The sequence below is a fragment of the Bacteroides sp. ET225 genome, from assembly GCF_024733745.1.
GTDB classification, from domain to species: Bacteria; Bacteroidota; Bacteroidia; order Bacteroidales; family Bacteroidaceae; genus Phocaeicola; species Phocaeicola excrementipullorum.
This window is the reverse complement of record NZ_JANRHN010000004.1, coordinates 57106-114776: the sequence shown is the minus strand read 5'-3', so window position 1 is coordinate 114776 and position 57671 is coordinate 57106. Positions and strand designations below refer to the sequence as shown.

At 48.3% G+C, this 57671-nt stretch carries 47 protein-coding genes, 5 tRNA genes and 1 pseudogene (2 of these 53 only partly in view); 30 read left to right on the top strand and 23 right to left on the bottom strand.

Annotation, left to right across the window (positions count from 1 at the left end):
- Together NW212_RS03175 and NW212_RS03170 are read left to right on the top strand one after the other, a co-directional pair.
- Positions 1–830, top strand: partial view of an MATE family efflux transporter gene (locus NW212_RS03175; protein WP_258337190.1) — the 3' portion only. 460 nt of this gene lie to the left of the window's left edge; only the last 830 of its 1290 coding nucleotides appear in the window; its start codon lies off the left edge, out of view; it ends in the stop codon at positions 828–830.
- A 12-nt stretch (positions 831–842) separates the two neighbouring features.
- Positions 843–1487, top strand: a complete 645-nt coding sequence (locus tag NW212_RS03170; RefSeq protein ID WP_258337189.1) for a CatB-related O-acetyltransferase — start codon at positions 843–845, stop codon at positions 1485–1487.
- 111 nt (positions 1488–1598) lie between these two features.
- Here the strand turns inward: NW212_RS03170 and NW212_RS03165 are convergent.
- The 8 genes from NW212_RS03165 to NW212_RS03130 all read right to left on the bottom strand — a co-directional run bounded on the left by NW212_RS03165 (position 1599) and on the right by NW212_RS03130 (position 11723).
- Positions 1599–1674 (bottom strand) — tRNA-Lys (locus NW212_RS03165).
- A 159-nt stretch (positions 1675–1833) separates the two neighbouring features.
- Positions 1834–2778, bottom strand: a complete 945-nt coding sequence (locus NW212_RS03160; RefSeq protein WP_258337188.1) for a hypothetical protein — start codon at positions 2776–2778, stop codon at positions 1834–1836.
- A gap of 14 nt (positions 2779–2792) precedes the next feature.
- The gene (locus NW212_RS03155) at positions 2793–4634 is read right to left on the bottom strand and encodes a U32 family peptidase (protein WP_258337187.1); all 1842 of its coding nucleotides are present in this window, start codon (positions 4632–4634) and stop codon (positions 2793–2795) included.
- A complete protein-coding gene (gene metA, locus NW212_RS03150; protein WP_258337186.1) occupies positions 4621–5544 on the bottom strand; it encodes a homoserine O-succinyltransferase in 924 nt (307 codons plus the stop codon). Before metA ends, NW212_RS03155 begins: the two co-directional genes overlap by 14 nt.
- Positions 5545–5747: 203 nt before the next feature.
- A complete protein-coding gene (locus tag NW212_RS03145) occupies positions 5748–6923 on the bottom strand; it encodes a TolC family protein (RefSeq protein WP_258337185.1) in 1176 nt (391 codons plus the stop codon).
- The gene (locus NW212_RS03140) at positions 6920–10024 is read right to left on the bottom strand and encodes an efflux RND transporter permease subunit (protein ID WP_258337184.1); all 3105 of its coding nucleotides are present in this window, start codon (positions 10022–10024) and stop codon (positions 6920–6922) included. The genes NW212_RS03145 and NW212_RS03140 overlap by 4 nt, the downstream gene beginning before the upstream one ends.
- A gap of 26 nt (positions 10025–10050) precedes the next feature.
- Positions 10051–11196: an efflux RND transporter periplasmic adaptor subunit gene (locus tag NW212_RS03135; protein WP_258337183.1), complete on the bottom strand. Its 1146-nt coding sequence runs from the start codon at positions 11194–11196 to the stop codon at positions 10051–10053.
- Between the two features lie 113 nt (positions 11197–11309).
- Entirely contained in the window at positions 11310–11723 is a 414-nt protein-coding gene (locus NW212_RS03130) for a DUF6769 family protein (protein ID WP_258337182.1), read from the bottom strand.
- Between the two features lie 372 nt (positions 11724–12095).
- Here NW212_RS03130 and NW212_RS03125 point away from each other — a divergent pair, with 372 nt between their 5' ends.
- On the top strand, positions 12096–12857 hold the full coding sequence (locus tag NW212_RS03125; protein ID WP_258337181.1) for a lytic transglycosylase domain-containing protein: 762 nt from the start codon (positions 12096–12098) through the stop codon (positions 12855–12857).
- An 87-nt stretch (positions 12858–12944) separates the two neighbouring features.
- Here NW212_RS03125 and NW212_RS03120 read toward each other — a convergent pair whose 3' ends face one another.
- Entirely contained in the window at positions 12945–13625 is a 681-nt protein-coding gene (locus NW212_RS03120; RefSeq protein WP_258337180.1) for an FKBP-type peptidyl-prolyl cis-trans isomerase, read from the bottom strand.
- A 14-nt stretch (positions 13626–13639) separates the two neighbouring features.
- Positions 13640–15184: a glycine--tRNA ligase gene (locus NW212_RS03115; protein ID WP_258337179.1), complete on the bottom strand. Its 1545-nt coding sequence runs from the start codon at positions 15182–15184 to the stop codon at positions 13640–13642.
- Positions 15185–15424: 240 nt separating this feature from the next.
- Here NW212_RS03115 and NW212_RS03110 point away from each other — a divergent pair, with 240 nt between their 5' ends.
- The 5 genes from NW212_RS03110 (at position 15425) to NW212_RS03090 (ending at position 21716) form a co-directional block, all read left to right on the top strand.
- Positions 15425–16795, top strand: a complete 1371-nt coding sequence (locus NW212_RS03110; RefSeq protein WP_258337241.1) for an MATE family efflux transporter — start codon at positions 15425–15427, stop codon at positions 16793–16795.
- A gap of 243 nt (positions 16796–17038) precedes the next feature.
- Positions 17039–19675 carry a DNA gyrase/topoisomerase IV subunit A gene (locus tag NW212_RS03105; protein ID WP_258337178.1) on the top strand — a complete coding sequence of 879 codons (2637 nt, stop codon included), beginning with the start codon at positions 17039–17041 and terminating at the stop codon, positions 19673–19675.
- A 3-nt stretch (positions 19676–19678) separates the two neighbouring features.
- Complete coding sequence (locus NW212_RS03100) at positions 19679–20533, top strand: DUF3316 domain-containing protein (protein ID WP_258337177.1); 855 nt, start codon at positions 19679–19681, stop codon at positions 20531–20533.
- A gap of 13 nt (positions 20534–20546) precedes the next feature.
- On the top strand, positions 20547–21563 hold the full coding sequence (locus tag NW212_RS03095; RefSeq protein WP_258337176.1) for a S41 family peptidase: 1017 nt from the start codon (positions 20547–20549) through the stop codon (positions 21561–21563).
- 71 nt (positions 21564–21634) lie between these two features.
- Positions 21635–21716, top strand: a tRNA-Leu gene (locus NW212_RS03090).
- On the opposite strand, the gene NW212_RS03085 is transcribed toward NW212_RS03090, so the two are convergent.
- Both NW212_RS03085 and NW212_RS03080 read right to left on the bottom strand, forming a co-directional pair.
- Complete coding sequence (locus tag NW212_RS03085) at positions 21708–23210, bottom strand: recombinase family protein (RefSeq protein ID WP_258337175.1); 1503 nt, start codon at positions 23208–23210, stop codon at positions 21708–21710. The two genes, NW212_RS03090 and NW212_RS03085, sit on opposite strands and share 9 nt — an antisense overlap.
- Before the next feature lie 360 nt (positions 23211–23570).
- Positions 23571–24193 (bottom strand): annotated as a pseudogene (locus NW212_RS03080) (recombinase family protein).
- Between the two features lie 142 nt (positions 24194–24335).
- Between NW212_RS03080 and NW212_RS03075 the strand changes: the two are divergent.
- Complete coding sequence (locus tag NW212_RS03075; RefSeq protein ID WP_258337174.1) at positions 24336–24650, top strand: helix-turn-helix domain-containing protein; 315 nt, start codon at positions 24336–24338, stop codon at positions 24648–24650.
- Positions 24651–24805: 155 nt separating this feature from the next.
- Here the strand turns inward: NW212_RS03075 and NW212_RS03070 are convergent, their stop codons facing one another.
- The 4 genes from NW212_RS03070 to NW212_RS03055 form a co-directional block, all read right to left on the bottom strand.
- Positions 24806–25132 (bottom strand): zinc-ribbon domain-containing protein, encoded by a 327-nt coding sequence (locus tag NW212_RS03070; RefSeq protein WP_258337173.1) that lies wholly within the window; start codon positions 25130–25132, stop codon positions 24806–24808.
- Positions 25133–25139: 7 nt separating this feature from the next.
- Positions 25140–25694 (bottom strand): zinc ribbon domain-containing protein, encoded by a 555-nt coding sequence (locus NW212_RS03065; RefSeq protein WP_258337172.1) that lies wholly within the window; start codon positions 25692–25694, stop codon positions 25140–25142.
- Between the two features lie 578 nt (positions 25695–26272).
- Positions 26273–27190 (bottom strand): hypothetical protein, encoded by a 918-nt coding sequence (locus tag NW212_RS03060; protein ID WP_258337171.1) that lies wholly within the window; start codon positions 27188–27190, stop codon positions 26273–26275.
- A 585-nt stretch (positions 27191–27775) separates the two neighbouring features.
- Complete coding sequence (locus tag NW212_RS03055; RefSeq protein WP_258337170.1) at positions 27776–28591, bottom strand: SDR family oxidoreductase; 816 nt, start codon at positions 28589–28591, stop codon at positions 27776–27778.
- A gap of 198 nt (positions 28592–28789) precedes the next feature.
- Here NW212_RS03055 and NW212_RS03050 point away from each other — a divergent pair, with 198 nt between their 5' ends.
- Both NW212_RS03050 and NW212_RS03045 read left to right on the top strand, forming a co-directional pair.
- The gene (locus NW212_RS03050; protein WP_258337169.1) at positions 28790–30631 is read left to right on the top strand and encodes a MutS family DNA mismatch repair protein; all 1842 of its coding nucleotides are present in this window, start codon (positions 28790–28792) and stop codon (positions 30629–30631) included.
- A 144-nt stretch (positions 30632–30775) separates the two neighbouring features.
- Positions 30776–31927 (top strand): acyltransferase, encoded by a 1152-nt coding sequence (locus NW212_RS03045; RefSeq protein WP_258337168.1) that lies wholly within the window; start codon positions 30776–30778, stop codon positions 31925–31927.
- Between the two features lie 71 nt (positions 31928–31998).
- Here the strand turns inward: NW212_RS03045 and rd are convergent, their stop codons facing one another.
- Entirely contained in the window at positions 31999–32163 is a 165-nt protein-coding gene (rd, locus tag NW212_RS03040) for a rubredoxin (protein WP_258337167.1), read from the bottom strand.
- A 76-nt stretch (positions 32164–32239) separates the two neighbouring features.
- On the bottom strand, positions 32240–32938 hold the full coding sequence (locus NW212_RS03035) for an NAD-dependent deacylase (RefSeq protein ID WP_258337166.1): 699 nt from the start codon (positions 32936–32938) through the stop codon (positions 32240–32242).
- Between the two features lie 230 nt (positions 32939–33168).
- Between NW212_RS03035 and NW212_RS03030 the strand changes: the two genes are divergently transcribed.
- Complete coding sequence (locus tag NW212_RS03030) at positions 33169–33753, top strand: FKBP-type peptidyl-prolyl cis-trans isomerase (protein ID WP_258337165.1); 585 nt, start codon at positions 33169–33171, stop codon at positions 33751–33753.
- A gap of 20 nt (positions 33754–33773) precedes the next feature.
- Positions 33774–34631 carry an FKBP-type peptidyl-prolyl cis-trans isomerase gene (locus NW212_RS03025; protein ID WP_258337164.1) on the top strand — a complete coding sequence of 286 codons (858 nt, stop codon included), beginning with the start codon at positions 33774–33776 and terminating at the stop codon, positions 34629–34631.
- 83 nt (positions 34632–34714) lie between these two features.
- Here NW212_RS03025 and NW212_RS03020 read toward each other — a convergent pair whose 3' ends face one another.
- Positions 34715–35578 (bottom strand): AraC family transcriptional regulator, encoded by an 864-nt coding sequence (locus NW212_RS03020; RefSeq protein ID WP_258337163.1) that lies wholly within the window; start codon positions 35576–35578, stop codon positions 34715–34717.
- A gap of 196 nt (positions 35579–35774) precedes the next feature.
- On the opposite strand from NW212_RS03020, the gene fucI reads away from it, so the two are divergent.
- The 4 genes from fucI (at position 35775) to fucP (ending at position 41006) form a co-directional block, all read left to right on the top strand.
- The gene (gene fucI, locus NW212_RS03015; protein ID WP_258337162.1) at positions 35775–37547 is read left to right on the top strand and encodes an L-fucose isomerase; all 1773 of its coding nucleotides are present in this window, start codon (positions 35775–35777) and stop codon (positions 37545–37547) included.
- 18 nt (positions 37548–37565) lie between these two features.
- Entirely contained in the window at positions 37566–38201 is a 636-nt protein-coding gene (locus NW212_RS03010; protein ID WP_258337240.1) for a class II aldolase/adducin family protein, read from the top strand.
- Positions 38198–39583 (top strand): rhamnulokinase family protein, encoded by a 1386-nt coding sequence (locus tag NW212_RS03005; protein WP_258337161.1) that lies wholly within the window; start codon positions 38198–38200, stop codon positions 39581–39583. Before NW212_RS03010 ends, NW212_RS03005 begins: the two co-directional genes overlap by 4 nt.
- A 106-nt stretch (positions 39584–39689) precedes the next feature.
- Positions 39690–41006: an L-fucose:H+ symporter permease gene (gene fucP / locus NW212_RS03000; protein WP_258337160.1), complete on the top strand. Its 1317-nt coding sequence runs from the start codon at positions 39690–39692 to the stop codon at positions 41004–41006.
- A 63-nt stretch (positions 41007–41069) separates the two neighbouring features.
- Here the strand turns inward: fucP and NW212_RS02995 are convergent, their stop codons facing one another.
- Positions 41070–42461 (bottom strand): BACON domain-containing protein, encoded by a 1392-nt coding sequence (locus tag NW212_RS02995; protein WP_258337159.1) that lies wholly within the window; start codon positions 42459–42461, stop codon positions 41070–41072.
- A gap of 133 nt (positions 42462–42594) precedes the next feature.
- Positions 42595–44502 (bottom strand): histidine kinase, encoded by a 1908-nt coding sequence (locus NW212_RS02990; protein ID WP_258337158.1) that lies wholly within the window; start codon positions 44500–44502, stop codon positions 42595–42597.
- Between the two features lie 217 nt (positions 44503–44719).
- Between NW212_RS02990 and NW212_RS02985 the strand changes: the two genes are divergently transcribed.
- From NW212_RS02985 to NW212_RS02960, 6 genes are all read left to right on the top strand, one after another.
- Positions 44720–46384 (top strand): nucleoside kinase, encoded by a 1665-nt coding sequence (locus NW212_RS02985; protein WP_258337157.1) that lies wholly within the window; start codon positions 44720–44722, stop codon positions 46382–46384.
- A 157-nt stretch (positions 46385–46541) separates the two neighbouring features.
- On the top strand, positions 46542–48023 hold the full coding sequence (gene rpoN / locus NW212_RS02980) for an RNA polymerase factor sigma-54 (RefSeq protein ID WP_258337156.1): 1482 nt from the start codon (positions 46542–46544) through the stop codon (positions 48021–48023).
- Between the two features lie 100 nt (positions 48024–48123).
- Positions 48124–48720 carry a hypothetical protein gene (locus tag NW212_RS02975; protein WP_258337239.1) on the top strand — a complete coding sequence of 199 codons (597 nt, stop codon included), beginning with the start codon at positions 48124–48126 and terminating at the stop codon, positions 48718–48720.
- Between the two features lie 32 nt (positions 48721–48752).
- Complete coding sequence (gene gcvH / locus NW212_RS02970) at positions 48753–49136, top strand: glycine cleavage system protein GcvH (RefSeq protein ID WP_258337155.1); 384 nt, start codon at positions 48753–48755, stop codon at positions 49134–49136.
- Between the two features lie 17 nt (positions 49137–49153).
- Positions 49154–49663 carry a 5-(carboxyamino)imidazole ribonucleotide mutase gene (gene purE, locus NW212_RS02965; protein WP_258337154.1) on the top strand — a complete coding sequence of 170 codons (510 nt, stop codon included), beginning with the start codon at positions 49154–49156 and terminating at the stop codon, positions 49661–49663.
- An 8-nt stretch (positions 49664–49671) separates the two neighbouring features.
- A complete protein-coding gene (locus NW212_RS02960) occupies positions 49672–51516 on the top strand; it encodes a 4-hydroxy-3-methylbut-2-en-1-yl diphosphate synthase (protein WP_258337153.1) in 1845 nt (614 codons plus the stop codon).
- Between the two features lie 94 nt (positions 51517–51610).
- Here the strand turns inward: NW212_RS02960 and NW212_RS02955 are convergent, their stop codons facing one another.
- Entirely contained in the window at positions 51611–53311 is a 1701-nt protein-coding gene (locus NW212_RS02955) for a S41 family peptidase (RefSeq protein ID WP_258337152.1), read from the bottom strand.
- A 258-nt stretch (positions 53312–53569) separates the two neighbouring features.
- Here NW212_RS02955 and NW212_RS02950 point away from each other — a divergent pair.
- From NW212_RS02950 to NW212_RS02935, 4 genes are all read left to right on the top strand, one after another.
- Positions 53570–53643, top strand: a tRNA-Asn gene (locus NW212_RS02950).
- A 22-nt stretch (positions 53644–53665) separates the two neighbouring features.
- Positions 53666–53739, top strand: a tRNA-Asn gene (locus NW212_RS02945).
- 21 nt (positions 53740–53760) lie between these two features.
- A tRNA-Asn gene (locus tag NW212_RS02940) sits at positions 53761–53834 on the top strand.
- A 267-nt stretch (positions 53835–54101) separates the two neighbouring features.
- Positions 54102–55109 (top strand): class II fructose-bisphosphate aldolase, encoded by a 1008-nt coding sequence (locus tag NW212_RS02935; protein WP_258337151.1) that lies wholly within the window; start codon positions 54102–54104, stop codon positions 55107–55109.
- A 102-nt stretch (positions 55110–55211) separates the two neighbouring features.
- Here NW212_RS02935 and NW212_RS02930 read toward each other — a convergent pair whose 3' ends face one another.
- Entirely contained in the window at positions 55212–55388 is a 177-nt protein-coding gene (locus NW212_RS02930) for a DUF4250 domain-containing protein (protein ID WP_258337150.1), read from the bottom strand.
- A 92-nt stretch (positions 55389–55480) separates the two neighbouring features.
- Here NW212_RS02930 and NW212_RS02925 point away from each other — a divergent pair, with 92 nt between their 5' ends.
- From NW212_RS02925 to NW212_RS02915, 3 genes are all read left to right on the top strand, one after another.
- Positions 55481–56188 (top strand): M48 family metallopeptidase, encoded by a 708-nt coding sequence (locus tag NW212_RS02925; protein WP_258337149.1) that lies wholly within the window; start codon positions 55481–55483, stop codon positions 56186–56188.
- An 84-nt stretch (positions 56189–56272) separates the two neighbouring features.
- Entirely contained in the window at positions 56273–57442 is a 1170-nt protein-coding gene (gene araJ / locus NW212_RS02920) for an MFS transporter AraJ (RefSeq protein WP_258337148.1), read from the top strand.
- On the top strand, positions 57442–57671 hold the 5' portion of the coding sequence (locus NW212_RS02915; RefSeq protein WP_258337147.1) for an MATE family efflux transporter. Its footprint extends 1126 nt past the window's final position; only the first 230 of its 1356 coding nucleotides appear in the window; the start codon lies at positions 57442–57444; the stop codon falls past the right edge of the window. Before araJ ends, NW212_RS02915 begins: the two co-directional genes overlap by 1 nt.

Sequence of the window (57671 nt, the reverse complement as noted above, 5' to 3'; positions counted from 1 at the left end):
CAAAAGCCTTAAACGTAGCGGCTCTGACAGCCGTATTGGTGAATATTTCGGGTAACTGGCTGCTCATATTCCATTGGAACCTGGGAATAGCTGGTGCAGCTATCGCATCATCTTTTGCCGAAGCGTGTTCGCTGGCGGTATTGGCAATTCACGCTTTATGTAAAATGGATAAACGGTTTTATGGCTTGTCTTGTAGCTTCGACAAAGCTGTACTGGTTCATGTCTGCCGGGTGTCCGTTTGGAGCATGTTCCACTCGTTCATCGGTGTAGCATCGTGGCTTGCTTTCTTCGTATCTATTGAACATTTGGGAGAGATGGAACTGGCAGCCACCAATGTCATACGCAGCATTTCTACTTTGTTCTTTGTCATTGTCAATTCGCTGGCGGCTACTACCGGTTCGCTGGTAAGTAATTTGTTGGGAGCCGGACAAAAGGAACAGGTAGTCCCGCTGTGTAACCGGGTTGTTCGTTTGGGATATGCTATCGGTTTCCCGCTGGTCATTCTTGCCGTAGCTATCTATCGTCCGATTATCGGCATATATACGGAAAGCCCGGTTCTGATGCAGATAGCCCATCTGCCCTTTGTAGTCATGCTGCTGAACTATGCTTTTGCCCTGCCCGGTTATGTCTATATGAATGCAGTAACAGGTACGGGAGCTACACGTATGACATTTATTTTCCAATTGATAACCATCGCAGCCTATCAGATTTATTTGTGGAACATAAGCGTTTTCAGCACATCATTGTCCGTTTATTGGACAGCAGAATACCTATATGTGATATTACTCGGTTTGTTATCTGTCATTTATCTGAAATATAAACACTATTAGAAACTGAATGTTATGATGAAAAAGATATATCCACGCACAGGCGACACGCAGACCGTGTACCTGAATGCTGTCGTGAAAGACCCATCTATCGAAGTGGGCGACTATACCATCTATAATGATTTTGTGTCCGACCCGGTGCTTTTCGAGCGGAACAATGTGCTTTACCATTATCCTATCAACCACGAGCGGCTGATAATCGGCAAGTTCTGTTCCATTGCCTGCGGCGCGAAATTCCTGTTCAACTGTGCCAACCATACCTTGAAATCCCTATCCACCTACACCTTCCCGCTCTTTTATGAGGATTGGGACTTGGAAAAATCAGACGTGGCAACAGCTTGGGACAACAAAGGCGACATCGTGATAAGCAACGATGTGTGGATAGGCTACGAAGCGGTGATTATGGCTGGCGTTCACATCGGGAACGGGGCGATTATAGCCGCCCGTGCCGTTGTTACGAAAGATGTGCCGCCTTATACGATAGTCGGCGGTGTTCCTGCCCGACCGATAAGGAAGCGTTTCGATGAAGAAACGATACAGAAACTCAAAACGCTAAAATGGTGGGAATGGCCTTTTGAGAAAATCAAGCAAAGTTTGCCTTATCTTACAACTGGAGATATTGATAGGTTATTAAAGAATGAAAGATGTAGAATGACATGAGAACAGTTGCGGAGAATTCTTGGTTTACATCTTGGTTTACATCAGACGTTAAAAACCAACGTATAAACACGAAAAAAGCGATTACCTGTTTTAGATAATCGCTTGATTTTCTGGTGATCCGCTTGGGGCTCGAACCCAAGACCCCAACATTAAAAGTGTTGTGCTCTACCAACTGAGCTAGCGAATCAAACCTGTTTTTGCTATCATTTCCTGATTGCGAGTGCAAAGGTAGACGTTTTATTTGAAATGACCAAATTTTCAGCTGAAAACTTTTCGGTTTTTGCAGAATCCATCTCGATATTGGTCTGTCTGTCCGGAAATTGTCAGAGAGATTGGTGTGCCGTTTTTATTCGTTGAGTGCGCCGCAATGCGGACAGATTCCTTTCGACCGCATTTTGGCTCCGCACGATCCGCATGCATACGGATAACTGTTGGCTTTTTTCAAGCGTCTGATGCACCAGACTGTATACCCTGCAAAGCAAATGTAAGATGCATAGACCCACAGGTAGGTAAAGAAGAGATACAATATGATACAGCAGGCGGCAAGCCCTATCAGGTAGAAAAAGGCTACTTCCAGCGTTGTCTGGTGAAAAAGATCATCAAGCAAGGCGATGCCTAACAGAAGGATGAACCATATGCATAAAATGAACAATCCGAGTATGACCGGCGGTTCAAACGGATTCAGAGTTGGCGCATAATAGTATTTCTCCCATGTTTCAGGCACAAAGTGCTGGATGCTGTTGTAGATTACCGCAGCTGTTGCCAGCAGCCACGAAAGGGTGATAGGAAATATGCTGTCTATATCGTTCAGCCAGATCAGTCTGATTTGCTTTTTCCGTATGGCTCTGTAGATGAAAGCCAGGAAGAATGTTGCCAGTACCAGCAGAAATATCAAGGTGTGTGAATTGCTGAAGAAACTGATGCATTGAGAGATGGGATCAATGGGTACGATGTGCTTGAGGAGATTTTTCTCCTGTATCCATCCGATCGTTTCCTGGTCGCGTGCTACCTTCACCCACAGTGAGTCGACAGAGTCTTGGGGATGTACAGCGAATTCTGCCACTACAAGCTCATCTCCCTCCTTTACCGGAAGGGAATCGGTGAACGGAAGCCGGTGCAGCCATAGTGTGTCGGCCGTTACCTTGAAATTGCTGTTCAAGGCATAGGGGTGCTCATGTGCAGTTTGAAGCGAGTCGTTTCCGCTGGCGGACTGCTGCTGAGTAGAGTAGTGGCATGCTGTTGCCAGAAATGACAGAAGCAGGAGGCAGAACAAATGATGGATCAGGCGCATATTTCTTTTATCGTTTATTTTTCGTCAAGCACTTTCATTTGGCATATTTTACAGTCGAATTCCAGCCGGAATTTCCGTCCGTCTGAGCTGACCAGAAAATAAGGTTCGCGGAATGGGGAGCGGGCTTGATGGTGTTTGGGACACCATCCCATGCTGTAGCGCAGGCAATGCTTGCAGAACATCAGTATGGCATGTTCGGGCTGTTTCTTCTCAAGAGCAGGTTCGATATGCTTCACCCCGTGGTCGTGATAGAAGGCTGCAGCACGGGCATTCATGACATTTCCCAGATAAGTCAGCTCTTGTTTGGGAAATGAATGGCGGGTTTCGGGCATCCGGTTCCGTTCTTGTCTGTAATTGATATGGCGCAGGCTGGCAAGAGCATTTACGGCCTGCCGGCGCAGTTCGGCCAAAGCGGAAGAAGGAATAAACCAGTTGTCGCTAAGCTGCAGGCTGATGCTTTCTGCCTTAAACGGCGTATTGCCCAGCTTGGCCAGCTGCATCCGCTGGTTTTCGTCCTGAGGTGTGCGTGCCGGTGTCTTTTCCTGCGGCAAGGTTACACAAACCCGGTTGCTGTTTTCATCGCAGAAAGCCAGCGTGAATCCGAAGCTGTTTTCTTCCAGCGATATGTTTACCGCGATTTTCCGCTCGGCAGACTTCTTTTGCAGCATGCGCTCGAAGCTTTGGTCGAGGTTGCGGTAAAGCTTCGTTTTCGGACGTATGGCAGGCATCTCCTGTGGGTAAAGTCTGTTGTTTTCCGCCCGGTTTACGCGAAAGCCCTGGAGCTTTCCGTTTTCGTCAAGATAGCAGATGCCGTCACCGTTGCTGAAAGATTTCGTTCCGGCTACGGTCAGATAGTTTCCTTTGATTTCCTTGACGGTTCCCACTTCCTCACCGAGCGATTTGGGCGTGTTGAACGAGAATATCTCCGGATTGCGTCCGTGGGCGAAGTATTCGGTGAACCCCCGGTTAAAGCTCTTGTCGAGTTGCGGACGGAAGGTAAGTTCGACAGTCCCGGACGATGCCCGGCAGTATTCTTTCCTGTATTTGAAGATGGCATCAAGCTTCTGCCTGTAATAGGCGGTTACGTTTTTTACGTAAGATACGTCTTTCAGCCTTCCTTCTATCTTCAGTGATGAGGCTCCGGCATCAAGCAGGGCTTCCAGATTCCTGCTCTGGTTCATGTCTTTCAGCGAAAGCAGGTGCTTGTTGCGGGCTATAGTCTTTCCGTCGGCATCGATCATGTCGAATCCAAGGCGGCAGAACTGCGCGCATTCTCCCCGGTTGGCGCTTCGTCCGTAACATGCCTGGCTTACATAGCATTGCCCGCTGTAGCTTACGCACAAGGCCCCGTGGATGAAAACTTCGAGCAGGACATCGGGGCATGCTTCGTGGATTTCGCTGATTTCATCGATGCTCAGCTCCCGCGCCAGCACAATCTGGCGGAATCCGGCTTCTGCAAGAAAACGTACCTTTTGCACGTCCCGGTTATCTGTCTGCGTGCTGGCATGAAGCGGAATGGGTGGGAGGTCCAGCCGGGTGATTCCCATGTCCTGCACAATCAGCGCGTCGACTCCGATGCGATAGAGTTCGCCGATCATCCGTTCCGTATCCTCCAGTTCCTCGTCGCGGAGGATGGTATTGACGGTGACATAGATGCGTGCCCCGAACAGGTGGGCATACCGCACCAGCCTGGCTATGTCTTCGAGCGAGTTTCCGGCTGCGGCTCTGGCCCCGAAGCGGGGTGCGCCGATGTATACGGCATCCGCTCCGTGATTGATGGCTTCGATTCCGCATTCCAGATTTTTGGCCGGCGCGAGCAGTTCGATCGGACGGGGAAGAGCGTTATCTGATTTCATTGATGTCGTATGGAGTTTCTTGGTATACGTAATAGTTCAGCCAGTTGGAGAAGAGCAGGTTGGCGGTGCTTCGCCAGCGTACCAGCGGACCTTTTTCCGGGTCGTTGTCCCGGTAATAGTTTTGGGGCATGTTTATCGGAAGGCCTTTTCCCAGATCGCGCCGGTATTCCGTGTCCAGCGTGTAAGGAGCATATTCCGAGTGCCCTGTGACGAAGAATTCGCGTCCTCCGCGCGCCATCACGATATGCACTCCCGAATCTTCTGATTCGGAAATGATCTGCAGCGCCGGGTTCTTTCCGATGTCTTCTCTTCTGATCTCCGTGTGCCGGCTGTGAGGCACGAAAAACACGTCGTCGAATCCCCGGAAGATGGGCAGTTTCTGGAAGCCTTCGCACACGTGGTGCTCGAATATTCCGAACATTTTTTTCTCCAGCGGATATTTGGGGATGCCGTAGTGATGGTAAAGTCCGGCTTGGGCGGCCCAGCAGATGTAGAGAGTCGAGGTGACGTGCGTGCGGGTCCAGTTGAATATCTTCTGGATTTCGTCCCAATAGTTCACCTCCTCGAAGTCCAGATGTTCCACCGGCGCTCCCGTGATGATCATTCCGTCGAACTTCTCGTCGCTCATGTCCTCAAAGTCACGGTAGAACGCTTTCATGTGTTCGATGGGCGTATTCTTCGACGTATGGCTTTTCAGTTTCATGAAGCTTACCTCAATCTGGAGAGGCGAATTTGAGAGCAGGCGGATGAGGTCTGTTTCCGTGGTTATCTTGAGCGGCATCAGATTGAGTATCACGATTTTCAGCGGACGGATATCCTGCGTTTTGGCGCGTGACGTATCGATGACGAAAATGTTTTCTTCTTTCAGAAGGTCTATGGCCGGAAGTCTATCTGGTAAGTTTAATGGCATATGTTCTCCTTGTTTATTTTGTCCGGAGCAAAGTTAATAAAATTCCGCCATGATTGTGTAAAAACTTGTCTGATTTGAAATCGCCGCCCATCTCCGCGAAGATGAGCCGTTGTCCGGGTTGGAACGGGCGTTCATCTTGATGGAGATGGGCGGTCGGACCGGTAAGGTCGGGCGGCCGGTTCCGCAGGTTATGATGCAGGTGGCTACAGCCTGTTCTTATAGATTTCCGCTATCAGCTTCTGGTAGCGGTTTTCCACTTCCATATAGGCTTGCAGATTCTTGTATACGTTATCGGCTTCTACATAAAAGTCGATGATAGACAACTGTCCTGCCCGTACCGCATCTTGAAGCAGGCGCAGTGTCTTGTGCATCAGAACGACATCGTAGGCCTTCATCGCCTCGCGCAATTGCTGCATCTCGTTGAACAGGCTCTGTGTCTGGGCTTCTGCCTGCAGGCGTGCATTGTCCAGCCGGAGCCGGGCGCTGAGTGCCTGGGCGCGGGCAATCTTTCCCTTTTTCCGGTTGGAGAAGATGGGCAGGCTTCCGCCTATCAGGAAGCCGTTGCTTTTTTCGTCGAGCGAGGTGTTCCGCCGGTAGCCCACTTCTATTTTCGGTAGCCAGCTCTGGCGGTTCACTTTCAACTCTTCCTGAGCGGCCTGCGCGTCGGCATCCGCTGCGAGAAGTCCGGCATCCGTCAGCATCACTTCATCATACAGTGCGCTATAGTCTTTCAGTTCTTGCACATCGGGGTAAGTGTCCGAACTGAATGTCAGAGGCATGTTCCCGTTCATGGCGAGCAGTTGCTGGAGTGCCGTGCGGTGTGCGGCATTGTTCTGAGCCGCTTCGGTCCGGACATTCATCCGCTCCATCTTTATCTTGTTTACTTCCAGAATGCCTGCATCCCCTTCCTGAAGGCGTTTCTCGAACAGCTCAAGAAGTTCGTCGGCATTTCTCATCCGTTCGTCCAATAGCTTCTGCTGCTGGTTGAGCATGATCAGGTCAAGGCAGATATTCTTGGCCGTGAGCAGGATTTCGCGGCGTGAGGCGAGTTGCTGGCGGTCGAGAGATTCTTGCTTCCATTTTCCCGACTGGCGACGGGCCGCATACAGGGTAGGAAAGTCAAATCCCTGTGTGACCACGAGCTCCGAACTCGACATTCCGGTAATTCCCCTTGTATAAAAAGGGCTGTATTCCACCGAAGGGTCTTCCAGGTTGTTTTGGGTCTGCACTTCGAGTTTGGCGGCATTCGTTGCCTGAGTCTGCGCCTGCAGTTCCTTGTTGTTGCGTTCGATCTGCCGGAGTACGTCTTCTATGCTCTGCGACCTCATGCCGGCCGTGGCCAGGGTACATGCGGCCAATAGGATGTATCTTAGTTTCATGATTTTCTGTTTTTATGGTTGTTGTGCATCAGTTCGTATACCACGGGCACGATAAATGCGTTGAGGAATGTGGATGTCAGCAGTCCGCCGAGGATGACTTTCGCCATCGGGCTTTGGATTTCATTTCCCGGAAGGTCGCCTCTCAACGCCAGCGGAATCAGGGCGAGCGCCGATGAGAGCGCCGTCATGAGGATCGGATTCAGCCGGTCGAGCGAGCCGTGTACGATGCATTCGCGCAGATCCATGCCCTGTTCCTCCTTCAGCAGCTTGTAGTGGCTGATAAGGAGCATGCCGTTTCGTGTGGCGATGCCGAAGAGAGAGATGAATCCGATGATGGCCGGGATGCTGAGTTCTCCGGTGGTGAAGATCAGCGTGAACACTCCTCCGATCAGAGCCAGCGGGAGGTTGAGCAGGATTACTCCGCTTTCCGCGCCGCTCTTGAACTGCATATAGAGAAGCAGGAAGATCACGGCGATGCTCATGGCCGATGTGAGGAGCAGCGTGCGGCTGGCCGATTGCTCGCTTTCAAACTGCCCTCCGTATTCCACATGGTATCCTTCGGGCAAACGGACACTCTCGTCCACCCGTTTTCGGATGTCGTTCACCACGCTCCGCAGGTCGCGCCCGCTTGCGTTGGCCGAAATGACTATCTTGCGTTTCACGTTTTCCCGGTTGATGGTGTTCGGTCCGGCAGACGATTCTATGTCGGCCACATAGCTTAGCGGAATCTTCTGTCCTTGGGCATCGTCTATCATCAGATTCTTTATGTGTTCCATCGACCCGCGGTTGGATTCGCTTGAGCGTACCACCAGATTGAATGACTTTCCTTGTTCGTACACTTGGGAAACCACCTCTCCGGCCATGTTGACCGTAACGAATTCGTTGAACTGCGGAAGTGAGATTCCGTATTTTGCCAGCATCTCACGTTTGGGAATGATTTTCAGCTCCGGACGCTCAATCTGCTGTTCCACGTTCAGGTCGGCAATCCCTTCTACATCGGCGATGACTTCCTTTATCTGGTTTCCCAAAGCGAACATCCGATTCAGGTCATCGCCGAAAAGCTTGATGGCGATGCTTGCCTGCGTACCGCTCAGCATGGCATCGATGCGGTGGCTGATAGGCTGGCCGATTTCGATGTTTGCTCCGGAGATGACCGAGAGTTTTTTGCGCACCTCGTTCAATAGCTCCTGATGCGAACGGTCCTTCAGCTCAAAGGGAGCTTCGATTTCCGATACGTTCACGCCCAGCGCATGTTCGTCGAGTTCGGCGCGTCCGGTTTTTCTGGCGACGGTCTGTATTTCCGGAATGGAAAGCAGGAGTTCTTCTGCCTGCCGTCCGATCTTGTCCGACTCTTCCAGAGATATTCCGGGCATGGAACTGATATTGATGGTGAACGAGCCTTCGTTGAATGCCGGAAGGAAGCTGTGTCCCAGTGTGAAAAAGAGGCACAGGGCGGACACGAACAATACGGCCGCACTTCCCAGGACTCCTTTCTTGTGTCCCAATGCCCAAAGGAGTGCGCGTTCGTAATGCTTTTTCATCCATACGGCCACGAATGCTTCTTTAGGCACTCCGCCCTCTTTTCCGGTCTGTCCTCCCAGCAGGTAGCTGCAAAGCACAGGGGTCAGCGTGAGGGCCACTATGGTGGAGGCGAAGAGCGAAACGATGAAAGCCACTCCCAGCGGCATCAGCATACGCCCTTCCATTCCGCTCAGGAAGAACAGGGGGACGAAGCTTACGATGATGATCAGCGTAGAGTTCAGGATGGGCATACGCACCTCGCGCGAAGCGTTGAACACAACCTCGAGCACGGGTTTTCTTTCCGCAAGCGGAAGCATCCTGTTTTCGCGCAGATGTTTCCATACATTTTCTACGTCTACAATTGCATCGTCCACCAGCGAGCCGATGGCTATGGCCATACCTCCCAGACTCATGGTGTTGATGCTCAGTCCCATATAGTGCAGGACAAGGATCGTGACCAGCAGCGACAGGGGAAGTGTAACCAGTGAGATGACGGTGGTGCGCGCGTTGGCAAGGAAAAGGAAAAGCACGATAACCACAAAGATGGCTCCTTCGTATAAGGAGTTCTGCACATTGCTGATGGAGCTTTCGATGAACCGCGACTGACGGAAAGTGTCGGTTGAGATTCTTACGTCGGCGGGGAGATTTTTCTGCAAATCTTTTAGCGATTCTTCCAGCCGTTCGGTCAGTTCGATGGTACCTGTGTTCGGCTGTTTGGTTACTGTAATCAATACGGCAGGCTTTCCTTTTTCTGAGGCCACTCCCAGCTTGGGCTGTTGGGCGCCGATCCTTACATCGGCCACATCTTCCAGAGTGACCGGTGCGCCTCCTGCTGTCTTGATGACGGCGCGTCCCATTTCTTTTACGTCATCGGTGGAAATCACTCCGCGCACGATGTATTCGTTCCCGTATTCATAGATTACGCCTCCGCTGGTATTCTGGTTCATTCCGCGGGTAACGTCCATGATTTCTCCCAATGTCACGCCGTAGTGCTTCATCCGTTCCGGATGAACGAGTATCTGGTATTCCTTTATATCTCCTCCCAGTACGGCTACTTGCGCCACGCCTCCGGTGGAAAGCAGGCGGGGACGGATGGTCCAGTCGGCCAGTGTGCGCAGGTCGAGCATGGATGTAGAATCGGCGGTCAGCCCTACTATCAGCAATTCGCCGAGGATGGACGACTGCGGGCCGAGTGTCGGATTCCCCACATTGTCCGGCAGGCTTTCGCCGACCGTGGTCAGTTTCTCGGACACGATCTGTCGCGCCAGGTAAATATCTGTATCCCAGTCGAACTCAACCCATACGACTGAAAATCCGGCGGTTGAAGACGAGCGGACACGGCGCACGTTTGTCGCGCCGTTTACCGCGGTTTCTATCGGGAAAGTTACGAGCTGCTCCACCTCTTCGGCTGCCATTCCGTTCGCTTCTGTCATTACTACCACCGTAGGAGCATTGAGGTCGGGGAATACATCGACTTCGGTGTGTATCGTGGTGTAAAGCCCTCCTATCAGGAGCAGAACCGACGCAACGAGAATCAGAAGCCGGTTCTGCAATGAGAAGTGTATGATTTTATTCAGCATAAGTTCTCTGTTTTATCAGTCCGTGGTTAATGATTGTGCGTATGCGCCGGGATAGCGTTTGATGCTGCGGCCAGTTTTACGTGGACGGCTCCTTCGGTTACCACTTTTTCCCCGCCTTTCAGTCCGGAGAGGATTTCTACACGGGTGCCGTCATTTCCTCCGAGCTTGACCTCCTGCTTTTTGTATCCTTCCGCATCCACCTGGATGTAGACAAAGTTCAGCCCCTGCTCTTCTGTGAGCGCCGAAACGGGGACGGATATCACTCCCTGGCGTTTTGCCGCCAGCAGATAGACCTCTACGAACGAGCCGGGAATCAGATTGCCGCGGTTGTCGAACTCGAAGGTGACAGGAATGTAGTAGGATGCGTCGCCCGAGGTTTTCCCGTATGAAAGCAGACGTCCGTTCAGTTCGCTCAGCCGATATACCTTGTTGTCGTAGGGTGTCTTGATGTTGGCAGAATTTATCCGGCCCAGCTCCGGATAGTAGCGTTCGGACACCTCAGCCTTCAGCATCAGCCGGCGAGTTTGTGAAACGGTCATCAGCGGCTGTCCGGTAGTTACATAGTCGCCCTCTTTTACCAGACACGACTTTACGTATCCGTTCATGGGGGATTTTACCGCCGCTCCTTTTCCCGACTTGCTCGGTGTGAGCGCCTCGTATGCCAGGCGGGCGTTTTCGTAAGTTTCATATAAGGCGTTCAGCTCTTTTTGAGCGACTATCCGGCTTTCCGACAGCTTGCGGGCGCGTTCGTATTCGTCTTTCGCTTTTTCGTAAGCAACTTTCGCCCGTTCCACGGGGTCGCCTTCCTGCAGGTGCTCGGCAGAGATGCTCATCATTTCCATGCCTTTGCCTGCCTGCATTCCTTCGGTTACCGTACGCGAGAAAGACACCACCCCCGATGTACCGGCCACAATGGTGGTTTCTTCTCCTTGCGCTGACATGATTTGCCCGCCGGTGGTTATCACTTCGGCAAACGAGTCCGGACGGATTGTGCTTACTTTCACTCCGGCAGCCTTCGCCTTTTCCGGAGTAAGGATGATTTCGTCGGAATGAGCGTGCTGCTCTCCTTTCATTTCGATTTCATGGTCGTGCCCCTCACTTCCATGACGGTGGGCGTCGCATGCGCCCAGCAGGAGCATTGCGAATGCTCCGATATAGATCTGTTTTTTCATGTGATGTTTTTTTCTGTGCCACAAAATTGGGGAGAAAGCGTCACAACCGGGTTGCAATGTTTCTCTTTTTCTGATTCAAACGGTTGTTTGTGGAGTGTCAGACGACTCCGCCTTTATCCTTGGAAAGGAGGGGCACGGAAGTTGCGCACGGCACTGAAATGCCGGGCATGGAGTGATTCTATATAGTAGGCGATTTCATCGGACGAGCCGGGCGCGTCGGTTCCTTCGGATATGATTCCGGACAGAGAATAGATCAGGGTGAAGAATGAGTAGCAGGGAGTGCAGTCCGTGTGATGGTGCGATGTGGAAAACGAGAAATGCGTGATGCATGTCGTGTCGCACATGTGATTGTCGGCATCTCCCGGATGATGCTTGGCGTTGTCGGAAGAATGGGATGGGGGAGTGCAGGTTTCGATGTCTTCGTTCAGGCACAGACTCTCGTTGTGGTGGTGGTGCGGGAAGGCACCGGCCACCAGCATCAGTATGCTGACTGAAAGCAGGATATATGTTTTCAGACTTTTTTTCATCCTCGGATTATTCTTCGGAGGCAAAGATAGAATAATATTTAAAAACATCCAAACCTGTATCGCGGATTGGAGAGGATGTTATAATTTTAATGCCGTGTTTGATGCGGAAGAAAAGGAGCCGTGTGCGGGCGGAAAATCTTTTCTTGTCCGCAGAAAAGCCGGACAGATGCCGGCACGGTCTGTATCTCCAGCTTAGAGATATAAATCTCCAGGCTAAAGATACACATCTTCAGGTTGAAGATGCATGTCTTTAGCTTGAAGACGGTCTTTTTCGGGCGAGAGGTTCCTTTTCTTGTGCAGGCTTGCCGCAGTTTGTGTGACGAGGTGGTTTTATTTTTACATTTGTCTTTTGTATTGTAGCTGGTGTTATATATGAAACAGTTTATTCTTATCGTGCTTCTCTGCTGGTTTTCTTGGCGGATGGTTGATGCGCAGGGACCTGACCGCAGGCCGCGCCGTGCCCTTCCGGAAGTAGAAGTTCCCGGAACTCCGGCTTATGAGGGGCTGAATGCGTTTGAGGTGGCGGACAGCCTGCTCGCTCCCAATGTGCTGTTGTTCTGCGGACAGCCTGTCAATCTGGACCCGATGGACCGCCAGCGGAAGCTGCGCAGGGAACTGGCTTCTCTGTCGCGGTTTTCTTCTGTTCTGATGGAGCGTGCCGATATTTTCTTTCCTCTTGTGGAGCCGATTCTTGAGGAGCACAAGGTGCCCGACGATTTCAAGTACCTGATGGTGATTGAGAGCGGGATGAATCCTGAGGCACGTTCGCCTGCGGGAGCGCTGGGCTTGTGGCAGTTTATGAAGGGAACGGCTTTGGACTACGGTTTGCAGGTTGACCGGAAGAGGGATGAACGCCTGGATGCGGAGAAGTCCACTCATGCGGCGTGCCGTTATCTGCTGGATGCTTATTCAAAGTTCAACGATTGGGTGGCCGTAGCCCAGTCGTATAATATCGGTCAGAACCGTATCCGTTCGGAACTGAAGCGCCAGCGTGTGGATGAGGCTATCGACCTGCAGTTGGTGGAAGAAACCAACCGGTATATTTACAGGCTGATGGCTATAAAGATAATCTTCACGCATCCCGATAACTTCGGGCTGAAAGAAATCCGTTATAAGAAGCTGCGGAGAAGGTAAGTTCGTTGAATGGAAAAGCACGGAAACGCAGAGCTTCTTCGTTTTTTGCTCTGTGCTTCCGTGCTTTTGCCTTCAATAAAGATATTGTCATTCATTTTCCTGCTGAGATGCAACGCGGCTTCTGTCTTCTATGCCTTTCGGGTGAATCACCTTTTCAAGCAGCATTTCGAAGATAAGGACTGAATGTCCGGGGACATTTTCGCGTCCGGATGCGCCGTAAGCCAGGTCAGACGGTATATAAAGCATTACGTGTTCGCCTTCCTGCATGTGCTGCAAGGCGGTAATCCAGCCATTTACCAGTCCGTCATAGCCTGAAGACTGCAATGCAAAAGTGGTAGGCGTATGCACATCCGTATCAAGTTCTCCCTGAAAGTTCTGGTCGAATACGGTTCCGTTGATGAGCGAACCGCGGTAATAAACGGTCACGCTGTCTGTATATAAGGGAGTGATGCCATCTCCGGCTTTGATCACTCTTACATACACAGAGTCTGTTTCGTCGGCCGGAGTTTCGTACGGATTGGTGATTGATGTTCCGCCTATGCCGCCTCCTGCCGTAGAATTGTCGGTCTGCACTTTGTAGTTGCGATAAATTTCCCAGCTTCCGTCCGCATTGGTGCGCGCTACGTCCACAATCGAATCCAAATAATGTTCGTTGCGTCCCTGCCAGTCGGCATAAGGATCAACCGCTTTCGTGTCTTCCGCACACGAAGTGAATCCCAATGAGAGAATGGTAAAAGCGGCTATCAGCAAAAAAATGTTTTTTTTCATGCGCTCAGTCTATTTTATTGGAGCGTCTTCAGCAAGCTTGTGATGCTTACCTTGTCCGCGATGATGTTGTTCAGCTCGGCAATGGGCACACGTGTCTGTTCCATGGTGTCACGGTTGCGCAGCGTCACACAGTTGTCTTCCAGCGTCTGGTGGTCGACGGTTACGCAGTAGGGAGTTCCGATGGCATCCTGACGGCGGTAGCGTTTGCCGATGGAGTCTTTTTCGTCATACTGGCAGTGGAAGTGGAACTTCAGGTCGTCCATGATTTCGCGCGCCTTTTCGGGCAGTCCGTCTTTCTTTACCAGCGGCATCACGGCCAGTTTCACCGGAGCCAGTGCTGCGGGCAGCTTCAATACGACGCGTGTTTCTCCGTTTTCCAGCTTCTCTTCGCAGTAGGCCGCGCTCATCACGCTCAGGAACATGCGATCTACGCCGATTGACGTTTCGATGACATACGGAGTATATGATTCGTTGATTTCGGGATCGAAATACTTGATGCTCTTTCCCGAATACTTCTCGTGCTGGCTCAAGTCGAAGTTAGTGCGGCTGTGGATACCCTCTACTTCCTTGAATCCGAAAGGCATCAGGAACTCGATGTCTGTGGCTGCGTTGGCATAGTGAGCCAGTTTCTCGTGATCATGGTAGCGGTAGTGGTCATCTCCGAATCCCAGAGCCTTGTGCCACTTCAAGCGGGTTTCTTTCCATTTCTTGAACCATTCAAGCTCTGTTCCCGGCTTCACGAAGAACTGCATTTCCATCTGTTCGAATTCGCGCATGCGGAAGATGAACTGGCGTGCCACGATTTCGTTGCGGAACGCTTTGCCTATCTGCGCTATGCCGAACGGAATCTTCATGCGGCCTGTCTTCTGCACGTTCAGGTAGTTCACGAAGATACCTTGTGCTGTTTCCGGGCGCAGGTACACTTTCATCGCTCCGTCGGCGGTGGAACCCATTTCGGTGGAGAACATCAGGTTGAACTGGCGTACTTCAGTCCAGTTTTTTGTTCCCGAAATCGGGCATACGATTTCTTCGTCCAGAATAATCTGGCGCAGTTCGTTCAGATCCGGTCCGGCATTCATCGCCTTGGTGTAGCGTTCGTGCAGGGCATCGCGTTTTGCCTGATGCTCCAGCACGCGTGCGTTTGTTGAACGGAATTCCTGTTCGTTGAACGCATCGCCGTATTTTTTTGCGGCTTTCGCCACTTCCTTGTTGATTTTCTCGTCGTATTTGGCAATCTGATCTTCAATCAGCACATCCGCACGGTAACGCTTTTTAGAGTCGCGGTTGTCGATGAGCGGGTCGTTGAACGCGTCCACATGCCCCGAAGCCTTCCAGATGGTAGGGTGCATGAAGATGGCCGAATCGATTCCAACGATATTGTCATGCAGCAGCACCATGCTCTGCCACCAGTATTGCTTGATATTGTTTTTCAGTTCCACACCATTCTGTCCGTAATCGTATACGGCTCCCAGTCCGTCGTAGATTTCGCTTGAAGGAAACACAAATCCATATTCTTTGCAGTGTGAAACCAGTTTTTTGAAAACGTCTTCTTGTGCCATTTTACTTTTAGTTTATATTTTGTTACTTTTCGCCACAGAGGTTACAGGCTGCCACAGAGGATGATAAATAAAAAAGACTCAGTGTGCCTCTGTGTCCTCTGTGGTTCGTAAAACCGCACAAAGATACGCATTTATGAGGAAAAACGAAGCATGTCAGTATATTAATTTATATGAATCTCCTCCGTCCGGGCGTTTCGCTTCGGCAAAAATCCCTAAATTTGCGGGAGAAAATTCCATATGATGAAACACGAGCATAAGGACAAGTTTACCCAGATGACCACTGCGTCGATTCCGCCGCTCATCGGTTCGCTGGCCGTTCCTACAATCATCAGCATGATGGTTACGTCTATCTATGTGATGGTTGACACGTATTTTGTGGGGAAAATCAACACGCAGGCTACTGCGGCCGTGGGTATTTCGTTTTCTGTCATGGCCATCATCCAGGCTTTCGGTTTTTTCTTCGGGCACGGGTCGGGAAACTACATTTCGCGCAAGCTGGGAGCGAAGGACTACAAGAACGCCGAGAAGATGGCGGCCACGGGGTTTTTCAGCGCGTTTGCCATGGGGTGCGTCATTACGGCTGTGGGCGAGTCTTTTCTTACGTTCATCTGCCGTGAGCTCGGTTCCACTCCCACCATTCTGCCCTATACCGAAACTTATCTTGGAATCATCCTGCTGGGTGCGCCTTTTATGGCTTCTTCGCTGGTGCTCAACAATCAGATGCGCTTTCAGGGGAATGCGCTCTATGCGATGGTCGGCATTACGACGGGAACCGTGCTGAATATCGGGCTTGCTCCGCTGCTGATTTTTGTTTGCGGCATGGGCATTGCCGGAGCTGCATGGGCGACAATCTGCGGGCAGGTGTGCAGTTTCTTCATTCTGCTCTATATGGACAGCCGGGGCGAGAACATCCGCATCCGTTTCCGGAACTTCACTCCGAAGCCTGCCTTTTTCAAGGAAATTGTTTATGGCGGAAGCCCTTCGCTCTGCCGTCAGGGACTGTCGAGCGTGGCTACTATCCTGCTCAATGTTGCCGCCGGAAGATATGGCGATGCCGCTATCGCCGGCATGTCTATCGTGACACGTATCTGCATGTTCATCAACTCGTTTGTGGTAGGCTTCGGGCAGGGATTCCAGCCTGTGTGCGGCTATAATTATGGTGCGGGGATTTATTCGCGGGTCAGCCAGGGATTCTGGTTCTGCGTGCGTGTGGGAGTGGTGTTTCTCTTGGTTTGTTCGGTTATAGGCTACATTTATGCGCCCGAGGTGGTGGCGTGGTTCCGCGAAGGCGATGCGGAGGTGATAGCCGTGGGAGCCCGCGCCTTGCGCTGGCAGCTTGTGACGCTTCCTCTCGGGGCGTGGGTGATTTTGTGCAACATGATGCTTCAGACTATCCGCCGTCCGGCGCGCGCCGTCACGCTGGCCTCTTCCCGTCAGGGGCTGTTCTTCATACCTTTCATTCTGATTCTTCCTCATTTCTTCGGGCTGGGAGGAGTGGTGGTGAGCCAGGCCGCGGCCGATCTCTGCTCGTTTCTGCTGGCTTTGCCGCTGACCATCCCGGTGCTCAATTCGTTTAAGAAGCGTCCCGGATCTGTGCCGCAAGGAAGATGAATCTGAACGCTCAGGTTGTTCGTGCCGGGCGCATAAGTCCGGGAATCTGGGCGCACGGATTGTGCGGACCTTTGCGGGTGAGGATCCGTTCCGGTCCGCCTGTCGTGGAAATTACTTTTGTTAATTGTAATTTGTAAGAATTGTAAGATCGTATGGCCCGCGCCCTGATTTTCATGGAGGGAAGCGGCTTTTGATTTTGAATTTTATTTTGTATCTTTGCAAGCGACAGACTAAAAACCACCTATGAGCGAAGATATCCTTGACAAGAAAGATACAAGCAATTCCCCTAACGAAGAGCATTCAGACTATACTCCTGCTGCGGCTGCCGACGGCGATGTGAAGCACCAGCTGACAGGCATGTACCAGAACTGGTTTCTGGATTATGCCTCTTATGTCATTCTGGAACGTGCGGTGCCGCATGTCAACGACGGGCTGAAGCCTGTCCAGCGGCGTATCCTGCACTCCATGAAGCGGCTTGATGACGGGCGTTACAATAAGGTTGCAAACATTGTGGGCCATACCATGCAGTTTCATCCGCACGGCGATGCTTCCATCGGCGATGCCTTGGTGCAGTTGGGGCAGAAGGACTTGCTGATAGACTGCCAGGGAAACTGGGGGAATATCCTTACCGGCGACAGCGCCGCGGCTCCGCGTTACATCGAGGCTCGTCTGTCGAAGTTCGCTCTTGATGTGGTGTTCAATCCGAAGACAACCGAGTGGCAGGCTTCGTATGACGGACGGAACCGCGAGCCGGTCACTCTTCCGGTGAAGTTCCCGCTTTTGCTTGCCCAGGGAGTGGAAGGCATTGCCGTCGGACTTTCTTCGAAGATTCTGCCTCATAACTTCAACGAAATATGCGATGCGGCAATAGCGTACCTCAAGGGAGAAGAGTTCCGGCTGTATCCTGACTTCCAGACAGGAGGGGCGATCGATGTGTCGCGCTACAATGACGGCGAGAGAGGAGGAGTGGTGAGGGTGCGCGCCAGGATATCGAAGATTGACAACAAGACGCTCTGCATCACGGAGATTCCCTACGGAAAGACTACTTCTTCGCTTATCGACTCAATTCTGAAAGCGATTGAAAAGGGAAAGATAAAGGTCCGCAAAGTGGACGACAATACGGCCGGAAAGGTGGAGATCTTGATCCATCTGGCTCCGGGCGTTTCTTCAGACAAGACGCTTGACGCGCTGTATGCCTTTACAGACTGTGAAGTGAACATCTCGCCCAACTGCTGTGTCATCGACCACAAAAAGCCGCATTTCCTTTCGGTAAGCGACGTGCTTCGGAGGTCTGTGGACAATACGCTCGACTTGCTGCGCAAGGAACTGAATATCCGGCGGGATGAAACGCTGGAAACCTTGCATTTCGCTTCGCTGGAGAAAATCTTCATCGAAGAACGGATCTATAAGGACAAGCAGTTTGAACAGGCTGAAACGATGGATGCGGCTTGCGAGCACATTGACGAACGGCTGACTCCGTTCTATCCGCAGATGGTGCGTAAAGTGACCAAGGAGGATATCCTGAAGCTGATGGAAATCAAGATGGCGCGTATTCTGAAGTTCAATAAAGACAAGGCGGACGAGTTCATTGCCCGTCTGAAGGCTGACCTGGAGGAAATCGACAATCATCTGGCGCATATAGTGGAGTATACGGTCGACTGGTTTGCACGCCTGAAGGAGAAGTACGGCGCGCATTATCCGCGCCGCACCGAAATCCGCAACTTCGATACAATCGTGGCGACAAAGGTTGCCGAAGCCAACGAAAAGCTCTACATAGACCGCGAAGAGGGCTTTATCGGTACGGGGCTGAAGAAGGACGAGTTTGTGTGCAACTGCTCAGACATCGACGATGTGATAATCTTCTATAAAGACGGGAAATATAAGATCGTCCGTATATCCGACAAGCTTTTTGTAGGCAAGAATATCCTGTATGTCAACGTGTTCAAGAAGAACGACAAGCGTACCATATATAATGTCATTTATCGTGACGGAAAAGAAGGGTATTATTATATCAAGCGTTTCAACGTGACTTCGATGATACGTGACCGTGAATATGATGTGACGCAGGGGAATCCCGGCTCAAAGATTGTCTATTTCACGGCTAACCCGAATGGGGAGGCCGAAGTGATTAAGGTCACTCTGCGCCCCAATCCGCGTATCAAGAAGCTGGTGTTTGAAAGGGATTTCAGTGAAATCAATATCAAGGGACGCCAGTCGATGGGAAATCTGCTGACCAAGTTCGATGTGCATAAAATCAGCCTGAAACAGCGCGGAGGCTCTACGCTGGGCGGACGCAAGGTGTGGTTTGACCATGATGTGCTTCGTCTGAACTATGACGGGCGGGGACAGTATCTGGGAGAGTTCCAAAGCGGTGACAATATACTGGTAGTCATGGAAAACGGCGAATTCTATACGACCGATTTCGACCTGAACAATCATTATGATGCAGGCATCCGCTTTGTTGAAAAATTTGATTCGGAAAAAGTATGGACGGCTGTACTTTACGATGCAGACCAGCAGAACTATCCTTATTTGAAGCGGTTTGCTTTTGAGGCTGGATCAAAGCGTCAGAATTATTTGGGCGACAACAAGCACTCCCAGCTGGTGTTGCTGAGCGGGGAGGTTTATCCTCGCATACAGGTGGTGTTCGGCGGGCACGACCAGTTCCGCGAACCGCTTGTGGTTGAGGCGAGCGACTTTGTGGGGGTGAAGGGCTTTAAGGCGAAAGGTAAGCGTCTGACAACCTATACGGTGGAGCGCATTGAGGAGCTTGAGCCGACACGCGTGCCGGAGCCGGAAACGGATCCGGAAGAGATTGACGAAGCTGTTGACAATGATGTCACGGCCGAAGATAATGACGGACAAATGCATCTGTTTTAGCAAATGAAACGAATCGTATTGTTATCCGCGATATTGGCTTGCATGCTGTGTGTGCTGCGGGCCTCGGCTCAGGAAGACAGCCTGCGCGCCACTCGCTATGTGATGCGTTCGACGATGATAGGAGCGGGGAAGTCGAATGTGTTTGAAACATATCTTTCTCCGGTAGAATACAAGGGACCGGAAGTGCGCATTCTCCACGAGAGCATGCGGATGACACGGCTTATGGACGGAAACGTGTCGGTGCAGAATCTGGTGCAGGCCAGCGGCTCGTATACGAAAAATCGTTCCGGGACAGGTGAGATGTATTCAGGCTTTTTCAACTGGACTTGCGGGCTTCATTACCAGTTCCGTATCAATGATGATCTGAAGATTCTTTTCGGGCCGATGCTTGACCTTACTGTAGGAGGAATCTATAATGTGCGGAACTCTAACAATCCGGCCCAGGCAAAAGCATACGGAAGCATTGACGCTTCGGGCATGCTTGTTTATAAGTTCCGCATCGCGCGCTATCCGATGGTGCTGCGCTATCAGGCCGATCTGCCCGTCTTGGGAGCAATGTTTTCTCCGGAATTCGGCGAATCCTATTATGAAATGTTTTCTTTGGGACACGACGGGCGGCATGTGGCTTTCACGTCTTTCCACAACAACCCTTCACTCAGGCAGATGCTTACGCTTGACTTTCCCGTGCGGAAGGTGGTGATGAGGGTGGGTTATGTCTGCAATATCCAGCAGGCGAAGGTGAACCACTTGAAGTCGCATGTCTATTCGCATGACTTTATGGTCGGGTTTGTAAAGAATCTTTATCTGCTGAAGGGCAGACGCAAGGTCAGTATGCCTAATCGTGTAACTCCCTTTTAATTGACAAAAAGAAATGAAACGTTTGTTGCTGATGCTGTTTATATGTTGCGGATGGCTGTTTGCATCCACGTCCTGCATCCGGGAGGATTTTTCCGGAAACTCCCCTCAAGACAATTTCGAAGCGCTCTGGAAGATAATCGACGAGCAGTATTGCTTCCTCGAATACAAGAATCAGGAGTACGGACTCGACTGGAGCGAGGTTCATACGCGCTATGCCGAGCGCATCACATCGTCGATGGGGGCTGAGGCTTTGTTTGAAGTGCTTTCAGAAATGGTCAACGAGCTGCGCGACGGACATGTCAACCTGAGCAGTTCGATAGGAACATCACAATATCGCGCATGGTTCGACAACTATCCCCGAAACTTCAGCGACAGCATCCAGAGCAATTATTTGAAAAAAGACTATATCAACTCTTCAGGGCTTACTTATCAGATATTGGAAAACAATATAGGCTATGTGTATTGCGAGAGTTTCTCTGACGGTATCGGTGACGGGAATCTCGATCAGATGCTGTATAAGATGAGTGTATGCGACGGCTTGATCGTAGATGTCCGGAATAATGGAGGAGGTGCGCTGACCACAGCGCAAAAGCTGGCGGCGCGCTTTACCAACGAAAAGGTGCTGGTTGGCTACATGTCTCATAAGACCGGCCCTGGCCATAACGACTTCTCAGAGCCGCAAGAAGTCTATCTGGAGCCTTCGGACGGTATCCGGTGGCAGAAAAAATGTGTCGTGCTGACCAACCGCCGTTCATATAGCGCAACGAATGATTTTGTGAATGCCATGAAGCAGTTGCCCAATGTTACGGTAATGGGCGATGTGACGGGCGGAGGTTCAGGGTTGCCGTTCAGTTCGGAACTTCCCAACGGATGGTCAATCCGTTTTTCCGCCAGTCCGATGTTTGATCCCGATATGAACCAGCTGGAGTTTGGCATTGAGCCCGATATTCGAGTTGACATGTTGAGCGAAGACATGCAGGAAGGCAAGGATACAATGATTGAGGAGGCCTGTGGTGTGTTAAAGAACTAAAATAAAATTTGGCTGAAAGAAAAAGAAACGTTATATTTGCAGCCGAAAAAGATTTTTAGCAATCGTTGTGCGCGCCTGTGGCGTAATTGGTAGCCGCGCCAGACTTAGGATCTGGTGTCGTGAGACGTGTAGGTTCGAGTCCTATCAGGCGCACAATTTTACTTTTGAGGATTTCCCGTCAAGGAAATCCTCTTTTTCTTTTCTGTAACTATCTGATAACCTCGCAATTATTGAAAGTGCCTCGTTTTCGTTAAAGGTTCGATAATCATCTTTTTCTTTATCCCACAAAATTCCATTGGGAAAGAGCAGGTTCTGTAATTTCTGCTCTATTTCCAAAGAGGAATTTTTCCATAAAGAATCTAATTTACAGCACATTAAAAACACTTCGTCCACTTCTTCCTTGCGGTTCGATAACTCTTTCTGGCACTGAGCCAACTCCAACTCTATCTTATCCAACTTTCCTTGAAGTTCTTCATTGGTCAACCGATATACATCCTCATCAATATCTCCTGTTCCAAACCTAACTTTACAAGCTTTCAACTTATTCTGATATTCGGTCTTCTGCTTCTTTAAAAGGCTTTCATTCTTCCGTTGTTCTTCATTGTCGGAAAGTATCATTGTTGATATAATATCGTGTAAGATAGGTTTTAAGACCTTTGGAATTTTGTAGGTACGCAAAAGCTCCTCATACTTACTATGCAGTTTCTTTGCCGATACATTGGTTTTACAGCCGTTCAAGTTACATTTGTAGTAGTCAATATTCTTTCTCTTTACAGTGTACGCCGTAAATGGTGTATGGTCTTTACTGCACAATACATGTCGTTTCAAAGGGAAACGGGGTGTTTCCTTCTGATGTTTATACACTCCCGTTTTACCGCTCAATATATCCTGAACACGCAAAAAATCAGCATAACTCACTATGCAAGGTTGATTGCCATCTACTAATTTACCCTCCAACATTTTATGACGGATTTTACCTGCATAAAATGGATTGGTCAGAATGTGATGTAGCTTTTGTTTACTCATCTCCAACCCGTAAGCAGCAAGTTTACTTATTATCTGATGATTTGCAAGCCCTTGTAATTTCCACCTAAAAGCCTTTGCTATCAATTTCCCTTTATCGTTGATTGTAAAGGTAGTTCCCAAGGATTTACCATGTTTATCATACCCCAGTGGCTTGGCTGCCCCACAATATACACCGCTTTCAAGGCAATGTTTACGACCCGATATAAATTTATCGGTACGGTTGCCATTATCCCATTCAGCTAAGGTTAACTTGAACTTAATCATCATTATCCCCTCTCGTGTAGAAGTATCTATAGCCGTAGCAGCCTCAACTATAACTACATTTTGTTTCAGTAGTTCATCTATAATTGTTGAGGCTTGTCCTACATTTCTGCTAAATCTGTCCACAACAGATACGATAATATGAGTAATTGTTTTGTCCTTCTTAATTGCATGATACATTTCTTTTAGTAAAGGACCAGGAGTTTTGGCGGACTCGTGTGTTCCGCCAAAATATCCTTTTATCTTATATCCGTTTTGTTTGGCAAAAGCCTCACATTTACATCTTTGGTCATCCAATGACCCACCGTTATCCTCTTGACGCTTGGTTGATACCCTCGTCCAAATTACACAATTTTTCATAACACTCAATTTTATGTTCGTTAACAAATTTAATACCTATCTCGGCTAATGACGACAAATAGTCGAGTAAAACATTAGCTTCTTTTTCTGAAATTTCTAAATCGTTGAAATATTTCTCATAATATTTGTAATTCACGATTTATCAAACATTTACAATGTGCCTCATGCACTTATTTTTGGTATTTGTTGACCATCCAATAACAATAAAACACTTTGTGCCAAATACCAGATTGCTACCTTTCTGTTTACAATAAACTTACTTTTTCAAAAGATGGTCATCAATTAAAATATTCTTGTTTATCAAAAAGTCAAAGAACTACGTTTTGTGCAAACGTGTCAAAAATATTTTTAAAAACCAAATTATGCGCAAATAATTCGTAACTTTCTAAGAGTATTGATACTTGTATGTGTGATTGCACTTACATTCCGAAGTGATAAACCTTTCTTAAGTAATTGAATTTCTTTCCCGTATTGTTCCTTCATGTCTTTATCTGATTTACGATACCCTGTTTTTCGACCTACTTTCCCACCATTATTACGGAAATTTTGATAACCACTTGCAACTCTTTCCCTAATTGTTTACGCTCCATTCTTGCTACCTCAGCAAGAATGGTAATAAGGAATTGACTCATTGCATTAACTTTACCTTCTTTAGTTAAGGTTTCAATAGCATAATTCTGAATATAAAGACTAATCTCTTTTTTATTCAGCATCTCAATTACTTCCAGCACTTGTAAAGTGTCACGACCTAAGCGACTCAGCTCTGTAACCAACACTTTATCTATATGGTTATTTTCAACATAGTTTACCATATTCAAAAGTTCCGTCCTTTCTTTATTGGATTTTGCCCCCGATATTTTTTCAGCAAATACAGCCTCAACACTCCAGCCGTTAGTGTTTGCCAAAGCTGTTAATTCATTGACTTGTCTGTCGTATTCTTGAAGACCTGTTGATACTCGTGCGAAAATTACCGTCTTTACCATAATTGTTTTAAATATCAATTTATCATATTGCAAATATACATATAATATAATTGTCCTGCAAACGCAAATTGATATAAAATTCAATTTAAACAAATATCTTTGATATTTAAAACAAATATTATAACTTTGCCATAAAAAGTATATGGAAAAAATCTTGGCTGAAAATATAAAACGACTATGTAAGGAACAAGGCAAGCAGTTAAAGGACCTTGCAGCAAGTATGGGGATTGACCCTGCAAGCCTTAATAGAGCGATGTACGGAAACGCCCGTCTTGACACAGTTGAGAAAATAGCGAACGCTTTAGGAGTATCTATTAAAAGTCTGTTTGAACAAGCAGATGATGAAAAGGTGGAAGGTTATATTAAGATAAAGGGGAAAATATATCAATTCTATAGTATCAAAGAATTAGAAACAATTCTGATTAACAACATCTCACAGAATCAACTAATCCTCTAAATACATATAAATAAAATCTACGAAAGCCATCTAAATACCTGATTATATAACAAGCATAAAAGAGCTTTATCAGTTCCTAATTATAGCAACGATAAAGCTCTTTTATTTCAAATTAAGATTATCCCAATCTATAAATAAACTCATTTTTACTCACATCAGGACCAATACAACTCGTCAAAATAAAAAGCATCAGAAAACTCTATTACTAACGAGAATATAGATAAAGCAATTTGCACCCACCCGTGTAAATCTTCCTTTTTTATTACATTAACAACACCTAAAATAAATCCCGTCAATCCGAAAATTAATGGAAATATAAAAAAAGAAGAAAAAGAAAACACATAGCCAAGTTTTACTGCAAATCCATTTGAATTACCTATTATCTGCTGTTTATTATCAGCAATAGGAGCACCACAATGAGGGCAATTAGTCGCTTTATCTGAAATTTGTTGTCCGCAATCTTTACAATAGATTAAAGCCATTCCCTAATTACAATATATACATTTGCAAAATGGCTATAATAAAACCAACAATACTTATCAGTAATGCACTTTTTGCTTTTGACGGATACTCATTCTTTTTCACGAAGAAATAAATAAAGCCAACTAAAGGTATTAAAAAGCATAAAATCCACATTCCAATACCCAACTTATCCTTTTTCATCAAATGTCCAGTACTATTATACAACTCGTAATAGAAGTAAGAGAATGCAGAATAATATAATTTACATGTATAGTTCTCCTGAGATTCAATTGGAAGTTTTATATGAAATGTCATGCCATTACAACGTAATGCAATATCCATAAAAGAAGATTGAATAGGAATATCTAATTCAAAACCATCATTATAAGAATATAATCCCAAAGACTTCCCATTAACAACAACCTCCATAGATGTCTTTGTCACAGCATATTTCCCTTTCCAAACAAGTTTAAGTATTGCTTCTTTGTTTTCTGTCGAGGAAAGAGGAGCACCACAATTCGGACAATTAGCAGCCTTATCTGAAACGCTCTGTCCACATTCATTACATTGAATTAAAGCCATAATAAAATAACTCTCACTCAGACCCAAAGTGTAAATATAAAAAATGGAACAATCGGCATATAAGAAAAGTGTGAGTCTGTTAACTCTCATCCTAATGATAGGCTCTCGACTGCCCGTAAAGTAGACAAGAAAACAGCTCACACCTTTGGCTGTATATGTAATGAATACATATATACGAAACCAAAGGAAAACCGTCTTTGCTCTTCCAACTTTACAGATGAGGTGTCGAGATTCATCATTATGGAACAAAGCTAAACGCTTCCCTAAATATGTCTGCTATTATTTTTTATAGTAGCACAGCAAAGATAGTAAGAATTTAGCAATTACGGTTTGTTGTGAGCTGTTATTTATCACAAAGTTACACTATTTCTCAATAATAGTTCAAATATAGTTGATTCTAAGTAATCTTTTAAATTAGAATGACACAAAAATAACGTATCAGTATAGTCTTTTATTAGATTATATTGATACGTTTTAATTTTGATACTAATATCGTAATTTATAACAACTTATACATAATATATAAATGTTGACAGAGTGGGTTGTTATAACTCCATGAAAAAAAGAATTAAATAGGTTTATGCAGCTACCTTACCACATAAATTTTCCCAAGTTATACGGTCTTTACCCTTTTCAAAGCGAATAACGCTATTTAAGTGATAATAGAACATGTCTTCCAACATTACTTCGTCAATCATATAATAATTGAAAAATAAACCACGGTTTTCCAAGTAGTCCTTTATTTCTTGATTATTTAGGTGAACCTCAGTACGATATAACTTTTGGGGATTACCGTAGTAATTGAGAATGTAATCTTTACCCGAACTATTTTTTATTTCTGCTATCTTGTCATAAGTCGCTATAGTAATTCCTTTTGACTTATCCTTGATTGCGTTTTTCTGCTTGACATTAATAGTCATGTATTTATCTGTCTTGTTGAGGCTGCCGCTCGTTGTGTAAGTTATTTCTGCACGGTCACTATCACGGTCTTTTATCCTTTTCCCATTCAAAATGGTTGTTACGGTCTTATCCTTTATTAAATTCCGTAATACCTTACTAACATTGAAAGGAGTATCTTTGCAAAGGTCTAATACCGTTATGTTGTTTGGCTCTAAACCTAATTTTGTTGCAATATAGCCCAAATAAAATTGGTCATTCGTGTATAAACTGTGATTATTTAGGCTTATCCAGACTTTTAACATACCATTATTATGAAGGTTGTTTGGTTCTCCTACATTTCTGATATTAAACTTTAACTGGCCGAACTCTATTTCGTTCTCTTTATCTTTATATATAATGTTATAGACATTATCATAGTATCGACCTTCAACTCGAACTAATTGAAATTCATAAAGGTCATAAGTTTCACCATATTCAAGTTCTTTTATCCTATCATAATGATAGCAGTCTATGACTTCAAAACATACCGTTAAGGCATCTATCACAATTTTTCGTTTACATACTCTCTTCATTACTTTCAGTATTTTTACTCTCATTATTTTTATCGACTGGTTTATCGGGTATGGTCTTCCAATAAGCTTTCATACTGTTACTAATGGCTTGTTTATGACTATCGGTTAAACTTCGCCCTTTTAATCTATTACTAATACGTAATTTGCTCTTATCATTCATTTGTCTATATAGCCTCATATTATAATGTGTTTATATATAAATATTAAGTAAAGTAGAAAAAGTAGGTATAGTAGAAAATTATTTTTTCAGATAACAGCAAGAAAAATAAATAAAAAACAGATTTTATACACAACCTACTAAAAAAGTACCTATGTTCATAGAGGATACACACGTCAAAACTCCATTTAAGTACATTGTAAGCCAATTATTAAAGAATGGTCTTTTACTAACCGTGTCAAAACTTCATTAAATCATATCCTTCATCATGCAAATAATGACAAAAATCAATGATTTTGAAGAAATCTTCTTTGAAGGTTCGATAATCTTTCATATATTCGCACAGACTATCGTGCCGGCCAAACGGCATAAACGAAAGACACCAGGCTGGAGGGTGATTGAAGCTCGATGAGAGAACCCCAGCCTGGTGTCTTTTTAGTATTCTGTCTGATTTAGATGCTGAATGCGTCAAATCCTCCGTCAACAACCACCACAGCGCCCGTTACGAAGCTTGAAGCGTCGCTGATAAGATAATGGATGGTGCCGTACAGTTCTTCCGGCTTTCCGAAACGGCCGTAAGGCGTATGCGCGATAACAGACTGCATGCGTGGGGTCGGCGTGCCGTCAGGGTTAGTCATTAGGGAGCGGTTTTGTTCCGTGAGAAAGAATCCCGGAGCAATGGCATTGACACGGATGCCTTCGCCGAACTTCGTAGCCATTTCGATTGCCATGTATTTGGTGTAGTTGGCGATTGCAGCTTTTGCCGCGCTGTAGCCTACGACACGGGTCAAGGGCCGGAAAGCCGATTCGGAACAGAAGTTTACGATTACACCTTTCTTCTGTTCAACCATTGCAGAAGCGAATACAGTTGTAGGCAATACCGTTCCGAAGAGATTCAGGTCGACAACTTTTCTGAAAGCGTCGATGTCAAGGTCAAAGAAAGTCTTGTCGGGCGGGATGATTGCTCCGGCCATGTTGCCTCCCGCACCGTTCAGAAGCACGTCGATGCGTCCGTATTTGTCCAGAATTGTTTTTCTGTCGGCTTCCAGAGCTTCTCTGCTCATCACGTCCGTTTTCAGAAACATGGCTTCACCGCCTTGGCTCTTGATGTCGCTTACCAGTGCGTTCCCCACTTCTTCTTTGCGCCCGAGCGCGATGATTATGGCACCTTGTTCAGCAAGGTACTTTGAAATGTTCTTGCACAACACGCCGGTTCCACCGGTCACTACTACTACTTTGTCTTTTACGTTAAACAGTTCGTTTGCCATAATGATTAGATTTGTTTATTGAATTGAATGATTTGAAATTCTGTCTTAATTTTTATTGTGTGCGAACACGGAGTTGTCGTACACGCTATCTAACTGGCTGCAAAGAAGCGATTTTATCGGTAAAAAAGCAAACATGCACTGCCATTTAACAGTATTTTAAACCTTTTTCTTTACCTTTGCCGCAAACAAAAAACAGATATGGAGCCAGAAAAGCATTACGCTCAGAGAATTTCGTCCACAGAGCTGGAATTGGGGAAAGTGAAAGCACGGATCATGCGGGTGAGCATGCTGCGTGTGATATTGTTTGTTGCAGGTATTGTTGGAATCATCTGGCTGTATCCGACCGACAGTTGGATTTTATGGCTATGGGCATGCTGCACGTTTGTTCCTTTCTTTGTGCTGGTAAAGATCCATAACCGGCTTTTTTACCGCAAGGCCTGGCTTGAAGTTCAAAAGCGTGTCAATATGGAAGAACTTGCCGGACTGAAAGGTGATTACAGTTGCTTTGACAGGGGAGATGAATTTGTTGATCCGGAGCATCTCTATTCTTTCGACCTTGACCTCTTCGGCCGTCGTTCTTTGTTTCAGGCCGTTTGCCGCACTTGCACCTGTTTCGGAAAGAAACGTCTGGCACACTGGATGCAGGCGCATCTCAAGACAAAGGCTGAGATTGAGTGCAGGCAGGAGATTGTCAAGGACTTGAGCGTCCGTGCGGACTTTCGTGAGCAGTTCCGGATAACGGGACTTGTGCATCAGGGCAATCCGGATGACGAGGAAAATATACAGAGTTGGATTCAGGCTCCCTGCCAATATGTGAATGCCCTTTGGGTGAAACTCTGCATTTGGGGAGTGCCACTTATTAACAGCCTCCTGTTGATAACTTCTTTGTTCGGCCTGATTTCCGTCCAATGGTTCGGCCTGTCATTCATCTGTTTTGTTATAGTGAGCTTCGGCATCATCAAGCGTGCCACACGGATTCAGGAAGACTACGGCAAGCAGTTGAAAACACTCAACGGATATGCCCGGCTGATTGCGCTTGCCAAGAAGGAAGAGTGGAAATCGGAAGGCATGAACCGCCTGATGGAGCGTTTGGATATGGACGGGAAGTCGCCGGTGGACGCACTGCTACAGCTCTCGAATGAACTCGACCGCCTGGACTTGCGCAACAACCAGTTGCTTTATATCCTTCTTGAAGGAAGCATATTCTTCCAGTTGCAGCAGATTGTGCGCATCGAACGCTGGAAAGAGCGTTACGGAAGGTATGTGATGGACTGGCTGGAAGCGGTGGGAGAGCTTGATGCGCTGTGTTCGTTGGGTACGTTTGCCTACAACCGCCCTCATTATGTTTATCCCGTCCTGACCGACACTCCCTTCTGTTTCCTTGCTTCGGAAATGGGACATCCTCTGATGCCGGAGCAGCAATGCGTGAAGAATGATGCGGCCATACCTTCCCGCCCTTATTTCCTTATTATAACCGGCGCGAACATGGCCGGCAAGAGCACCTATCTGCGCACCATCGGCGTGAACTATTTGCTGGCATGTATCGGCGCTCCTGTCTGTTGCAGGTCGCTCACTCTTTGTCCCAGCCAGTTGGTCACCAGCTTGCGCACCTCCGATTCGCTTTCGGATAATGAATCTTATTTCTTTGCCGAACTGAAGCGTTTGAAGCGGATTATAGATCTGCTGGACGAAGGGAACGAACTCTTCATCATTCTTGACGAGATTCTGAAAGGAACTAATTCGGCCGACAAGCAGAAGGGGTCTTTTGATCTGATCCGCCAGTTCATGCGTCTGCGCGCCAACGGAATCATCGCTACTCATGACCTGCTTCTCGGAAAGCTGGAAGACCAGTTTCCCGGATATATACGGAACTATTGCTTTGAGGCTGACATCACGGATGATGAACTCACGTTTTCCTACAGGTTGCGTGAAGGGGTGGCACAGAACATGAACGCCTGCTTCCTGATGAAGAAGATGGGCATAACCATAGCGGATGAAAAAAGTGCGGACGACCGGCAAAAAAAGTATGGTTGTTCGTGAAAAACTGTATCTTTAGGCTGGAGATATAAATCTTCAGCCTAAAGATGGCTGTTTCTAGCTTAAAGATGTGTATCTCCAAACTGAAGACATGCTTTATCCGGGGATCCGGCGAGTTTTATTAATTTATTATATTGTGATGTTATTATGAAAGACACTGTTGTAGAAAAGGCGTCTTCTGCTGCTTTTGCGGATACCAAGCCGCACTATGAACTGCTTGACGGGCTGCGCGGAGTGGCGGCATTGCTGGTTATCTGGTATCACGTGTTCGAGGGATTCGCCACGAGCCCTTACGACCAGCGGTTCAATCACGGCTATCTGGCCGTTGACTTCTTTTTCATTCTCTCCGGTTTTGTTATCGGGTATGCCTACGATGACCGCTGGCCGAGCGGCAAGATGACATTGAAAAGCTTTTTCAAGCGCCGTCTGATCCGCCTTCATCCCATGGTGGTGATGGGAGCGGTGCTGGGCGCTGTTGCTTTCTGTATGCAGGGATGCGAGAAGTGGGACCATACGGCTGTATCTCTTCCATGGGTCGGTGTGGCTCTGGTGATGGGCTGTCTGCTTTTGCCTGTTTTGCCGGGTACGGGTCCGGAGGTTAGAGGCAACGGAGAGATGTATCCCTTGAACGGGCCAAGCTGGTCGTTGTTTTTTGAGTATGTAGGCAATATTTTGTATGCGCTTTTTATCCGCCGTCTTTCTGTCCGCTGGCTGGCCGTGCTAGTCGGTGCCTCTGCGCTGGGTCTGGCCGGATATGCTGTGGGAAACGGTTCGGGTTACGGCCATCTCGGGGTGGGCTGGACGCTTGCCGGAACCAATCTGCCGGGCGGAATGCTGCGCCTGCTTTTTGCATTTCCTATGGGGTTGCTGATGTCGCGTGTGTTCAGGCCGGTTCATATCCGTGGCGCTTTCTGGCTGTGCAGCCTCATTGTTGCCCTTTTGCTCTCCGTGCCTCATGTGGGAGGAAGCGGTGCGCCTTGGATGAACGGCGTTTATGACACCGTATGCGTGGTTCTTGTCTTTCCCGTACTTGTCTGGCTGGGAGCGTCCGGATGTACTACCGACAGGACCAGTTCGAGGATATGCAAGTTTCTGGGAGATATTTCTTATCCCATCTATATCGTGCATTATCCTTCGATGTATCTGTTCTATGCGTGGGTGTGGAACAATGGTCTGACCTTCGGACAGGTATGGCCGGCTGCCGCGGGCCTGTTCATCGGGAATATTCTTCTGGCATATCTCTGTCTGAAGTTTTATGACGAGCCGGTAAGGAAGTGGCTGAAACGGTTTTACCGTTGACCGGAATAAAAAAGAGGATGCCGCAGCGCGGCATCCTCCTATGCTTAGGTGGAGTTCCAGACTCCGTTCTTTTACTCTTCTACCGGTTGGAAATCTTCTTTTCCTACGCCGCAAACCGGGCAAACCCAATCTTCGGGGAGGTCTTCAAAAGCAACTCCCGGAGCGATTCCTGCATCCGGATCGCCTATTTCAGGATCGTAAACCCAATCGCAAACAGTGCAAACGTATTTTTTCATAATCTGCTTTGTTTTAAGTTAGTAATCATTGTTCGTTTAAATCAAAAACAAATATAAAAAGAATTTGTTCAACTGATTATTGCAATAACATTTTTTTTAATTCTTCAACACCTTCCGAAGCTCCCATGCGGATTACGTTCACCCTTCTTCCAGAGCCGATATGCACCTCTTTAGGGTCGATCAGATAGACAGGTATATCGGCCGGAGCGTAGTTCAGCAGGCCTGCGGCCGGATAGACGTTCAGCGATGTGCCGATGATGACGAAGATGTCGGCTTTCATCACATGGTCGATGGCCGTTTCGATCATCGGGACAGGTTCGCCGAACCATACGATGAACGGGCGCAGCTGGGATCCGTCGGCGGCTTTGTCGCCCATCTTCACGCAGTATTCGTCCGGCTTCAGCTCCTTGATGCACTTCGGATTGTTCGGTTGCAGGCTTGATGTCACTTTTGTCAGTTCTCCGTGAAGATGGATGACATGGCTGCTCCCGGCGCGTTCGTGCAGGTTGTCTACATTCTGCGTAATGATTGTCACGTTGAAATCCTTCTCCAGTTCGGCCAGCAGGATGTGCCCCCGGTTGGGCTTCACGTCGAGCAGCTGCTTTCTCCGCTCATTGTAGAAATTGATGACCAGTTCCGGGTTGGCGGCATAGCCTTCGGGTGTGGCCACTTGTTCCACGGGATATTTCTCCCAAAGTCCTCCCGCATCGCGGAACGTGCTGATGCCGCTTTCAGCGCTCATGCCGGCTCCCGTCAGTACAACCAGATTCTTCATTTTAGTTCCTCCTAATGTTTTGTTTGACTTTACAAATGTAGCGATAAAAATGAATGCATGTGTCCGGAAGTGCTTTCAGTTTATGGAAAAAAGATGAAGGCTCTTTTCTGCGGGATGGATGCATATCTTCTGAAATAAGAAATTTTATCAGTCAAAATTCCTCATATTCATGGAAAAAGGATACCTTTGCCGCGCAAGAATAAAATAATGTAAAGATTTAAATCTATCGTATGGACAAATTCAGTTATGCCATTGGCCTTGGAATCGGTCAGAACTTGTTAAGTATGGGAGCGAAAGACTTGAATGCCGATGATTTCGCCCAGGCTGTAAAAGATGTGCTGGAAGGTAACAAGACAGCCATTACGCACAATGAGGCGCGTGAGATTGTGAACAATTATTTTGCTGAGCTTGAAAAAAGCGTCAACGAAAAAAATATAGCGCAGGGAAAGGCTTTTCTCGATGCAAACCGGAACAATCCCAATGTAGTGACTTTGCCCAGCGGATTGCAGTATGAAGTGATCAGGGAAGGAAACGGGAAGAAGCCGAAAGCTACCGACCGCGTGCGCTGCCATTATGAGGGCACGCTGCTCGACGGCACACTGTTCGACAGCTCCATCAAGCGCGGCGAACCGGCCGTGTTCGGCGTAAACCAGGTCATCAAGGGATGGGTGGAAGCTCTGCAGCTGATGTCGGAAGGAGCGAAGTGGAAACTCTATATTCCTTCGGAACTGGCATACGGCGTGCAGGGAGCAGGCGATATGATTCCTCCCTACAGCACACTGATTTTTGAAGTGGAATTAATCGAAGTTTTATAATAAAAAATTAGAAAAAGCAAATGAAAAAAGGAACATTCTTTATGGTGCTTGCCGCTGCTGCGGGACTTGCATCATGTGCGCAGGGTCCGAAAGCGAACCTGAAAACTGATGTCGACACGCTTTCTTATATGTTGGGTGCAGCAAACACACGCGGCCTGATGGATTTCGTTCACGGACGTCTGGGCATTGACTCGGCTCACGTGGCAGACTTCATCAAAGGTCTGGAACAGGGCTGCAAGGAAACTGACGCGAAAGAAAAGGCATATCTGGCAGGTATTCAGATTGGCCAGCAGATCAGCAACGACGAAATGTTTGACTATACCAACAAACGTATCTTTGGCGAAGACACAACTAAGACTATTGACAAGGATAACTTCCTTGCAGGATTCATCGCAACGGTGAAGGGACACGGTATGGCTACAGCTGACTCTGCCAATGCGTATGTGGAAGTTAAGTCTGAAGCTATCCGCGTGAAGGCTCTGGAAGAAAAGTTCGGCGAATATAAGAAGCAGAACGAAGACTTCCTGGCAAGCAACAAGTCGAAGGAAGGAATCCAGACTACAGAGAGCGGACTCCAGTATAAAGTGATCAAGATGGGCAACGGTGAAAAGCCGACCGAAAAGTCAAGAGTGAAAGTGAACTACAAAGGTACGCTGATTGACGGAACAGAGTTCGACAGCTCTAAGGACAAACCGGCAACGATGTCTGTAAGAGGTGTGATCAAAGGCTGGCAGGAAGCGCTGAAGATGATGCCTGTAGGATCTAAGTGGGAACTGTATGTTCCGCAGGAACTGGCTTACGGAACTCGTCAGACTGGTAAGATCAAGCCGTTCTCTACGCTGATTTTTGAAGTGGAACTGGTGAGCATCGAGAAATAAACCGATAGATATTATAGACTGTAAGAATCCTTCGTTCTCAAAAAGGGCGGAGGATTTTTTTATGTTGCCCCCGGAAGCAGCTCTTACAGCCCGGTGTCATGAAAGCTTTTGCGGTAGTTCATGGGTGTCAGTCCTGTCATTTTCTTGAACATGCGGTTGAAATAGGTTTGGTCTTCAAATCCCAGCTGGTAGGCGATTTCTTTTATCGGTGTGGTTTCAGTTACCAGTTTGAGCTGGGCATTTTCAATTCTCTTTTTATTGATGTATGCCAGTGGAGTCATGTTGATTTCTTTTTTGAACAGTCTGATCAAGTGGTCTTTCGAAAGGCACGAAACGGCTGCCAGCGCATCGAGGTCGGGATGGCTGTTCAGATTCATGCGGATATACTCCAGCGTTTTGGTGATGCGCTCGTCCCTTACGTATTGTTTGGGCTGGGCAAGATGCAGGAACTGTGCCAGAAGCTGGTAGATTATTCCGCGCGACTCCACTCTTGCGTATAATTCCCTCTGCTTGTTCTTCAGAATGTTCTTGTTCAGTGTGGAATTGTTGTCATAGAATTTCGGGTCTGTCTGCGTAAGTTCCATTTCCGGGCATAGCTCATGCAGTTTCTTGATGCGGGAAAGTATCCCTTTCTCGGCTTTTATTTCTGTCGGCAGTATCCAGTCTTCAAGGATATCGTGCCCCGATTCGTTGTAAATGTGGATGTAGTAGTGCCGGAATTCCTCCCGGCAGATATAGCTGTGCGGAGTGAAGGCCGGCACAATATACATGAAGTCCGGATACAAGTCCTGTGTCTTGTCGGGCAATACGATCTGGGCATGCCCTTCCGTTACGTAATACATGCGCGTAAAGGGACTGCATATGTTTTTGTAGTTCCAGTTGTTCAGGCAGTAGGCTTCTCCTATGTGAAGAACAAGAAAATGCATCTGGTCTATGTCGTTGTTCATTTTGTTTCTCCGCTGGTGATATGCAAAGATAGTCAAAAGGCTTTTGCCCATGCATAAGCGGGTGCGCTTTTTTTCGGCAAAGAAAAAGCAGGAAGTCGATATTGTCCTATTGAATGTCGGATTCGTGTCATTCGTAAATGGCTGGAACGTCTAATTTTGCATTACAGTTCAAAATTAACAACAAATCTCTTATATTATGAGCAAGTATCCTAAAATTGGAATCCGCCCGACCATAGACGGTCGGCAAGGAGGTGTCCGCGAGAGTCTGGAAGAAAAGACAATGAAGTTGGCTCAGGCCGTGGCTGATTTGATTTCATCTCAGGTGAAGTATGCCGATGGCAAGGCGGTAGAGTGTGTAATAGCCGATGGAACGATAGGCCGTGTCGGTGAAAGTGCCGCTTGCGCCGAGAAGTTTGAGCGTGAGGGTGTCGGTGCAACGATTACTGTCACTTCTTGCTGGTGCTATGGATCAGAAACGATGGATATGAATCCTTACTGGCCGAAAGCCGTGTGGGGTTTTAACGGAACGGAACGTCCGGGAGCTGTATACCTTGCGGCAGTGTTGGCTGGCCATGCCCAGAAGGGACTTCCTGCATTTGGCATTTATGGACATGACGTACAGGATGCGGATGATAATTCGATTCCGGATGATGTGGCGGAGAAGATATTGCGTTGGGCACGTGCAGCCATTGCCGTTGCACAAATGCGCGGCCAGAGCTATCTGTCTGTCGGAAGCCAGTGTATGGGCATTGCGGGAAGTATTGTAGACCAGAACTTCTTCCAGGAATATTTGGGCATGCGGAACGAAAGCGTGGATGAAACGGAAATCCTGCGCCGTATGGACGAAGGCATTTATGATCATGAAGAGTTTGAAAAGGCGATGGCCTGGACTGAAAAGTACTGCAAGTCGAACGAAGGATGGGACAAGAATCGTCCTGAACGGCAGAAGACTCGGGAACAGAAGGATGCCGACTGGGAATTTGTCGTGAAAATGACTCTGATTGTCAGAGATCTGATGCAGGGTAATCCGAAACTGCGTGAACTGGGATTTAAAGAGGAGGCTATCGGCCATCATGCCATTGCTGCCGGTTTCCAGGGACAGCGCCAATGGACGGACTGGAAGCCGAACGGTGACTTTACGGAGGCTTTGATGTGCAGCACGTTTGACTGGAACGGCATAAGAAAGGCTTATGTGTTGGCTACAGAGAACGATTCTTGCAATGCCGTAGCAATGCTGTTTGGCAATTTGCTGACAGGATGCGGGCAGATGTTCAGCGATGTGCGTACCTATTGGAGTCCGGAAGCCGTGAAACGCGTAACGGGAAAGGAACTGACGGGTATTGCCTCGAACGGTATGATTCATCTGATCAATTCGGGCGCCACAACGCTGGACGCCACAGGAGCAAGTACGGATGCAGCCGGGAAACCTTGCATGAAGCCTTGCTGGGAGATGACGGAACAGGACGCAGAGGCTTGTCTGAAAGCAACGAACTGGCTTCCGGCCGACCGTGACTATTTCCGTGGCGGAGGTTTCTCCAGCAATTTCTTGTCGAAAGGTGGAATGCCTGTCACCATGTCGCGCCTGAATCTGATAAAGGGACTTGGACCGGTGCTGCAAATAGCCGAGGGATGGACGGCTGATGTAGATCCTGAAATATTTGAGGTGCTCAACAAACGTACAGATCCTACGTGGCCTACAACCTGGTTTGTTCCGCGTTTGTGCAGCAAGCCGGCTTTCCGTGATGTTTATTCTGTAATGAACAATTGGGGGGCTAACCATGGTGCTATCAGCTATGGACATATCGGAGCGGATCTGATAACCTTGGCTTCCATGCTTCGTATACCGGTATGTATGCACAATGTAGAGGACGACAAGATTTTCCGTCCGGCTGCATGGAATGCTTTTGGAATGGATAAGGAAGGGGCTGATTATCGCGCATGTGCTGCATACGGACCCATTTACAAGTAATGAAAGGAGGAGATGAAGATGATTTCTAACGAACAGATTGAACAGTTCATACAGCAGGCACACCGTGTGGGTGATGCAGGGTTGACAATTTGCAGCAGCGGCAATATTTCATGGCGCATTGGAGATGAGGCTCTCGTTTCGGGAACCGGTTCGTGGGTGCCTTCATTGAGGAAAGACCAGGTGTCTGTGTGCCATGTGTCTACGGGAGAGGTGCTGAACGGCGTGAGGCCTTCTATGGAAAGCGGCTTTCACCTGGGAATCATGCGCGAACGTCCGGATGTAGACGTAGTGCTGCATTTTCAGTCACCTTATGCAACGGCTGTGGCTTGTATGAAAGACATGCCGGCAGACTTCAATGTCACGGCGGAGATACCTTGCCATGTGGGCAGCGAAATACCGGTCATTCCTTATTTCCGTCCGGGTTCGCCCGAACTGGCAGAGCATGTAAAGAAAGCTTTGGCAAATCATAATTCTTGCCTGTTGCGCAAGCATGGACAGGTTGTATGCGGAAAAGGGTTTGACGAGGTGTTCGAACGGGCCATGTTCTTTGAGATGGCTTGCCGTATCATCGTTTTGTCTGGAGGCTCTTATGAGGTGCTGAACCAGGCTGAAATCGAAGATTTGGAAAATTACATTCTGAACAAGAAGCAATGAGTACTTTTTTAGCAGTTGATTTTGGAGCCGGGAGTGGCCGCGTGATTGCGGGTGTGGTGAATGACGGTCAGCTGGTGCTGGACGAACTGCATCGCTTTTCCAACCGTCAGATACGCATCGGCCGTCATTTGTATTGGGATTTCCCGGCTCTATTTGAAGAAATGAAGGAAGGCTTGCGCCGGGCCGCTGCGAAGTATACGGATATCTTGAGCATAGGCATTGATACGTGGGGAGTGGATTTCGGCCTGGTAGATGCTGCCGGTAACCTGATGGGAAATCCGGTTTGCTATCGGGATGCGTTTACGGAGCATGTGCCGGAGGAGGTGTTTGGCAGGATCGATGTTGCAGCGCATTATGCGGAAACGGGCATTCAAGTGATGCCGATCAATACAATGTTCCAGCTTTATGCGCTCAAAAAGGAGAATAAGGCATGGCTGCAGGAAGCACGTCACCTCTTGTTTATGCCGGATTTGTTCGCCTATTATCTGACAGGAGTTCCGGGGAATGAATATACCATTGCCTCGACTTCCGAAATGCTGGATGCGGAACGGCGTGAGTGGAGCCGTCCGTTGGTTGAAGGATTAGGTCTTCCGGCTCATCTTTTCGAAGATAAACTGTTGATGCCTGGATCAGTGCGTGGCACCTTATGTCCGGATGTCGCGGCAGAAGTGGGCTTGCCTGCATCAGTCAAGATCATATCGGTGGGGTCGCATGATACGGCAAGTGCGGTTTATGCTGTTCCTTTCCGGAAAGGGAAAGTAAGTGCGTTTCTCAGTTCCGGCACATGGTCGTTGCTGGGCATCGTAATGGATGAACCTTTATTGACCGAAGATGCTCGGGTTGCAGGGTTTACCAATGAAGGCGGAGTAGGCGGGAATATCTGTTTCCTTCAGAATATTACCGGCTTATGGATTTTGCAATGTCTTGTCCGTCAATGGACCGCCAAAGGATTGCAGGCTGATTATGACTTTCTGATAGCTGAGGCAGAGAAAGTGACGGATGTTCCTTGTATTGATGTAGACGCTCCTGATTTCCGGCATCCGGATGATATGGAAGCTGCTATTGTTTCTTATTGCCGGTCGCACGGCCTGACGGTGCCGGTTACGCAGGGAGAATATGTGCGCTGCGTGTTGCAGTCGCTGGCTGTACGCTATCGCGAGGGATTGGCCGGTTTGAATGCGTTGCTCCCCCGTCCGGTGGAATGCCTGCATATTATCGGCGGAGGGTGCCGGAATCGTTTGCTTAACCGGCTTACGGAAGAAGCGTTGGGCATTCCGGTCATTTCAGGTCCGGTAGAAGCGACGGCTGTAGGCAATATCCTGGTACAGGCTGAAGCCTGCGGAGTGATTGAAAACAAAAATGATGTTCATGCGATAAATTAGCAGGCGGATGGAGGGATATCTTTTGAGGACCGTCGTTTCCCGGCAAACTGGCTCAGGGAAGCCCCCTCTTTCTATAAATAAAATCTAAACTAAAAGAAAACAAACCATGAAAAGCACTCGTAAAATACCTGTAGTCGGGGACGGCTCGTGGGCAGCCATAATTCCTTTCGTGCTCATCACGAGCTGTTTTGCCTTGTGGGGATTTGCCAATGACATTACTACCCCTTTAGTGAAAGCTTTTTCCAAAATCTTTCGCATGAGCGTCACGGAAGGTACACTCGTGCAGGTTGCCTTCTATGGAGGCTATTTTGCCATGGCCTTTCCGGCAGCCATGTTCATACGCCGTTATTCTTATAAGGCCGGTGTCATGCTGGGACTGGGGCTGTATGCTTTGGGAGCGTTCCTGTTCTTCCCTGCCAAAATGACCGGCGATTATTATCCTTTCCTTATAGCCTATTTTGTATTGACTTGCGGACTGTCTTTCCTTGAAACCAGTTGCAATCCCTACATCCTTTCCATGGGGGCGGAAGAAACGGCTATGCGTCGTCTTAATTTGGCTCAGGCGTTTAATCCGATGGGGGCTTTGCTGGGCATGTATGTGGCGATGGAATTTATTCAGCGCCGGCTGCATCCGCTGGATACGGAAGGAAGGGCCTTGCTTTCAGACAGCGAATTTGAGGCCGTACGCGATGCAGACTTGTCTACACTTATTGCTCCTTATCTGGTGATAGGGTTGGCTACGCTTTGCGTGCTGATACTGATCCGTCTGATAAAAATGCCTAAGAATGGGGATGGTTCGGGGAAGATAGACTTCATCCCTACGCTGAAACGTCTTTTCAAGGTTCAGCGTTACCGTGAGGGAGTAATCGTACAATTCTTTTACGTGGGTGCGCAGATTATGTGCTGGACGTTTATCATTCAGTACGGAACCCGTTTGTTTATGGATATGGGGATGGCCGAACAAATGGCTGAGGTGCGTTCTCAGAAGTTTAATATTCTTGCTATGGCGGTATTCTGCGTGAGCCGTTTCGTCTGCACTTTTTTGCTGCGTTTCTTCAATCCCGGGCAGCTGTTGCGGGCGTTGGGTATTGGCGCGGCTCTGTTTACGCTTGGAGTGATGTTTTTTCAGAACATTCTCGGCATGTATTGTATCGTAGGTGTATCAGCCTGCATGTCTTTGATGTTTCCCACAATCTACGGGATTGCTTTGAAAGGACTGGGGGAGGATGCCAAATTCGGGGCCGCCGGCCTGATTATGGCCATCTTGGGCGGGTCAATACTTCCTCCGCTTCAAGCTTCCATTATTGATTTGCATGAATTGTGGGGGATGCCGTCCGTCAACTTGTCGTTTGTATTGCCGTTTATCTGCTTTGTGATTGTTGTCTTTTATGGCCACCGTTCCTATCAGAAGAAATGGTCATAGCAGTATTGGCTGCAGTTGTTCTTCTCCATCCCCTTTTCAAGAAGAGGATGGAGAAGGATTTTTTTAGTTGGCGTAAGTGAATGTATAGGTATAGGTGTTCGTTCCGTTAGAGGTGCTTATGAGCTTGTCGCTTCCCTCTACTCTTTCGTAATCATATCCCAGCTCCGGATTCCATGGATCGACCAATCTGTCTAATACCTTTATATAGTATTCCCGTTCTTCTACAGTGACATGCTCTGTCTTGGTGATGGAATTGATCCGTCCGTTTTCACTTAAGTCATAAGCCAGATCATCGGTCACTACATCGGACGTACTGTAAGTCTTGCGGATTTCTTTTCCAATCATTTCTGCCGGATAGCCTTCTACTGGAGAATTCGTACCAACCAGTCCATCTTCGTTGAAAGATACATAATAGTCGCTCCGTTTTCCGATGAATCTCAACAAGGCCAGATAATCAAGGCACTCAGGTTCGTCGCTTGCGTATGATGGATATTCCATACCTTCAAACAAGATGTTCGGGTCGATATTGAGCGTGTTGTTCGGGGTTGTGCCGTATTTGTTTTCATTTTTTATCGAATAACCGTTGATACTATCCAAATAGGTATATTCGGCAGCTCCGTTTTTATAGGTATATTTCAAGCTGTATTGAGTACCATACGCTGACTCCCATGCGATTTCCGAAAGATGGTCGGTATCATCGTATGAGAAGTCGTAAATGATGGCCGGATCATACTCTGTAGCTTCCGTTTCCATCTTCGATACATATCCGTTGCTTCCCAATACCAGCGTATAGCGTTTCTCATCTCCGCCGTTAAATCTCTCCGTTGCCCGTATCTCTCCCACGATGCTGTAATCGAACGAAGCGGTCATATTGCCCGAATAGCTAGGGATTGAACAGATGTATTCAGCGATGCGCCCTTCTGAATCATACTTGAATTCAAGGTCAAATTCATCAGTTGATGTATATTCTCTCCAATAATAGTTCGGCCGATAAGAAATCTTGCTGACTTTTGCCGGATAGATCATGTTCTGAATCGGTGCTCCCGGCATATTTCCGTCAGCGTTCTCAGCCTTCTGCTCTACGGTGATGGTTATCACATCGTTTCCGCAACGGATTTCAATCTGTGCCTTACGCGTCTTTCCCGTCAGATTTGCCGTGAGGGTCAGCGTCAGCGTATATTCGCCCGGCCCTCCGCTGTATTGGCTCAATGTAAGCCATGTGACAGACCCTGCTTCTGCTCTCGAAGTCACATCCGTTACGGTTGCCGTCCAGTCTGTTGCAGCCGTAAAGCTTATTCCTCCTCCCGTGCCGGACGTCTGGTCGGCATAGACGGTCTGTGTGGTTTGCGTTCCTTCCGTAAGGATCAGACTCTTGAATGTTTCCTCTTCTTCCGAACATCCTGCCCAGACAAGCGTCAGAATAAGGCAAATGCTCTGTAACAATAACTTTTTCATGATTCTGTTATTTATGTTAGACAATGGTTTTCGGAATACGTTCTTTATACAATTGCAAAGAAAGTTAATTTCCTCATAACAGAAATCATGGAAAACAGTGATTTTGTCTGTCTGTATCGATCTATTTTAATGACTATAAAGGAATTGTAAGCGTAAAGACCTGCATGTCCGCATCCGTTTCTTCCGCGAACGTTCCGCCGGTAATTTTAATCCGCTCGGCAATAGTTGTCCGTCCGATGCCGCCGGCATTTGCAGTTTCGGGGCATTTGCCGGTTCTGTTTCCGTTGTCTTTGATGCGAAGGGTCAGCGTATGCTCCTCAAGCAGCAGGCCGATTTCTATCTTGGTGGCATTGGCGTGGCGGACGATGTTCGAAAGCAGTTCCTGCATGATGCGGTAAGTTTCGTAAGCCGTCCGTTCCGGGATTTCGCGCCATTCTTTTCCTTTGCATTCCTTGTTCATCGTTACTTGTATGGAATGAGGCATGTGGAACCGGGCAATATAGGCTTCCGCCATTTCATCGAGTGTTGTGTGCTGGAATTTGGGCGGCATAAGTTCGTGCGACACAGACCTTACGTCTTCGCGTATTTGTTCGGTAAGATTCAGCAGATAGTTTCTGGAATCTTCGGGTATGGGCAGTGCCTGAAGTTGGAGGCCTATGCCCAGCAGGTCGTTGCACACTCCGTCGTGCAGCTCCTTGGCAAGTCTGGCCCGTTCCTGTTCCAGTCCTTCGATATAGCTCCGTGCCACATTCAGCTCTTCTTTTCTTTTGGCGTGCCGGCGGCTCAATGCATACCATAAGGCGAGTAAAAGCAAGATGCCGGAAAGTCCGATGGCTGCGATGGTCCATCTCATCGTTTGGGCTTTCTGGCTGAGCTGCTCTTCGTTGAGCCGGGCTATTTCAAGTTCTTTTTCTTGTGTTTCGTATTTTACGGTCAGCTCCGAGAGTTCCGCGTCAATGGCTTCTTTCCGCAGGCTGTCGGATGCGGCGATGCATTTCTCATAGTATGCAGCGGCCTGTCTGTATTCGTTCAGTTTGGCATAGTTGCGTGCCATCAGCTTGTACAGGTTGTCGACAGGAGTCTGTATGTTCTGGCTTCCTTCTTTCAGGATGCGGTGCTGTATGGCCAGGCTTTCCCGATATTTCCCCAATGAAGAGAGAATCTGGAACTGCGTTTCACGGTATCCCATGACCTCCGTCGAATTTTCGGGGAGAAGTGCCGCGGCCTTGTCGGCTTCTTTCATGTAGTGATTGATCGAATCTTTATTGTTTGTCTGGCGGAAAATGCTCAGCAGGAACGTAAGGCACTTCAGCTCGAACTTCGGCTTCTGCTGCTGCCGGGCTTTCTCCAGAACCGGAAGGATAACCCGGGACGCTTCCGCATAGTTCTTTTGCAGGATGAAGATGCTTCCTGCGGTTGCGGCCGCATAGAGTGTCATATCCATGTCGTCGCATTTCTCTGCCTTTTTCATGGCGCGCCGCACATAGTTTTCGGCTTCCGAAAGCCGGGATGTGTTGGCGTAGAGCACGGCGATGCTGGTCAGCAGATGGATTTCTTCGGAAATGGAATTTTCCTCTCCTTCCAGCAGCCCGAGGGCCTTGTTGTAGTAGAACAGGGCGGAATCCGGCATTTCACGCCTCCGGTAGGTCACTCCGGTTGATGTGAGGACAGACACGCGGAACATGCGGCTGTGTGCGAGGCGCACCGCTTCTTTGTCTGCCGAAAGGAAGAGCTGGGTGGCGATGTCCATCTTTCCGGCGGAGAAGTAGGTGTCTGCCAGATTGTTTATCAGTGTCAGGTAAGGTTCGGGCTTGTTCTTGTCGGCATATTTCAGTCCTTCCTTGCAGAAGAAATGCGCGGAGTCGGAGTTGCGGTATGCATAATATTCGCTCATTCTGCAATATGCCGCGGCAATGCTGTCGCTGTTTCCGGCATCCAGCGCGTGTTTGAGCTGTGTTTGGAACTGGTCAAGGCTTGCATTGTCGGCGCGGGCGGACAATAAAAAGAGCAATAGCCAGCAAAGGGTGCATGTTGTTTTCATAATATCTCTTGACAAAATGTGTTCGAATGGTATCGGGGACAAAAATAAGAAAGATTCTTCAAAGTGCAAATGACGGCCTGAAAAACCCGTTCCGCTAAAAAAACATAAAATGGATGCCGTGCGTGCCATTAGGAGGGCGGAGGCTGATGCGGGCAGCAGAAAAATGACTAACTTGACACCCGATTAATGTGCTCTTGATAGCAATACGGAAAAAATTATGCTGCAGATTTACTGTAAAAACAACGGTCAGACCAAAGAATTCCCCGAAGGGAGCTCTCTGCTGGACATCTATGACGGATTCGGCCTGCAAATGCCTTACGGGCCTGTGAGTGCGAAAGTGAACAACAAAGTGGAAAGCCTTACTTTCCGTGTCTATTTCAATAAGGATGTGGAGTTTCTTGACATCACAAGCGATTCGGGTATGCGTACGTATGTACGTTCGCTGGTGTTTATCCTGGCAAAGGCGGTAGACGACCTCTATCCTGCCGGAAGCGTTACGCTGGAGCATCCCATTTCGAAGGGATATTTCTGCAAGCTTCACATCGACCGCTCCATCGGCCTGGACGATGCCATCCGCATCAAGCAGCGGATGCAGGAGATTATTGACGCCGACATTCCTTTTGTCCGCACGGAATGCCATACGGACGATGTTGTCCGTCTGTTCGGAGAACGGGGGATGTTTGACAAGGCGAAGCTGCTTGCCACTTCGGGCCAGCTTTACTCTTATTATTACCGTCTGGGCGATACGGTGGACTGCTATTACAGCAGCCTTGTTCCGAGCACGGGCTTTATCAGCCGTTTCGATATCGTGAAATATTACGACGGACTGCTGCTGCGCATTCCCAACAAGACGAACCCCGAAAAGCTGGAGGACGTGGTGAAGCAGGAAAAGATGCTCGATGTGTTTCAGGAATACCATCACTGGAACCAGATTCTGGGGATCAGTACCGTGGGAGATTTGAACGTTGTATGCCGTGAGGGGCGGGCAACCGAGCTTATCAACGTTTCGGAAGCGCTGCAGGAGAAGAAAATCGCTCAGATAGCGGACGAGATAGCCGGCCGCAGCCAGAACGGGAAGCGCGTGAAGCTGGTGCTCATATCAGGCCCTTCGTCTTCCGGCAAGACGACGTTCAGCAAGAGGCTCAGCATCCAGCTGATAACGAACGGCATGAGGCCTTATCCCATTTCGCTGGACGACTATTTCGTGAGCCGCGAAGACACTCCGCTGGATGAAGAAGGGAACCACGACTTTGAGTCGTTCTATGCCCTCGACCTGCCTCTTTTTGAGGAGCAGATGAATGCGCTGATCGAAGGGAAGGAAATCGAACTTCCGCGCTTCAACTTCACAACGGGCAGGCGCGAGATGAGCGGAAAGAAGCTGCGTGTTGACGACAACATGGTTCTGATTCTGGAAGGGATTCATGCGCTGAATCCTGCCCTGACTCCCCGTATCCCGGCCGAAAACAAGTATAAGATCTATGTGTCGGCGCTGACAACCATTCTGTTGGACAATCACAACTACATACCGACGACGGACAACCGCCTGCTGCGCCGCATCATCCGCGACTATAAATACCGCAACTACTCGGCCGAGGCCACAATAGCCCGCTGGCCCAGTGTGCGTGCCGGAGAGCAGAAATGGATATTCCCTTACCAGGAAAATGCGGACGCAATGTTCAATTCGGCGCTGCTCTTCGAACTTCCGGTTCTGAAAGACCATGTGGAGCCGGTGCTGCGGAAAGTGCCCAAGCGCAGCCCGGAATACTCGGAGGCTTATCGCTTGCTGCGTTTCCTCGATTACTTCGTTTCTGTGCAGGACAGCGAGCTTCCGCCCACCTCTCTGTTGCGCGAGTTTTTGGGCGGAAGCAGCTTCAATTATTGACTTCTGCCGGACTTCTTTGGCGATATCCCGTCATTCTTATCTCTTCAGTGAAGAGGTTGCGATGACGGGGTCTTTTTTCTTTTTGTCCGCATGAATGCCGATATTCATTTTAAATTATTATTTTTGCATTCAACTACCAACTAACAGGAATAACCAAATGGCACAAAGTTCACGTCAGATTCAGACACAGGCACAGCAGCAGGTGCAGACACTCTCACCCCAGCAGATACTGGCTGTCAAGCTGTTGGAGCTGCCCACTGTAGAGCTGGAAGAACGCATACATGCCGAATTGCTGGACAATCCGGCTTTGGAAGAGGGCAAGGAAATATCCGGAACGGAAGACGATTTTGATGAAGACTACAATACGAAGGATGAAGACGGCTCTCCCAATACGGATATGGGCGAGGATATCTCTTTGGGCGATTACCGCACGGAAGATGACATTCCGGACTACAAGCTTCAGGAGAACAACCGCTCGAAGGACGACAAGGCAGAAGACATACCCTTCTCGGATACGGTTTCTTTTTATGAAACCTTGAAAGAGCAGCTTGACATGCAGCATCTCACGCCGGAAGAGAAACAGTTGGGCGAGTATCTCATCGGGTCGCTGGACGATGACGGGCTGCTGCGCAAGTCGACCGATACGCTTGCTGACGAACTGGCCATTTATCAGGGAGTCTATACAACTCCGGAACAGTTGGAGCGTGTGCTTGCGGTCATTCAGGATTTTGACCCGGCGGGAATCGGAGCGCGCAGCTTGCAGGAGTGCCTGCTGCTCCAAATCAAACGGAAAGAGGATTCTCCGCTCAAGCAGATTGAGTATGACATCATCAGCAAGTGCTGTGACGACTTTACCAAGAAGAACAAGGAGAAAATCATTCAGAAACTGAACATTACGGAGCAGCAATATAACGAGGCGGTCGCTGAACTGACCAAACTGAATCCGCGTCCGGGAAGCTCGATGGGAGAGGCTATAGGGAAAAACCTGCAGCAGATTGTGCCCGACTTCATCGTGGAAACGGGGGACGACGGCTCGATCACTTTAAGCCTGAACAACCGGAATGTTCCTGAACTGCGCCTGAGCCGGGAGTTTGCAGACATGCTTGACGAGCATACCCGCAACAAGGCAAACCAGAGCAAGGAGTCGAAGGATGCCTTCATGTTCCTCAAGCAGAAAGTGGACGCTGCCCAGGGGTTCATCAACGCGGTGAAGCAACGGCAGCAGACATTGATGGGCACCATGCAGGCGATCATCGACTTGCAGAGGCCGTTCTTCGAGGAAGGCGACGAGTCGTTGCTGAGGCCGATGATTCTGAAAGATGTGGCAGAAAGGGCGAAACTCGACGTTTCTACCGTTTCGCGGGTGAGCAACAGCAAGTATGTGCAGACCAACTTCGGAATCTATCCGCTGAAGTTCTTCTTCAGCGACGGGTATACGACTGAAAGCGGCGAGGAACTGTCGGTGCGCGAAATCAAGCGCATCTTGAAGGAATGCGTGAACGGAGAAAACAAGGCGAAGCCTTATACCGATGACGAACTGGCAGACATGCTGAAGGAAAAGGGATATCCTATCGCGCGGCGTACCGTGGCTAAATATCGCCAGCAACTGAACATACCGGTGGCACGGTTGAGAAGATAAGCCTATGGAAGAAAGAGTAACAACGAATATACCTGACGAACTCACCTATCATGAGCATGGCAGGGAGCGGGAACGGCATGAAGCGGACGGGAAGCTGGTTATGGCTTCGCGGATTGTTTCTGCCATTTTCACGCCGTTTATGGTTCCTTTTCTTGCCTTTGTGCTGCTCTTCTTCTTTACATACCTGAACATCATGCCGCTGAAATATAAGCTGGCGGTTTTGGGACTTGTCTATTGTTTTACCATTTTTGTCCCGATGCTCGGCATCTACCTGTTCCAGAAGATCAACGGATGGACTTTGTATGAGCTTGGCGCCCGGAAAAGACGCTACGTGCCTTATTTCATGACGATAATCAGCTATGTGGCCTGCCTTATAGCAATGTACAGGATTCATCTTCCGCGCTACATGAGCGGGATTGTGATGGCTACCTTGATCTGCATGGTTATCTGCTCGGCCGTCAATTTCCGTTGGAAAATCAGCACGCACATGGCCAGCAGCGGCATGATGGTGGGCGGACTGCTGTCTTACAGCTTCATCTTCCGCTTCAACCCCATCGGCTGGCTTTGCTTTTTCATTCTGCTTTCCGGGCTTCTTGGCTCGGCGCGGATTATCGTGCGCCAGCATACGCTGAATGAAGTTGCCGGAGGATTTTTTATCGGATTGTTTTGTGGAGTCATCGGAATTTTGTTTATTTGAATGTCAATATTAACTTTAAAAACTATATCATCATGGAATTTCCAACCAATGTCAAGTACACCAGCGAACATGAATGGATTCGTATCGACGGTGACGTCGCCTATGTCGGAATAACAGATTATGCTCAGGAGCAGTTGGGCGACATTGTTTTTGTGGATATAACAACCGAAGGTGAAACTTTGGAAAAAGGAGAGGTCTTTGGAACGATCGAAGTTGTAAAGACGGTTTCCGACCTGTTCCTTCCGGTAGGAGGAGAGGTGCTTGAAGTGAATCCGGAATTGGAAGAGCATCCGGAGCTCGTGAACAAAGATCCGTATGGTGAAGGATGGCTGATCAAGCTCAGTCCGTCGGATGTGTCAGAAATGGAAGGATTGCTCGATGCGGAAGCATATAAAGGAATTATCAACGAACAATAAAAAACAGAAACTGCTGAATGAAAGCGATTGTAAGTATCATTATGGGCAGCACGTCGGATCTTCCGGTTATGGAGAAGGCTGCCAAGCTGCTTGATGAAATGGGGGTGCCTTTTGAGATGAACGCTCTTTCGGCCCACCGCACTCCTGCCGAGGTGGAGAAGTTTGCGAAAGAGGCTGCCGGACGAGGCATCAAAGTGATCATTGCGGCCGCCGGAATGGCAGCTGCACTTCCGGGAGTCATTGCAGCCAATACGACATTGCCGGTTATCGGCGTTCCTGTGAAGGGGGCTGCGCTGGACGGAGTGGACGCGCTTTATTCGATAGTGCAGATGCCTCCGGGAATACCTGTAGCTACGGTTGCCATCAACGGAGCGATGAACGCGGCTATTCTGGCTGTCCAGATGCTGGCTTTGGCAGACGAGGAACTGTCCGGGAAATTTGCGGCTTATAAGGAAGGGCTGAAAAACAAGATCGTAAAGGCCAACGAAGAGTTGAAGGAAGTAAAATACGCTTATAAGACAAATTGATTCAATTGATGGACTATTTCAATTATTTTCGCCGTCAGGCGATTGAAGTATATGTTGGCGCCACTCCTTTGGGTGGCGCTAACCCTATCCGTCTGCAGAGCATGACCAATACGTCTACGATGGATACGGATGCTTGTGTGGAACAGGCCAAGCGCATTGTCGAAGCGGGGGGCGAGTATGTGCGCCTTACCACCCAGGGTGTACGCGAAGCTGAAAATCTGAAGAATATCAATATATCTCTCCGCTCGCAGGGATACAGCACGCCTTTGATTGCCGATGTGCATTTTAATCCGAATGTGGCAGACGTTGCCGCATTGTATGCGGAAAAGGTGCGCATCAATCCGGGAAATTATGTTGATTCGCCCCGCACGTTCAAGAAAATGGAATATACGGACGAGGAATATGCGAAAGAGATAGAAAAGATTCGTGAGCGTTTCGTGCCGTTTCTGAACATCTGCAAGGAAAATCATACAGCTATCCGCATCGGTGTGAATCATGGCTCGTTGTCCGACCGTATCATGTCGCGTTACGGTGACACTCCCGAAGGCATGGTAGAGTCATGCATGGAGTTTCTGCGTATTTGTGTGGAGGAGGATTTCATGAATGTGGTCATTTCTATCAAGGCATCGAATACGGTGGTGATGGTGAAGACCGTGCGTCTGCTTGTGGAGCAGATGGAGAAGGAAGGAATGGCTTTTCCTCTGCATCTGGGAGTGACTGAAGCCGGTGACGGAGAGGATGGGCGCATCAAGTCGGCTTTGGGAATCGGCGCATTGCTTGCCGACGGATTGGGAGATACCATCCGTGTGTCATTGAGCGAAGCTCCAGAAGCGGAGGTTCCGGTGGCACGCAAGTTGGTCAACTATATCGCCGGACGCGAGAATCATCCGTATATTCCGGGGGCAGAGGCTCCGGAATTCTGCTATACGAATCCGTCGCGCCGGCATACGCAGGCTGTCCGCAATATTGGCGGCGAGCATTTGCCTGTAGTTATATCTGCCCGGTTGAATGGCAATATGGAGGTGAGCGGGCAGTTCAAGCCCGACTATATCTATTGCGGGCTGTCGATGCCGGGAAATCGCCGGGAAGATATCGGCTATATTGTGGATGGGGCTGTATGGGACGGAAGCGAGAATGTTTGGCCGGCCTTTAATACAGAGCAGCTGGTTGGCCTGCATCATTGCGGTGCAGCCATGAAGTTTCTGTTTGTATCCTATCTGGGACTTAATGAAGAAGCTATAGCTTGTCTGAAGTGCCATCCGGAAGTGGTGCTGGTGGCTCAAAGCAATCATCCGAACCGTTTGGGAGAATTTCGCGGCATAGCTCATCAGCTGATGAATGAAGGGCTGCATAATCCGCTTGTCTTCTTCCAGTTCTACCAGGAAAAGGGAATTGAGGATCTGGAAATAAAGGCAGCAGCGGATATGGGCGCGTTGATCTTCGACGGTTTCTGCGACGGCATCCTTTTGTATAATCATGGCAATGACATTGCCGACATGAAGGTTGATGAAATTGCTTTCGGGATTCTGCAGGCTGGACGTGTGCGCACGTCAAAAACAGAATATATCTCGTGTCCCGGATGCGGACGCACCATGTATGATTTGGAGTCGACCATTGCGCGCATCAAAGCGGCGACTTCTCATATGCGCGGGCTGAAGATCGGCATTATGGGATGCATTGTGAACGGGCCGGGAGAGATGGCTGACGCCGATTATGGCTATGTCGGTGCGGGCCGCGGAAAGATCAGCCTGTACAAGAAGAAGGAATGCGTGGAAAAGAACATTCCGGAAGAGCAGGCTGTGGAAAAGCTGATAGCTCTGATCAAGGCTAACGAACCGGATATGCAGGTCTGAAATAGGACTGGGTATATAATAAACATCGGCGGCATTTTTCCGTGCAATTGTCAGCTTGGGAGAATGCCGCCGATGCTGCTTTGAGGCGTTCCGGTCATTTGTCTTTTCCGGATGGTGCTGACAGGATCTGGTCGTATTGTTTGGTGTCTGTAAGGACTTCGATCGCTTTGTTCAGGTCGTCATCGTCTTTCAGGCGTTCCATTACAGCTCCTCGCTGGTAGAAATAGCGTGTGACGATTTCCTGTGATATATATTCTTTGATCGGTTTTGCGAAAACATCCAGATCTCTGTCGAGATTATGGTTCAGTTTCTTTTCAAGCGCTTTGAACTCTTCGGCTGCTTCATCCATGTATCCTTCGAACTCGGCGACCTCTTTCAGGTTTTTCAGCACTTTTTCGCTTTGTCTGTCGTAAGTGAACTTGCGTGATTTCACCAGCTTTTTGAAGTCTTCGTAATCTTGGTCTGTCAGCTTGAACGCATCTACAGATGCCAGTGCCGGGTGGTCCCAGCAATACTGGGTGGCGTAATCAAAAATCAGATCGTCGTTCATCAGATAAAACACTATGTTCGGGATGCGGTCGCCTTTTACTTCAATGTCCGGACGTATTCCTCCGCCGTCGCGCACCTCACGTCCTGCGGCTGTATGGAAAACATGGGTAAGGCTGTCCGGAATACGGGCAACGGAGCCGTCCGCATTCTTTTTTGCATAGTCGATGGCCTGTATGCAGCGTCCGCTGGGAATATAGTATTTGGATGTAGTAACTTTCAGCGTTCCGTTGTACGGCAGCGGACGGATGGTCTGCACCAGTCCTTTACCGAAGGTGCGGGTGCCGATGATGACGGCACGGTCCAGATCTTGCATCGAGCCGCTGACGATTTCGGACGCCGATGCTGTGGCGCCATTCACCAGTACGGCTATAGGAATCTGTGTGTCGACCGGCTCGCTTTGCGTCTTGAAAGATCCTTGTCCTTGTTTCAACTTTCCTTTTGTTATAACAATTTCCTTTCCTTTCGGAACGAAAAGATTCACAATGTCTACCGCTTCGGCCAGTGAACCTCCGCCATTGTCGCGCAGGTCGATGATCAATGATTTTGCTCCTTTCTGCTTCAGTTCGATGAATGCTTTCTTGAAGTCCTTCGCTGAATTTTCAGTGAAGCTGGATAGCGACAGGTATCCGATGCTGTCGCGTACCATGCCGTAGTAGGGGATAGGGTTTGTGCGGATATTTTTCCGGGTAATCTGGAATTCGAGGACAGTGCTGTCGTTCTTCAGAGGCCGCAGGACTTTCAGTATGAATGATGTTCCAGGCTCGCCGCGCAGTGCCTCGCTGACCTTGGATGAAAACTCCTGGGGTTTCATGTTGCCTCGAACCATCTCTTTTCCGCCTACGGAGAGGATGATGTCACCCGCCTTGACTCCGGCCTCTGCTGCAGGCATTCCTTCTGTCGGCTCCACAACGGCGATGCGGTCTTTTGCCTCATAATAGCGTATGGCTGCTCCGATGCCCCCGTACTTTCCGGTGGTCATTTCTTTCAGGCTGCTTACTTCTTCTTCCGGATAGTATTCCGTATAAGGATCTGTGAGGGCAAGCATGCCTTCCACTCCGTTCTGGATCATCTCTTCCGGTTTGATGGTGTCTACGTAAAACATGTCCAACTCCTTGAAAATCGCATTGAACAAGTCAAGGTTCTTTGCTATCTGAAAGTTCCTGTCGTCTTCTTTTCCCTGGAAACTGGCCAGGCCGAATCCCAGTAAAACTGTAAAAATCCCGGCCAAAGTTTTTCTTGTATTCATAATATCCGTCTTTTTCTGAATTTACAGACCGCAAATAAACACATAATTCTAATCACCGTTGTAGAACTGTGCCAATATTTAACTTAATTTGTTTTCATCATGGCTTTTCGGGCATAAAATGTCATTCAATTGTAGTGTCGTGATGAAGAAAGCAGGGCGAAATGCCATATTTTTCAGTATTAAACGACATTTTTTTTGCGAAGATATTGCATAATTCAAAATAACCTGCTACCTTTGCCACGCAATTGAGAAAAACCTTCTTCAGTAGCTCAGTCGGTTAGAGCATCTGACTGTTAATCAGAGGGTCGTTGGTTCAAGTCCAACCTGAAGAGCTTTTTTCTGAATGCTTTATCTTCTTCAGTAGCTCAGTCGGTTAGAGCATCTGACTGTTAATCAGAGGGTCGTTGGTTCAAGTCCAACCTGAAGAGCTTTTTTCGAATACTTTATCTTCTTCAGTAGCTCAGTCGGTTAGAGCATCTGACTGTTAATCAGAGGGTCGTTGGTTCAAGTCCAACCTGAAGAGCTTTCAGAGGAAATGTGGGCGCATGTTTCCTCTTTTTCTTTTAAAAGAATCCGTCCTTATATAGAGTCCATATCCTAATACATTTGTGGTTTGTCAATTGCAATATACACTTTGCATCTGTGTTTCTCAGTTGTAAAAATGTAATGATTTATGTCAACAATATGTGTTGTCAGACATATTTTCTTTTTCGCGGAACGCGCTTGTTCCACTTTTATTGCTACATTTGCATACGGAAATCATTTATTAACAACTATAATATTTACAACAATGGTTAATTACAAAGATTTAGGTCTGGTAAACACTAGAGATATGTTTGCTAGAGCAATTAAGGGTGGCTATGCTATTCCGGCTTTCAACTTCAACAATATGGAACAGTTGCAGGCTATCATCAAGGCTTCTGTTGAAACTAAATCTCCGGTTATTCTTCAGGTATCTAAAGGCGCACGTAACTATGCAAACCAGACTTTGCTGCGTTACATGGCTGAAGGTGCTGTAGCATACGCTAAGGAAATGGGTTGCGAACATCCTGAAATCGTTCTTCACCTTGACCATGGAGATTCTTTCGAACTTTGCAAATCTTGTGTAGACCTCGGCTTCTCTTCTGTAATGATTGACGGTTCTCATCTGCCTTACGAAGAAAACGTTGCTTTGACTAAGAAAGTCGTTGAATATGCTCATCAGTTTGATGTAACGGTTGAAGGCGAGCTGGGCGTATTGGCCGGTGTAGAAGATGAAGTTTCTGCAGAACACCATACATATACTAACCCTGAAGAAGTTATTGATTTTGCTACACGCACAGGCTGCGACTCTCTGGCAATCTCAATCGGTACTTCTCACGGTGCTTACAAGTTCAAACCCGAACAGTGCCACCTGGATCCGAAGACCGGACGTCTGGTTCCTCCTCCATTGGCATTCGATGTATTGGACGCTGTAATGGAAAAACTGCCGGGCTTCCCTATCGTTCTTCACGGATCTTCTTCTGTTCCTCAGGAATATGTAGATATGATCAATCAGTATGGCGGCAAGCTGGAAGCTGCTATCGGTATTCCGGAAGAAGAGCTGCGTAAGGCTGCCAAGTCTGCTGTTTGCAAGATCAACATCGACTCAGACTCTCGTTTGGCTATGACTGCAGCTGTCCGCAGAGTATTCGCTGAAAAACCGGCTGAATTCGATCCTCGCAAATACCTGGGTCCGGCTCGTGACGAAATGGAAAAGATGTACAAACATAAAATTCTTAACGTTCTGGGTTCTGACGGCAAGTTGGCTCAGTGCTGATAGAATTAAGTCTATACACCTTATAACAAAGATAAAAGGCTGTCCGGATGGGCAGCCTTTTTTAATGTGTCAGATTTCTCCCGATTTTATTCCGGCTGGAAATTACCAGAACTTGTTTTGCTTGGCATCGTATTCGAAGCCCGCCTCTTTCAGGCTCTTGACTATTTCGTCCTTGCTGACATTCAAGTCTGAGCAAAGCGCATCCAGTGAAGGATAAAAATCTCTGAGTTTCATATTGATGAAGCTGTAAAGCATCATCGGATCTTTGGGCAGTTCCATAATCTTGACTTGTTGTTTTTTCCGCGCAAAGTTATTGTTTTTCCGCTTATCTTGTTATCGGTTATGGCGTATTTTTCTAACTTTGCCGCGTTATGTCAGCAAAACGTTATATTGAGGATAAGGATTTCGGGCGCATCACGTTGGCCCTGCGCCGCGGAATGCGCAACATCACGGTGCGTGTGAAGCCTGAAGGATTGCAGGTGACTGTGCCGCCCTACACAAAAATCGAGCGGGTGTTGCAGGTCATCTCCCAGCACCGTGAAGACTTGTTGGAGCAATACAGCAGGGTGGCGGCAAAGCCGGTTGATTTCGATTTCAGAATTGAGGCTGAATGCTTCCGGCTTTCTCTTGAGCCGAGCAGGCTCAAATGTTTCACGGTCCGTCAGACGGATTCCGGCGAAATGAAAATCTATTGTCCGCACGATACCGACTTTTCTTTGAAGGAAGTGCAGAAACTTGTGCGCGGTGCCATTCTTCGTGCGCTGAAGAAATCGGCGGCCGAAATCCTTCCTCCGCTGGTAAGCGAGTGGGCGGGACGTTACGGGCTTGCTTACCGTAAGGTGAGGATTACGGGAGCGCGTTCCAGATGGGGGAGCTGTACGGCGGCAAAGACTATCAGCCTGTCGTGTTATCTGATGCTGGTGCCGTCGCATCTGATGGACTATGTGATTCTTCACGAGCTGGCACATACGAAAGAAATGAATCACGGTCCCCGCTTCTGGGAGCTTCTTGATGCGATGACGGAGGGCCATGCGCACCAGTTGAGGAATGAACTTCGCGGCTTTCACACTTCTTTTTGATTTATGTCAAGAAATCGCCTTCCCGGTTTATCGGGACAAAATTTGGCGTAATTTTGCACGCTGAAAAATCAGAAGGAATAATCGATGAAGAAAAGTTTGTTGGCGCTTGCCTCCGGTACGTTGGGGCTGGGGATAGCAGAATTTGTCATGATGGGGATATTGCCAAATGTGGCCCACGATTTGAATATAAGCATTCCTGAAGCAGGTCATTTCATTTCCGCATACGCTGTCGGCGTGTGTGTCGGCGCGCCGTTGATGGTAGCGGTGGCCCGTACTCGTCCGTTGAAGCAAATACTTTTGGGCTTGACGGCCATTTATATTCTGGGCAATGTCTGTGCGGCGTTTGCTCCCAACTATTGGATGCTGCTGTTCATGCGTTTCGTTTCGGGTCTTCCGCACGGCGCTTTCTTCGGGGCAGGTTCCATTGTGGCTGAAAAGGTGGCTGACAAGGGAAAGGCTTCGCAGGCGGTGGCTCTGATGACCGCAGGAATGACCGTTGCCAACCTGTTTGGAGTTCCTTTCGGCACGATGCTGAGCAACATGGTGACGTGGCGCTTCCCCTTCATGTTCAATGGGGCATGGGGGCTGCTGGTGTTCTTTCTTATATGGAAATGGATTCCGGCGATTCCTGCATTGCCTGACACCGGCTTCAAGGGGCAGTTCCGCTTTCTGAAGAACCTGGCTCCCTGGCTGATCATCTTTACCACGATGTTCGGAAACGGGGGAGTGTTCTGCTGGTTCAGCTATGTTACTCCCCAGATGATCAATGTGGGAGGGTTCACTCCCGGGAACATGACGCTCATCATGATGCTGGCAGGGCTGGGAATGACCGTAGGCAATCTGGTAGGAGGAAAGTGCGGCGACCTCTACGGCCTGGCTCCAGTGATCAGGTTTACGCAAGTGTGCATGATGTTTGCTCTGCTGGGAACCTTTTTCTTTGCAGGCGTGCCCTGGCTTGCCGTAGCATTGATGGGAGTATGTACGGCTGCCCTGTTTGCCGTGTCCCCTCCCCAGCAATTGCTGCTTCTGCAGAACTCGCGGGGCAGTGAACTGATGGGAGCCGCGTGCGTTCAGATTGCCTTCAATTTGGGCAACGCATTGGGCGCGTATGTGGGCGGCCTGCCTATTGAGATGGGGCTCGGATACCGTTATCCGGCACTGGCCGGCGTGTTTATTGTGATGGTAGGCTTCATCAGTGTGTCGGTTTATGTGAGGCGTGAGAAAAAGCTCAATTCATTGCTGGTACAAAGATAATGGAACAGGTTATTCAACAACATTCGGTTCGGGTCCGTTCAGAGCTGCGCAAGCTGGTCGTCCCGATATTTATCGAAACATTGCTGATCATGATGCTCGGTGCGATGGATACCATCATGCTGAGCCAGTATTCTGACGAGAGTGTGGCTGCCGTGGGTGTGGTCAATCAGATCGTCATGTTTGCCTTTCTGGTGTTCGAGGTCATCAATATCGGTACTTCCGTGCTGTG

What these genes read in the sequence shown, in the direction of transcription:
- gcvH (WP_258337155.1), top strand. Translation starts at nt 48,753, where the DNA reads ATGGAATTTCCAACCAATGTCAAGTACACCAGCGAACATGAATGGATT.
- NW212_RS03105 (WP_258337178.1), top strand. Translation starts at nt 17,039, where the DNA reads ATGAGCGAAGATATCCTTGACAAGAAAGATACAAGCAATTCCCCTAAC.
- NW212_RS03130 (WP_258337182.1), bottom strand. Translation starts at nt 11,723, where the DNA reads ATGAAAAAAAGTCTGAAAACATATATCCTGCTTTCAGTCAGCATACTG.
- NW212_RS03075 (WP_258337174.1), top strand. Translation starts at nt 24,336, where the DNA reads ATGGAAAAAATCTTGGCTGAAAATATAAAACGACTATGTAAGGAACAA.
- araJ (WP_258337148.1), top strand. Translation starts at nt 56,273, where the DNA reads ATGAAGAAAAGTTTGTTGGCGCTTGCCTCCGGTACGTTGGGGCTGGGG.
- NW212_RS03140 (WP_258337184.1), bottom strand. Translation starts at nt 10,024, where the DNA reads ATGCTGAATAAAATCATACACTTCTCATTGCAGAACCGGCTTCTGATT.
- NW212_RS03005 (WP_258337161.1), top strand. Translation starts at nt 38,198, where the DNA reads ATGAGTACTTTTTTAGCAGTTGATTTTGGAGCCGGGAGTGGCCGCGTG.
- NW212_RS02985 (WP_258337157.1), top strand. Translation starts at nt 44,720, where the DNA reads ATGCTGCAGATTTACTGTAAAAACAACGGTCAGACCAAAGAATTCCCC.
- NW212_RS03100 (WP_258337177.1), top strand. Translation starts at nt 19,679, where the DNA reads ATGAAACGAATCGTATTGTTATCCGCGATATTGGCTTGCATGCTGTGT.
- NW212_RS03115 (WP_258337179.1), bottom strand. Translation starts at nt 15,184, where the DNA reads ATGGCACAAGAAGACGTTTTCAAAAAACTGGTTTCACACTGCAAAGAA.
- fucP (WP_258337160.1), top strand. Translation starts at nt 39,690, where the DNA reads ATGAAAAGCACTCGTAAAATACCTGTAGTCGGGGACGGCTCGTGGGCA.
- NW212_RS03025 (WP_258337164.1), top strand. Translation starts at nt 33,774, where the DNA reads ATGAAAAAAGGAACATTCTTTATGGTGCTTGCCGCTGCTGCGGGACTT.
- NW212_RS03125 (WP_258337181.1), top strand. Translation starts at nt 12,096, where the DNA reads ATGAAACAGTTTATTCTTATCGTGCTTCTCTGCTGGTTTTCTTGGCGG.
- purE (WP_258337154.1), top strand. Translation starts at nt 49,154, where the DNA reads ATGAAAGCGATTGTAAGTATCATTATGGGCAGCACGTCGGATCTTCCG.
- NW212_RS02995 (WP_258337159.1), bottom strand. Translation starts at nt 42,461, where the DNA reads ATGAAAAAGTTATTGTTACAGAGCATTTGCCTTATTCTGACGCTTGTC.
- NW212_RS03020 (WP_258337163.1), bottom strand. Translation starts at nt 35,578, where the DNA reads ATGAACAACGACATAGACCAGATGCATTTTCTTGTTCTTCACATAGGA.
- NW212_RS02990 (WP_258337158.1), bottom strand. Translation starts at nt 44,502, where the DNA reads ATGAAAACAACATGCACCCTTTGCTGGCTATTGCTCTTTTTATTGTCC.
- NW212_RS03145 (WP_258337185.1), bottom strand. Translation starts at nt 6,923, where the DNA reads ATGAAACTAAGATACATCCTATTGGCCGCATGTACCCTGGCCACGGCC.
- rpoN (WP_258337156.1), top strand. Translation starts at nt 46,542, where the DNA reads ATGGCACAAAGTTCACGTCAGATTCAGACACAGGCACAGCAGCAGGTG.
- NW212_RS03030 (WP_258337165.1), top strand. Translation starts at nt 33,169, where the DNA reads ATGGACAAATTCAGTTATGCCATTGGCCTTGGAATCGGTCAGAACTTG.
- NW212_RS03160 (WP_258337188.1), bottom strand. Translation starts at nt 2,778, where the DNA reads ATGCGCCTGATCCATCATTTGTTCTGCCTCCTGCTTCTGTCATTTCTG.
- NW212_RS03070 (WP_258337173.1), bottom strand. Translation starts at nt 25,132, where the DNA reads ATGGCTTTAATCTATTGTAAAGATTGCGGACAACAAATTTCAGATAAA.
- NW212_RS02935 (WP_258337151.1), top strand. Translation starts at nt 54,102, where the DNA reads ATGGTTAATTACAAAGATTTAGGTCTGGTAAACACTAGAGATATGTTT.
- rd (WP_258337167.1), bottom strand. Translation starts at nt 32,163, where the DNA reads ATGAAAAAATACGTTTGCACTGTTTGCGATTGGGTTTACGATCCTGAA.
- NW212_RS03045 (WP_258337168.1), top strand. Translation starts at nt 30,776, where the DNA reads ATGAAAGACACTGTTGTAGAAAAGGCGTCTTCTGCTGCTTTTGCGGAT.
- NW212_RS03155 (WP_258337187.1), bottom strand. Translation starts at nt 4,634, where the DNA reads ATGAAATCAGATAACGCTCTTCCCCGTCCGATCGAACTGCTCGCGCCG.
- NW212_RS02925 (WP_258337149.1), top strand. Translation starts at nt 55,481, where the DNA reads ATGTCAGCAAAACGTTATATTGAGGATAAGGATTTCGGGCGCATCACG.
- NW212_RS03065 (WP_258337172.1), bottom strand. Translation starts at nt 25,694, where the DNA reads ATGGCTTTAATTCAATGTAATGAATGTGGACAGAGCGTTTCAGATAAG.
- NW212_RS03110 (WP_258337241.1), top strand. Translation starts at nt 15,425, where the DNA reads ATGAAACACGAGCATAAGGACAAGTTTACCCAGATGACCACTGCGTCG.
- NW212_RS02960 (WP_258337153.1), top strand. Translation starts at nt 49,672, where the DNA reads ATGGACTATTTCAATTATTTTCGCCGTCAGGCGATTGAAGTATATGTT.
- NW212_RS03055 (WP_258337170.1), bottom strand. Translation starts at nt 28,591, where the DNA reads ATGGCAAACGAACTGTTTAACGTAAAAGACAAAGTAGTAGTAGTGACC.
- NW212_RS02955 (WP_258337152.1), bottom strand. Translation starts at nt 53,311, where the DNA reads ATGAATACAAGAAAAACTTTGGCCGGGATTTTTACAGTTTTACTGGGA.
- NW212_RS03085 (WP_258337175.1), bottom strand. Translation starts at nt 23,210, where the DNA reads ATGAAAAATTGTGTAATTTGGACGAGGGTATCAACCAAGCGTCAAGAG.
- metA (WP_258337186.1), bottom strand. Translation starts at nt 5,544, where the DNA reads ATGCCATTAAACTTACCAGATAGACTTCCGGCCATAGACCTTCTGAAA.
- fucI (WP_258337162.1), top strand. Translation starts at nt 35,775, where the DNA reads ATGAGCAAGTATCCTAAAATTGGAATCCGCCCGACCATAGACGGTCGG.
- NW212_RS03120 (WP_258337180.1), bottom strand. Translation starts at nt 13,625, where the DNA reads ATGAAAAAAAACATTTTTTTGCTGATAGCCGCTTTTACCATTCTCTCA.
- NW212_RS03170 (WP_258337189.1), top strand. Translation starts at nt 843, where the DNA reads ATGATGAAAAAGATATATCCACGCACAGGCGACACGCAGACCGTGTAC.
- NW212_RS03050 (WP_258337169.1), top strand. Translation starts at nt 28,790, where the DNA reads ATGGAGCCAGAAAAGCATTACGCTCAGAGAATTTCGTCCACAGAGCTG.
- NW212_RS03135 (WP_258337183.1), bottom strand. Translation starts at nt 11,196, where the DNA reads ATGAAAAAACAGATCTATATCGGAGCATTCGCAATGCTCCTGCTGGGC.
- NW212_RS03060 (WP_258337171.1), bottom strand. Translation starts at nt 27,190, where the DNA reads ATGAGAGTAAAAATACTGAAAGTAATGAAGAGAGTATGTAAACGAAAA.
- NW212_RS03010 (WP_258337240.1), top strand. Translation starts at nt 37,566, where the DNA reads ATGATTTCTAACGAACAGATTGAACAGTTCATACAGCAGGCACACCGT.
- NW212_RS02930 (WP_258337150.1), bottom strand. Translation starts at nt 55,388, where the DNA reads ATGGAACTGCCCAAAGATCCGATGATGCTTTACAGCTTCATCAATATG.
- NW212_RS03095 (WP_258337176.1), top strand. Translation starts at nt 20,547, where the DNA reads ATGAAACGTTTGTTGCTGATGCTGTTTATATGTTGCGGATGGCTGTTT.
- NW212_RS02975 (WP_258337239.1), top strand. Translation starts at nt 48,124, where the DNA reads ATGGCTTCGCGGATTGTTTCTGCCATTTTCACGCCGTTTATGGTTCCT.
- NW212_RS03035 (WP_258337166.1), bottom strand. Translation starts at nt 32,938, where the DNA reads ATGAAGAATCTGGTTGTACTGACGGGAGCCGGCATGAGCGCTGAAAGC.